This window comes from Streptomyces catenulae (assembly GCF_000718015.1).
In the GTDB taxonomy this organism is placed as follows: Bacteria; Actinomycetota; Actinomycetes; order Streptomycetales; family Streptomycetaceae; genus Streptomyces; species Streptomyces catenulae.
In genome coordinates this window covers 56,726-112,795 of the sequence record NZ_JODY01000030.1, presented here as the reverse complement: position 1 = coordinate 112,795, position 56,070 = coordinate 56,726, and the positions used below count along the sequence as shown (strand labels likewise).

At 72.8% G+C, this 56,070-nt stretch carries 52 protein-coding genes, 1 tRNA gene and 1 pseudogene (2 of these 54 only partly in view); 24 read left to right on the top strand and 30 right to left on the bottom strand.

Annotated features, from left to right (window positions below):
* A pseudogene (locus IF23_RS35520) lies at positions 1-1,465 on the top strand (ABC transporter permease/substrate-binding protein); it begins 529 nt to the left of the window's first position.
* A 127-nt stretch (positions 1,466-1,592) separates the two neighbouring features.
* Positions 1,593-2,519, top strand: coding sequence for a ribokinase (locus tag IF23_RS0123450; protein WP_030286817.1), 927 nt, complete (start codon positions 1,593-1,595; stop codon positions 2,517-2,519).
* A gap of 98 nt (positions 2,520-2,617) precedes the next feature.
* Here the strand turns inward: IF23_RS0123450 and IF23_RS0123445 are convergent, their stop codons facing one another.
* From IF23_RS0123445 to IF23_RS0123430, 4 genes are all read right to left on the bottom strand, one after another.
* The gene (locus IF23_RS0123445; RefSeq protein WP_037679389.1) at positions 2,618-3,562 is read right to left on the bottom strand and encodes an ornithine cyclodeaminase family protein; all 945 of its coding nucleotides are present in this window, start codon (positions 3,560-3,562) and stop codon (positions 2,618-2,620) included.
* A complete protein-coding gene (locus IF23_RS35460) occupies positions 3,559-4,947 on the bottom strand; it encodes a nitrilase-related carbon-nitrogen hydrolase (RefSeq protein ID WP_078654196.1) in 1,389 nt (462 codons plus the stop codon). The genes IF23_RS0123445 and IF23_RS35460 overlap by 4 nt, the downstream gene beginning before the upstream one ends.
* Before the next feature lie 125 nt (positions 4,948-5,072).
* On the bottom strand, positions 5,073-5,813 hold the full coding sequence (locus tag IF23_RS0123435) for a DUF4097 family beta strand repeat-containing protein (RefSeq protein WP_245655073.1): 741 nt from the start codon (positions 5,811-5,813) through the stop codon (positions 5,073-5,075).
* A gap of 75 nt (positions 5,814-5,888) precedes the next feature.
* Positions 5,889-6,821 (bottom strand): SGNH/GDSL hydrolase family protein, encoded by a 933-nt coding sequence (locus tag IF23_RS0123430; RefSeq protein WP_425423880.1) that lies wholly within the window; start codon positions 6,819-6,821, stop codon positions 5,889-5,891.
* A gap of 387 nt (positions 6,822-7,208) precedes the next feature.
* Here IF23_RS0123430 and IF23_RS0123425 point away from each other — a divergent pair, with 387 nt between their 5' ends.
* A complete protein-coding gene (locus tag IF23_RS0123425; protein ID WP_030286807.1) occupies positions 7,209-7,703 on the top strand; it encodes a DUF3145 domain-containing protein in 495 nt (164 codons plus the stop codon).
* 52 nt (positions 7,704-7,755) lie between these two features.
* Complete coding sequence (locus IF23_RS0123420; protein ID WP_030286805.1) at positions 7,756-8,634, top strand: NAD(P)-dependent oxidoreductase; 879 nt, start codon at positions 7,756-7,758, stop codon at positions 8,632-8,634.
* Between the two features lie 70 nt (positions 8,635-8,704).
* On the opposite strand, the gene IF23_RS0123415 is transcribed toward IF23_RS0123420, so the two are convergent.
* The 5 genes from IF23_RS0123415 to IF23_RS0123395 form a co-directional block, all read right to left on the bottom strand.
* Entirely contained in the window at positions 8,705-9,970 is a 1,266-nt protein-coding gene (locus tag IF23_RS0123415; protein ID WP_030286803.1) for a beta-ketoacyl-[acyl-carrier-protein] synthase family protein, read from the bottom strand.
* A 74-nt stretch (positions 9,971-10,044) separates the two neighbouring features.
* Positions 10,045-10,293: an acyl carrier protein gene (locus IF23_RS0123410; protein ID WP_030286801.1), complete on the bottom strand. Its 249-nt coding sequence runs from the start codon at positions 10,291-10,293 to the stop codon at positions 10,045-10,047.
* 101 nt (positions 10,294-10,394) lie between these two features.
* Positions 10,395-11,441 (bottom strand): ketoacyl-ACP synthase III, encoded by a 1,047-nt coding sequence (locus IF23_RS0123405; RefSeq protein ID WP_030286799.1) that lies wholly within the window; start codon positions 11,439-11,441, stop codon positions 10,395-10,397.
* Entirely contained in the window at positions 11,438-12,409 is a 972-nt protein-coding gene (locus tag IF23_RS0123400) for an ACP S-malonyltransferase (RefSeq protein ID WP_037679386.1), read from the bottom strand. Before IF23_RS0123400 ends, IF23_RS0123405 begins: the two co-directional genes overlap by 4 nt.
* Positions 12,410-12,498: 89 nt before the next feature.
* Positions 12,499-13,683 carry a PucR family transcriptional regulator gene (locus IF23_RS0123395; protein WP_030286795.1) on the bottom strand — a complete coding sequence of 395 codons (1,185 nt, stop codon included), beginning with the start codon at positions 13,681-13,683 and terminating at the stop codon, positions 12,499-12,501.
* A 57-nt stretch (positions 13,684-13,740) separates the two neighbouring features.
* On the opposite strand from IF23_RS0123395, the gene IF23_RS0123390 reads away from it, so the two are divergent.
* The gene (locus IF23_RS0123390) at positions 13,741-14,412 is read left to right on the top strand and encodes a pirin family protein (protein WP_030286792.1); all 672 of its coding nucleotides are present in this window, start codon (positions 13,741-13,743) and stop codon (positions 14,410-14,412) included.
* A gap of 137 nt (positions 14,413-14,549) precedes the next feature.
* Here IF23_RS0123390 and IF23_RS0123385 read toward each other — a convergent pair whose 3' ends face one another.
* On the bottom strand, positions 14,550-15,377 hold the full coding sequence (locus IF23_RS0123385) for a serine hydrolase domain-containing protein (RefSeq protein WP_030286790.1): 828 nt from the start codon (positions 15,375-15,377) through the stop codon (positions 14,550-14,552).
* 253 nt (positions 15,378-15,630) lie between these two features.
* Between IF23_RS0123385 and IF23_RS0123380 the strand changes: the two genes are divergently transcribed.
* On the top strand, positions 15,631-16,152 hold the full coding sequence (locus tag IF23_RS0123380; protein ID WP_030286788.1) for a MerR family transcriptional regulator: 522 nt from the start codon (positions 15,631-15,633) through the stop codon (positions 16,150-16,152).
* Between the two features lie 6 nt (positions 16,153-16,158).
* On the top strand, positions 16,159-17,175 hold the full coding sequence (locus tag IF23_RS0123375; protein WP_030286786.1) for an aldo/keto reductase: 1,017 nt from the start codon (positions 16,159-16,161) through the stop codon (positions 17,173-17,175).
* 134 nt (positions 17,176-17,309) lie between these two features.
* Here the strand turns inward: IF23_RS0123375 and IF23_RS0123370 are convergent, their stop codons facing one another.
* The 6 genes from IF23_RS0123370 to IF23_RS0123345 form a co-directional block, all read right to left on the bottom strand.
* Positions 17,310-18,473 carry an alpha/beta hydrolase gene (locus IF23_RS0123370; RefSeq protein ID WP_030286783.1) on the bottom strand — a complete coding sequence of 388 codons (1,164 nt, stop codon included), beginning with the start codon at positions 18,471-18,473 and terminating at the stop codon, positions 17,310-17,312.
* Positions 18,474-18,699: 226 nt separating this feature from the next.
* Entirely contained in the window at positions 18,700-19,380 is a 681-nt protein-coding gene (locus IF23_RS0123365) for a response regulator (RefSeq protein WP_030286781.1), read from the bottom strand.
* Positions 19,377-20,732: a sensor histidine kinase gene (locus IF23_RS0123360; protein WP_030286780.1), complete on the bottom strand. Its 1,356-nt coding sequence runs from the start codon at positions 20,730-20,732 to the stop codon at positions 19,377-19,379. Before IF23_RS0123360 ends, IF23_RS0123365 begins: the two co-directional genes overlap by 4 nt.
* A gap of 112 nt (positions 20,733-20,844) precedes the next feature.
* Positions 20,845-21,720 (bottom strand): DUF4429 domain-containing protein, encoded by an 876-nt coding sequence (locus tag IF23_RS0123355; protein WP_030286778.1) that lies wholly within the window; start codon positions 21,718-21,720, stop codon positions 20,845-20,847.
* Between the two features lie 91 nt (positions 21,721-21,811).
* Entirely contained in the window at positions 21,812-23,035 is a 1,224-nt protein-coding gene (locus IF23_RS0123350; RefSeq protein WP_030286777.1) for an alpha/beta hydrolase, read from the bottom strand.
* A 233-nt stretch (positions 23,036-23,268) separates the two neighbouring features.
* Positions 23,269-23,928, bottom strand: coding sequence for a TetR family transcriptional regulator (locus tag IF23_RS0123345; protein ID WP_030286776.1), 660 nt, complete (start codon positions 23,926-23,928; stop codon positions 23,269-23,271).
* A 117-nt stretch (positions 23,929-24,045) separates the two neighbouring features.
* Here IF23_RS0123345 and IF23_RS0123340 point away from each other — a divergent pair, with 117 nt between their 5' ends.
* Positions 24,046-25,647 (top strand): MFS transporter, encoded by a 1,602-nt coding sequence (locus IF23_RS0123340; protein WP_030286775.1) that lies wholly within the window; start codon positions 24,046-24,048, stop codon positions 25,645-25,647.
* 623 nt (positions 25,648-26,270) lie between these two features.
* Positions 26,271-26,672 (top strand): peptidase inhibitor family I36 protein, encoded by a 402-nt coding sequence (locus IF23_RS0123335; RefSeq protein WP_030286774.1) that lies wholly within the window; start codon positions 26,271-26,273, stop codon positions 26,670-26,672.
* A gap of 99 nt (positions 26,673-26,771) precedes the next feature.
* On the opposite strand, the gene aceE is transcribed toward IF23_RS0123335, so the two are convergent.
* Positions 26,772-29,504 (bottom strand): pyruvate dehydrogenase (acetyl-transferring), homodimeric type, encoded by a 2,733-nt coding sequence (gene aceE / locus IF23_RS0123330; protein ID WP_030286957.1) that lies wholly within the window; start codon positions 29,502-29,504, stop codon positions 26,772-26,774.
* 529 nt (positions 29,505-30,033) lie between these two features.
* On the opposite strand from aceE, the gene IF23_RS0123320 reads away from it, so the two are divergent.
* From IF23_RS0123320 to IF23_RS0123295, 6 genes are all read left to right on the top strand, one after another.
* Positions 30,034-30,465: a DUF3052 domain-containing protein gene (locus IF23_RS0123320; protein ID WP_030286773.1), complete on the top strand. Its 432-nt coding sequence runs from the start codon at positions 30,034-30,036 to the stop codon at positions 30,463-30,465.
* 147 nt (positions 30,466-30,612) lie between these two features.
* Complete coding sequence (locus tag IF23_RS0123315) at positions 30,613-31,071, top strand: peroxiredoxin (protein WP_030286771.1); 459 nt, start codon at positions 30,613-30,615, stop codon at positions 31,069-31,071.
* Positions 31,072-31,232: 161 nt separating this feature from the next.
* On the top strand, positions 31,233-31,808 hold the full coding sequence (locus IF23_RS0123310) for a TerD family protein (protein WP_030286769.1): 576 nt from the start codon (positions 31,233-31,235) through the stop codon (positions 31,806-31,808).
* Positions 31,809-31,972: 164 nt separating this feature from the next.
* Complete coding sequence (locus IF23_RS0123305) at positions 31,973-32,548, top strand: TerD family protein (protein WP_030286767.1); 576 nt, start codon at positions 31,973-31,975, stop codon at positions 32,546-32,548.
* Positions 32,549-32,601: 53 nt separating this feature from the next.
* The gene (locus tag IF23_RS0123300) at positions 32,602-33,732 is read left to right on the top strand and encodes a DUF475 domain-containing protein (RefSeq protein ID WP_030286765.1); all 1,131 of its coding nucleotides are present in this window, start codon (positions 32,602-32,604) and stop codon (positions 33,730-33,732) included.
* Positions 33,733-33,828: 96 nt separating this feature from the next.
* Entirely contained in the window at positions 33,829-34,566 is a 738-nt protein-coding gene (locus tag IF23_RS0123295; protein ID WP_030286764.1) for a TerD family protein, read from the top strand.
* A gap of 79 nt (positions 34,567-34,645) precedes the next feature.
* Here IF23_RS0123295 and IF23_RS0123290 read toward each other — a convergent pair whose 3' ends face one another.
* Positions 34,646-35,695 carry a TerD family protein gene (locus IF23_RS0123290; RefSeq protein ID WP_030286761.1) on the bottom strand — a complete coding sequence of 350 codons (1,050 nt, stop codon included), beginning with the start codon at positions 35,693-35,695 and terminating at the stop codon, positions 34,646-34,648.
* 195 nt (positions 35,696-35,890) lie between these two features.
* On the opposite strand from IF23_RS0123290, the gene IF23_RS0123285 reads away from it, so the two are divergent.
* From IF23_RS0123285 to IF23_RS0123275, 3 genes are all read left to right on the top strand, one after another.
* Positions 35,891-37,063: an HpcH/HpaI aldolase/citrate lyase family protein gene (locus tag IF23_RS0123285; protein WP_030286759.1), complete on the top strand. Its 1,173-nt coding sequence runs from the start codon at positions 35,891-35,893 to the stop codon at positions 37,061-37,063.
* Between the two features lie 74 nt (positions 37,064-37,137).
* Positions 37,138-39,717 (top strand): phosphoribosyltransferase, encoded by a 2,580-nt coding sequence (locus tag IF23_RS0123280; RefSeq protein ID WP_030286757.1) that lies wholly within the window; start codon positions 37,138-37,140, stop codon positions 39,715-39,717.
* Positions 39,717-40,553: an HAD family hydrolase gene (locus IF23_RS0123275; RefSeq protein ID WP_037679380.1), complete on the top strand. Its 837-nt coding sequence runs from the start codon at positions 39,717-39,719 to the stop codon at positions 40,551-40,553. Before IF23_RS0123280 ends, IF23_RS0123275 begins: the two co-directional genes overlap by 1 nt.
* Positions 40,554-40,722: 169 nt before the next feature.
* Here IF23_RS0123275 and IF23_RS0123270 read toward each other — a convergent pair whose 3' ends face one another.
* The 3 genes from IF23_RS0123270 to IF23_RS0123260 form a co-directional block, all read right to left on the bottom strand.
* Entirely contained in the window at positions 40,723-40,935 is a 213-nt protein-coding gene (locus tag IF23_RS0123270) for an FmdB family zinc ribbon protein (RefSeq protein WP_030286753.1), read from the bottom strand.
* A gap of 113 nt (positions 40,936-41,048) precedes the next feature.
* Positions 41,049-41,708, bottom strand: a complete 660-nt coding sequence (locus tag IF23_RS0123265) for a DUF4383 domain-containing protein (protein WP_078654193.1) — start codon at positions 41,706-41,708, stop codon at positions 41,049-41,051.
* A gap of 566 nt (positions 41,709-42,274) precedes the next feature.
* Positions 42,275-43,648 (bottom strand): coiled-coil domain-containing protein, encoded by a 1,374-nt coding sequence (locus IF23_RS0123260; RefSeq protein ID WP_037679378.1) that lies wholly within the window; start codon positions 43,646-43,648, stop codon positions 42,275-42,277.
* A 142-nt stretch (positions 43,649-43,790) separates the two neighbouring features.
* Here IF23_RS0123260 and IF23_RS0123255 point away from each other — a divergent pair.
* Positions 43,791-43,862 (top strand) — tRNA-Val (locus tag IF23_RS0123255).
* A gap of 184 nt (positions 43,863-44,046) precedes the next feature.
* The gene (locus IF23_RS0123250; RefSeq protein ID WP_157848068.1) at positions 44,047-44,316 is read left to right on the top strand and encodes a hypothetical protein; all 270 of its coding nucleotides are present in this window, start codon (positions 44,047-44,049) and stop codon (positions 44,314-44,316) included.
* Positions 44,317-44,555: 239 nt separating this feature from the next.
* Here the strand turns inward: IF23_RS0123250 and IF23_RS0123245 are convergent, their stop codons facing one another.
* Positions 44,556-44,867 (bottom strand): hypothetical protein, encoded by a 312-nt coding sequence (locus tag IF23_RS0123245; RefSeq protein ID WP_030286746.1) that lies wholly within the window; start codon positions 44,865-44,867, stop codon positions 44,556-44,558.
* 282 nt (positions 44,868-45,149) lie between these two features.
* Here IF23_RS0123245 and IF23_RS0123240 point away from each other — a divergent pair, with 282 nt between their 5' ends.
* Together IF23_RS0123240 and IF23_RS0123235 are read left to right on the top strand one after the other, a co-directional pair.
* A complete protein-coding gene (locus IF23_RS0123240) occupies positions 45,150-45,701 on the top strand; it encodes a DoxX family protein (RefSeq protein WP_030286744.1) in 552 nt (183 codons plus the stop codon).
* Positions 45,702-45,735: 34 nt separating this feature from the next.
* Positions 45,736-46,236 carry a VOC family protein gene (locus IF23_RS0123235; protein ID WP_030286742.1) on the top strand — a complete coding sequence of 167 codons (501 nt, stop codon included), beginning with the start codon at positions 45,736-45,738 and terminating at the stop codon, positions 46,234-46,236.
* 10 nt (positions 46,237-46,246) lie between these two features.
* Here IF23_RS0123235 and IF23_RS0123230 read toward each other — a convergent pair whose 3' ends face one another.
* From IF23_RS0123230 to IF23_RS0123220, 3 genes are all read right to left on the bottom strand, one after another.
* Positions 46,247-47,089 carry an alpha/beta fold hydrolase gene (locus tag IF23_RS0123230; protein ID WP_030286741.1) on the bottom strand — a complete coding sequence of 281 codons (843 nt, stop codon included), beginning with the start codon at positions 47,087-47,089 and terminating at the stop codon, positions 46,247-46,249.
* 130 nt (positions 47,090-47,219) lie between these two features.
* Positions 47,220-47,879, bottom strand: coding sequence for a nucleoside/nucleotide kinase family protein (locus IF23_RS0123225; RefSeq protein WP_030286740.1), 660 nt, complete (start codon positions 47,877-47,879; stop codon positions 47,220-47,222).
* Positions 47,880-47,932: 53 nt separating this feature from the next.
* Positions 47,933-49,087: a methyltransferase gene (locus tag IF23_RS0123220; RefSeq protein ID WP_030286739.1), complete on the bottom strand. Its 1,155-nt coding sequence runs from the start codon at positions 49,085-49,087 to the stop codon at positions 47,933-47,935.
* Between the two features lie 441 nt (positions 49,088-49,528).
* Here IF23_RS0123220 and IF23_RS0123215 point away from each other — a divergent pair, with 441 nt between their 5' ends.
* Positions 49,529-50,452 carry a universal stress protein gene (locus IF23_RS0123215; RefSeq protein ID WP_037679376.1) on the top strand — a complete coding sequence of 308 codons (924 nt, stop codon included), beginning with the start codon at positions 49,529-49,531 and terminating at the stop codon, positions 50,450-50,452.
* Positions 50,453-50,501: 49 nt separating this feature from the next.
* On the opposite strand, the gene IF23_RS0123210 is transcribed toward IF23_RS0123215, so the two are convergent.
* The 3 genes from IF23_RS0123210 to IF23_RS0123200 form a co-directional block, all read right to left on the bottom strand.
* Positions 50,502-51,140, bottom strand: a complete 639-nt coding sequence (locus IF23_RS0123210) for a DedA family protein (RefSeq protein ID WP_030286737.1) — start codon at positions 51,138-51,140, stop codon at positions 50,502-50,504.
* A gap of 254 nt (positions 51,141-51,394) precedes the next feature.
* A complete protein-coding gene (locus IF23_RS0123205) occupies positions 51,395-51,889 on the bottom strand; it encodes a DoxX family protein (protein WP_078654192.1) in 495 nt (164 codons plus the stop codon).
* 385 nt (positions 51,890-52,274) lie between these two features.
* Positions 52,275-52,919, bottom strand: a complete 645-nt coding sequence (locus IF23_RS0123200; protein WP_030286733.1) for an HNH endonuclease family protein — start codon at positions 52,917-52,919, stop codon at positions 52,275-52,277.
* Positions 52,920-53,569: 650 nt separating this feature from the next.
* Between IF23_RS0123200 and IF23_RS0123195 the strand changes: the two genes are divergently transcribed.
* Positions 53,570-54,151, top strand: coding sequence for a TMEM165/GDT1 family protein (locus IF23_RS0123195; RefSeq protein WP_030286731.1), 582 nt, complete (start codon positions 53,570-53,572; stop codon positions 54,149-54,151).
* A gap of 66 nt (positions 54,152-54,217) precedes the next feature.
* Here the strand turns inward: IF23_RS0123195 and IF23_RS0123190 are convergent, their stop codons facing one another.
* Both IF23_RS0123190 and IF23_RS31575 read right to left on the bottom strand, forming a co-directional pair.
* The gene (locus IF23_RS0123190; protein ID WP_030286729.1) at positions 54,218-54,898 is read right to left on the bottom strand and encodes an HAD-IA family hydrolase; all 681 of its coding nucleotides are present in this window, start codon (positions 54,896-54,898) and stop codon (positions 54,218-54,220) included.
* 427 nt (positions 54,899-55,325) lie between these two features.
* Positions 55,326-56,070, bottom strand: the 3' portion of a protein-coding gene (locus IF23_RS31575) for a peptidoglycan-binding domain-containing protein (RefSeq protein WP_157848067.1). 236 nt of this gene lie beyond the right edge of the window; only the last 745 of its 981 coding nucleotides appear in the window; the start codon falls outside the window, past its right edge; it ends in the stop codon at positions 55,326-55,328.

Here is a 56,070-nt window from a genome sequence, read left to right as displayed (position 1 = left end):
CCCTCGGCGGCTGGCTGCCGGTCCCCGTCCTCGTGATGATCGCGATGGGTCTGATCGCCGCGGTGGTCCTCGCCCGTACGTACACGGGCCGGGCGATGTTCGCGATCGGCGGCAACGAGGAGGCGGCCCGTCTCTCCGGCATCCACGTCAAGCGCCGCAAGCTCGTGATCTACGCGCTCTCCGGCCTGTTCGCGGCGGTCGCCGGTATCGTGCTGGCCGCCCGCCTCACCTCCGCGCAGCCGCAGGCGGCCTCCGGGTACGAACTCGACGCCATCGCCGCCGTCGTCATCGGCGGTGCCAGCCTCTCCGGCGGCTCCGGCAAGGCGTCCGGCACCCTCATCGGCGCCCTGATCCTCGCGGTGCTCCGCAACGGCCTCAACCTGCTGAGCGTCTCGGCGTTCTGGCAGCAGGTCGCCACCGGTCTGGTCATCGCCGTCGCCGTCCTCCTGGACACGCTGCGCCGCCGGAGCACCCGGTGAACGCCCGGCACGCGGCGGACGCGGGCCGCGGGACACGGCCCCGTACGGGACGGTCCGGCGCGGGCCGCCGGTGGGGCGTGCGGTGCGCGGCGCTCGCCGCGGCAGCCGGGCTGACGCTGGGGCTGGCGGGTTGCGACCGCGGTGGCGACACCGATCTGGGGCTCGCGCTCTCCACGCTCAACAACCCGTTCTTCGTCGGCGTCAAGGAAGGCGCCCAGGCGGAGGCGGACGCCCGGGGCCTGCACATCAACATCACCGACGCGCAGAACGACCCCACCCAGCAGATCAACCAGATGGAGACATTCACCAGCCAGGACGTCAAAGCCGCCGTCATCAACCCGGTCGACTCGGACGCGGCGGTACCGGCGGTCGGCGTCGCCAACCGGGCGGATGTCCCGGTCATCTCCATCGACCGCGGTGTCAACGGCGGCAAGGTCGGCTCGACGATCGCCTCCGACAACGTCGCGGGCGGCCGCCTCGCCGCGAAGACGCTCGCCGAATCGCTGCACGGTAAGGGCAAGGTGGCGTTCCTGGAGGGCCAGCCCGGGACGTCCGCGGCCCGCGAGCGCGGCCAGGGCTTCGAGGAGGGCATCAAGAAGTACCCCGGCATCCAGGTCGTCGCCCGCCAGCCCGCCGACTTCGACCGGACCAAGGGCATGGACGTGATGGCGAACATGCTCCAGGCCCACCGCGACATCGGCGGGGTCTTCGCGGCCAACGACGAGATGGCGCTCGGCGCGTCCAAGGCGCTCGGGGCCCGCTCCGGCAAGGACGTCAAGGTCGTCGCGTTCGACGGCACCCCCGACGGCGTGACGGCGGTGCGCAAGGGCACGCTGACCGCGACCGTCGCCCAGCAGCCCAAACTGCTCGGCAAGAAGGCGGTGGACTGGGCGCTCAAGGCCGCCCGCGGTGAGAAGCTGCCGGCCTCGGTGAAGGTCCCGGTGGTCCTGGTGTCGGCAAAGAACGCGGCATCGTTCGACGGCTGACCGGACCGCGGCCCACCCCGCCCGCGCGGTACGGGCCATGCGCGCCCGGTGGCCCACGAACCGCCACCGGGCCGCGCGGCAGGCAAGATTTTCAGGACGGACACGAGAGAGCGGAGCGGTGAAGGTGATGAGCGGAGCGGGGCGCGGGTACGACGTCCTGGTGGTCGGTTCGGCCAACGCGGATCTGACGGTACGGGTGGACCGGCGGCCCGGCGCGGGGGAGACCGTGCTCGGCTCCGACCTGGTGGAGTCGGCCGGTGGCAAGGGCGCCAACCAGGCCGCGGCGGCGGCCCGGATCGGTGGCCGGACCGCGCTGCTGGCCCGGGTCGGCGAGGACGCGTACGGCGAGCTGCTGCTCGCCGCGCAGCGTGCGGCCGGGACCGATGTGACGCCGGTCGTGGTCGACGCGGCGGCCCGCACCGGCACCGCGATGATCGTCGTCGGCCCGGACGGCGACAACAGCATCGTCGTCTCGCCCGGCGCCAACGCCGCGCTCACCCCGCAGGACGTCGCCGCCGCCCGGCAGACCGTCGCCGCTGCCACGGTGCTCTCCCTTCAGCTGGAAATTCCGATCGACACCGTGCGGGCGGCCGCCGGGACCGCCGAGGAGTGCGGCACCCGCGTCGTCCTCAACCCCTCCCCGGCGCCGGAGCGGCTGGACCCTGAACTCCTGGCGGTCGCCGACCCGCTGGTGGTCAACGAGCACGAGGCCCGCCGCCTCTCCGGCGCCGCCGACGGCACCCCGCAGGACTGGGCACACGCCCTGCGGGAGCTGGGCGCCCGCTCCGTCGTCATCACCCTCGGCGGGGACGGCGCGCTGCTGCTGGACGGGGCCGGTCTGCACGAGGTGCCGGGGGTCAGGGTCGACGTGGTCGACACGACGGGTGCCGGGGACGCCTTCACCGGCGCCCTCGCCACCCGCCTGGCCCGCGGCGACGGCCTGCCCGACGCCGCCCGCTTCGCCGTACGCGTCGGCGCCGCCGCCGTCACCAGGCCCGGCGCCCAGCCCTCCTACCCGACCCTCGCCGGCCTGGACGCCCTGCCGCACAGCTGAACGGCGGGCGGGCGCGCGGCGGGCGGGCCGGACGACACGCACCCCGCGGGGGCGCCGGGCCCGGGCTCCCGCCGGGAACGCCCCGCCCGGCGGCCCCGTCAGCCCTGCTCCCGGCACCTCCTCACCAGTTCCGCCGCCACCGCGACCTCCGTGCCCGCCAGGCCGACCGACGAGAACAGGGTGATCGCCTCGGCGTCGGTCCGGCCCGGCGCGGAGCCCGCCAGGACCGCGCCGAGTGCCGTCAGCGGTGCCGGGCCCAGCAGATGACCGGTGCCGTACGCCCCGGCCTGGGCCGGGGAATCGGTGACGATCACCGCTGCCCGCGCCGCCAGCTCCGGCGGTATCTCGTGGTGGGCGGGGGACTTGGGGCCGAGCGTGCTCAGATGGGTGCCCGGCGCCACCCACTCCGCCTCCAGCACCGGCCGCGGACTGTTCGTCGCCACGATGACCACGTCCTGCCCGGCCACCGCCTCCCGCACCTCCCGCGCCACCCGGACCGGCAGCCCCAACTCCGCCTCGACCCGGGCGGCGAACCGTTCGGCGCGCTCCCTCCGCCTCCCGCAGACCGTGACCGTCTCGGGCCGCAGCGGGCCCGCCGCCAGCGCCCAGAGCTGGGTCCACGCCTGCGGGCCCGTGCCGATCAGCCCGCAACGGACCGCGTCCGGCCGGGCCAGGGCCTCGACCGCCACCGCCCCGATCGCGCCCGTCCGCCGCGGCCCCAGCTCCGCGCCGTGCACCGCCGCCAGCAGCGCACCGCTCGCGGTGTCCCAGACCGCCACCAGCTGATCGCCACCGCCGGTCCCGTACGCGCGAAAGCCGTGCAGCCCCGCGCCCGCCAACTGCCCGGCGGTGAACACCAGCTCCTGTTCGCCCAGCTTGGCGCGGAGGCGGGGCGGTGCGGCCAGCCCTCCGGCGTGGTGCTCCAGCAGCGCACGCCGCACCGCCCGTACCGCGCACGGCGCGTCCAGCAACTCCCGTACCTCGGCGTCCCCCAACAGCACCGGACCGGTCAACTCCGCCCCCAGGTCGTGGTCTTCGCTCATGCCAGCTCCTTCGGTCCGTACAGCGCGGCGTCCGCGCCCGTCTCCAGTGCCCAGTAGCGGTCGCCGTACGACCAGTGCCACCACTCCGTCGGGTAGTTGACCAGCCCGGCGGCCGTCAGCGTGGCGCCCAGCGTCCGCCGGGCCCGCCGCGCCGCCGCGGGTATGCCGGGCGCCGCGGTGTAGCAGGCGCCGTCGCTCTCCTCCGGCGAGGCGTTCAGCCGGGTGCCCATGTCGACCGGGGTGCCGTCGGCGGTGGTCAGGATCAGGTCCGCGGCGCCGCCCGCGGCGTGCGGGGCGATCTCCGGCGGCGAGACGTACCGGGACGCCGCGGAGCGCACCTGCTCCGCCGACCGGTCGGGGTGCTCCTTGCGCAGTGTGTCGGCGTACTCCTCGAAGTAGCGCCGCTGGAGGGCGGGTGGGCGGTACCCCTCGGCCAGCCGGAGCCGCAGACCGTCCGGAAGCGCCCGCTCCGCGGTGAGCAGCCGCTCCAGCACCCCGGACCGCAGGTGCGCCGCGGCGCCGTCCGCCGTCTGCCCCGCCCCGGGCGCCAGCAGCCCCGGCGCCGCCTCCCGTACGTCCACCAGCGGCTCCCCGCACTCGCGGACCGGCACCGCGGCCACCGCCGGGTCCGCCATCAGCACGACGGCGTCACGGACATCGGCCAGCACCAGCTCGCCCTCGTCCGGACAGTCCGCCCCCGGTCCGGCCGATGCCACCCGGCGGCCGTCCGGCAGCCAGGCGCCGCTGAGCCCGCAGCCCGGGCCGGAGGCGCCGCTGCCGGTGCCCGCGCCGTTGGCGAGCAGCACATGGAGACCGTTGTCCCGCGCCCGCTGCGGATACTTCGTCAGGCTCTCCGGCGAGCAGTGGAACGAACTGGCCAGATACACCCGGCAGCCGTCCGCCGCGGCGTGCTCGGCCAGCTCCGGGAAGGAGTTGTCGTAGCAGGTGGCGAGGGCGAAGTGGACGCCGCCGAGCCGGAACCGGCCCTCGGCGCGGCCCGGGGTGAAGAGGTCGCCCTCCCGGCCGGACAGATGCAGCTTCGTGTAGCGCGTCAGCAGCGCGCCGTCCGGACCGAAGACGAACGAGGTGATGCCCGGTATGCCGGTCGTGACGCCGGGCTCACGCGCGGGGAGGTTCACCACCGCCGCGACACCGTGGGCCCGGCACGCCTCCCGGACCGGCGCCAGCCGCGCGTCGTCCGGCGTGAGGGCGAGGTCCGGATCGGCCGCGAAGGCGTCCAGGTCGTACTGGGTGAGAGCCAGCTCGGCGAAGACGACCAGGGCCACACCGAGGTCGGCGGCGCGGGCGAGGAGGGCGGCCATGCGCGTGGCGTTGGCCGCGATGTCGTGGCGGCGGGACGGGAATTGGGCTGCGGCGATCAACATGCCGTCATCATGCATCCGCGCAACTCACCCGCGCAGAGCCTGTGGAAAACTCCCGTCCGGCAGGCGGACCCGCAGGTCGGGAGGGTGGTCGGCGGACCGCACCGCCGACCGGCCCCGGCCCGTTCTCAGGAGGTCGCCAGCACCGACACATCCCCGCCGCTGGTCCGCGCCTCCACCCGGCGACGGGCGTCCGGGTCCGTCGGCACCGTGACCTTCCGGTCCCCGCCGCTGGTCGTGGCCTCCACGTCGTATGTGCTCTTCGGCAGCCGGATCGTGACGTCGCCGCCGCTGGTGGTGCCCACCACGTCATCGGGCACGGTGGTGAACGTGGCGCTCACGCTGCCGCCGCTGGTCTTCGCCCGCGCCTTGTGCGCGGCGACGTCGTCCAGGGTGACGTCCCCGCCGCTGGTCTCCGCGGCGACGGAACCCGCCGTACCGCGCACGGTGACGTCCCCGCCGCTGGTGTGCAGATCGACCGCCGTCGCCCGCGGCACCTGCACCCGGTAGCTCACCGTGCAGTTGTCGCCCAGCCCCCGGCACACCGCGGCGTCCAGCGTCAGCCCGCCGTCCGCGACGGAGTGCGTCGGCGCCGGACGGTCGCCGTGGTACGAGTACTTCTCCGTGACGCGCACCGGACCGCTGCCGTTCGTCGCCACCACCTCGATGGAACCGCCCGACGTCTTGGCCGTCACCGACCGGACGTCACCGGAGACGGAGTACGTCCGCTCCCCGGACTTCGACGGCCCGATCCCGCCCGAGCAGCCGGTCAGCGCGGCAGCCGCCGCGACGCAGGTCAGGACGGGAGCGGTGGTACGGAGACGGGCCATGGTGAGATTCCCCCAGAAGTCGACGGCGAGACCGGTCACCGCAGATCATCCGGCACGGTCGCACCGGGGCGCCTCATGCCACAGGACGATCGAACCCGGACGGCGCAGCCAGGGTCATGCCACCGGTCCCTTACGGGTGATCGTCCGGAACGCCATCTCCGCCAGCTCCCCCTGGCCGCGGACACCGGGATGGAACCAGTCCCAGCTGCTCAACTGCCGTTCCGTGAAGCGGTAGTCGAAGACCTCCGGGTCGAAGCGGCACAGGGAGTCCTCGGCGCAGACCTCCTCCAGCGCCTTGTTGTACGCCTTGACGCGGTCGCGTACCTCTTCGCGGCGCTCGGTCGCCGTGTCCGTCAGATCGTCCGGGTCGCGCAGCATCGAGCCGCAGATCCCCAGCTGCCACACCTGCTTGCCGAGCGGGTTCTTCCGCCCCTCCGACCACAGGCGCATCAGGTCGGGTACGGCCGCGATGTACACCTGCGTCCGGGGCAGCGTCTTCCGCAGCTTCTTCATCGCCCGGGTGAAGTCGGCGCGGAAGGCGCTGGCCGGGGTCATCGCGTGGACCTCGCTGCGGCAGGCGTCGTTGGCGCCGATCAGGACCGTCACCAGCTCGGGCCGGTGCGCCTCGGCCGCGTCGACCTGATCCGGCAGATCGCTCATCAGCGCGCCGGTGCGGGCGAGGTTCCAGCTGTGGCCCGCCGGGCGCTCCAGCAGCCGCCGCGCGAGGCTGTCGACCTCGGGGGAGGTCCCCGTCGACCAGGAGACCTCCGGGCAGTCGGAGAGCACCGTGCAGGCGTCGAAGCCGACGGTGATGGAGTCGCCGAGCGCCGCGATCGACGCCGGGGCGGTGCGCCACACGGGGGCGGGCCTGGCGGACGGCGCGGACGCCTTCGGGCTCGGCCGCGCCGTCGGTGCGCCGGAGCCGTCCTCGCTGCACGCGGTCACGGAGAGCAGCAGCGCACCGGCGGCGAGGGCGGCGCCCGCGCGGCGCCGCACGCCCCCTGCCGAACCGTTCCGCCCGGGGAGAGCCACCTCAGCGGAGCGCATCCGGAAGAAAGCCGTACGCCGAGAGGAGAACGACCGGTCGATCTCTGTCATCCCCTGTCCCCTCCGGCCCGTGGGTGATATCTCTTCGAAGTACCGACGGTACGTCACCCCTGGGCCGGCACCGCGGGAAAGCCCCGGTCCGGGGCCGCCGCGCCCTGGCCCGAACGGGTACGCACCGACGGCGTAAACCTCTGTCAACCCGTCATTTCCTGTCCTTTTTACGGCAGATTGCGGCATATTGAGCCCAATGGTGTTTACTGTAGGTCACCTGGCAGGCCGGTGCCGCAACGCCCACCGGGGCGGACCGTCGGCACCCGCCCCGGCCGCCGACGGCGCGGGCACGAGGCCGCCGGGGAAGGCGAACCTCGAACCGCACTGGAGGTCCCGGTGACGACCCGTGGAGTTCTGTACGTCCACTCCGCACCCCGCGCGCTCTGCCCCCATGTCGAATGGGCCGTCGCGGGCGTCCTCGGCGTACGCGTCACCCTCGACTGGATCGCCCAGCCCGCCGCCCCCGGCACCTGGAGAGCCGAATTCTCCTGGCAGGGCGCCGTCGGCACCGCCTCCAAGCTCGCCTCCGCGCTGCGCGGCTGGCATCTGCTGCGCTTCGAGGTCACCGCCGAACCCTGCGCCACGGCCGAGGGCGAGCGCTACAGCTCCACGCCCGACCTGGGTATCTTCCACGCCGTCACCGGAATCCACGGCGACATCCTCATCCCCGAGGACCGGCTGCGCGCCGCCGTCGTCCGCGCCGAGGGCGGTGAGAGCGACCTCGCCGCCGAGGTCGCCCGCCTCCTCGGCAAGCCCTGGGACGACGAACTGGAGCCCTTCCGGCACGCCGGTGAGGGCGCCCCCGTCCGCTGGCTGCATCAAGTCGTCTGACCGCTCCGCCGCGCCTTGCCTTCGAGCGCACTCGAAGTCCTAGCGTGCGGACATGGCTGAACACATCTCTGTGGCGGTGCTCGGCACCGGCATCATGGGCACGGCGATGGCCCGCAACCTCGCCCGCGCCGGATACGACGTCCGCGCCTGGAACCGCACCCGCGCCCGGGCCGAACCCCTCACCGCCGACGGCGTCCGCGTCACCGACACCCCGGCCGAGGCGGTCGACGGCGCGGACACCGTCCTCACCATGCTCCTCGACGGCCCCGCCGTCCTCCACGCGATGACGGCGGCGGCACCGCGCCTCGCCCGCGGCACCCTCTGGCTCCAGATGAGCACCGTCGGCACCGAGGGCACCACCCCGCTCGCGGACCTCGCCGCCACCCACGGCCTCCGCTACGTCGACGCCCCCGTCCTGGGCACCAAGGCCCCCGCGGAACAGGGCCAACTGACCGTCCTCGCCGCCGGACCGGCCGACGTCCGCGAACAGGCCGCCGCCGTCTTCGACGTCGTCGGACGCACCACCCGCTGGGTCGGCGACGACGGCGCGAGCGGCCTCGCCTCGCGCCTCAAACTCGTCATCAACAGCTGGGTGCTGACGGTCATCAACGGCGCGGGGGAGGCGCTGGCACTCGCCAAGGGCCTCGGCGTCGATCCGTACGACTTCCTGGGCGCGGTCGAGGGCGGGCCGCTCGATCTGCCGTATCTGCGGATGAAGTCCGAGCTGATCCTCTCCGGTGCACTCCTGCCACCGAGCTTCACGGTCAGCGCGGGACTCAAGGACGCCCGGCTGATCGGGGAGGCCGCCGGGGCGGCCGGTGTCCGCATGGACCTCGCCGACGCCGCCGCCGAACGGCTGCGCCGGGCCGAGGAACTGGGCCACGGCGGCGAGGACGGCGCGGCCGCCTACTACGCCTCCTTCGGCGACTGACCGCACCACCCATGCAGAAGGCCCGCCCGGTCGTGGTGACCGGGCGGGCCCTCGTACGTCAGGGGTGCGTTCAGACGGTGCGGAACGCGAGCACGACGTTGTGACCGCCGAAGCCGAACGAGTCGTTCAGCGCCGCGATGCGGCCCTCGGCGGGCAGCTTGCGGGGCTCGTCGCGGATGATGTCGACGTCGATCTCGGGGTCGAGGTTCTCGACGTTGATCGTCGGCGGGGCCACCCGGTGGTACACCGACAGGATCGACGCGACGGACTCGACACCACCGGCGCCACCCAGGAGGTGACCGGTCATCGACTTGGTGCTGGCGACGGCGATGTGGTCGGTGTCGTCACCGAAGACCTTGCGCAGCGCCTTCAGCTCGGCGAGGTCACCCTGCGGCGTCGAGGTCGCGTGCGCGTTGACGTGCACGATCTCGGACGGGTCCAGGTCGCTGTTGTCGAGCAGGCTCTGCAGCGCGTGCGCGATGCCGTTGCCCGACGGCTCGGGCTGCACGATGTCGTGGCTGTCGGCGGAGATGCCCTGGCCGACGGCCTCGGCGTAGACCCGCGCACCGCGCCTGGCGGCGTGCTCCGCGGACTCCAGCACGACCACACCGGCGCCCTCACCGAGGACGAAACCGTTGCGCGCGGAGTCGAAGGGGCGGGAGGCGCCCTGCGGGTCGTCGTTCGACTTCGACATCGCCATCATGTTGCCGAACGCGGCGATCGGCAGCGGGTGGATCGCCGCCTCCGTACCGCCCGCGACCACGATGTCCGCACGGCCGGTGCGGATCATCTCGATGGCGTAGCCGATCGCCTCGGAGCCGGACGCACAGGCGCTGACGGGGGTGTGCACACCCGCGCGGGCGTTGACGGCCAGGCCGACGTTGGCGGACGGGCCGTTCGGCATCAGCATCGGCACGGTGTGCGGGGAGACGCGGCGGACGCCCTTCTCCTTCAGCACGTCGTACTGACCGAGCAGGGTCGTCACGCCGCCGATGCCGGAGGCGATGACGGTGCCGAGCCGGTCGGGGTCGACCGAGGTGTCCTCGCCCGCCTTACCGGTGAAACCGGCGTCGGCCCACGCCTCACGGGCCGCGATCAGCGCGAACTGCGCCGAGCGGTCCAGCTTGCGGGCCTGCGGCTTGGGGATGATCTCACCGGGGTCCACCGCCGCACGGGCGGCGATACGGACCGGGAGGTCAGCTGCCCAGTCCTCGTCCAGGGTGCCCACACCGGACCGGCCGGCGAGCAGGGCGTCCCAGGTCGAAGCGCTGTCGCCACCCAGCGGTGTGGTTGCGCCGATACCGGTGACGACCACGGTGCGATTGGTCGCGTTCACGGGAATTCTTACTCCACGGGTAGAGGGGTCTGAATACGGCGCCACCGCGGGGTGGCGACATGCGCAGAGCTGGATCAGCTCTGGTGCTTGAGGATGTAATCGGTCGCGTCGCCGACGGTCTTGAGGTTCTTGACGTCGTCGTCGGGGATCTTCACGTCGAAGCGCTCCTCGGCGGCGACGACGACCTCGACCATGGACAGCGAGTCGACATCGAGGTCGTCGGTGAAGGACTTGTCCACCTGGACGTCCTCGGTGGGGATCCCGGCGATCTCGTTCACGATCTCGGCGAGACCAGCGACGATCTCTTCCTTGGTGGCGGCCATGATGGCGCTCCTTGGTGTTCTAGTGGTAACTGACGGGGTGAAGCTGGGCGCGCAGCGGCCGGCACATCGGGGGGACGGACGGCGCGCTGCGCAGATCTTGCTTAGGGGAGGGTAACGACCGTAGCGGCGTAAACGAGACCCGCCCCGAAGCCGATGACCAGCGCGGTGTCGCCGCTCTTGGCCTGACCGGTCGCCAACAGCCGCTCCATGGCGAGCGGGATGGAGGCGGCGGAAGTGTTGCCGGTGGTCTCCACGTCACGGGCGACCGTGACGCTCTCCGGCAGCTTCAGCGTCTTCACCATCGAATCGATGATCCGCATATTCGCCTGGTGCGGAATGAAGACATCCAGGTCGTCCGGGCTGACTCCGGCCGCGTCCAGCGCCTGCTGGGCGACCTTCGCCATCTCGAACACCGCCCACCGGAAGACCGCCTGGCCCTCCTGGGTGATGGCGGGGTAGCGGATGGCCTCGGGGGCCGTCCGCTCCTCGGGACCGTCGCCGCCGGGCACCGGCGTGGTGCGGTACGCGTCCCAGGGGATGGTCTGCTTGATCGTTTCCGCTTTGTCGCCCTCGGAGCCCCAGACGGTCGGGCCGATCGCGGGCTGCTTGGCGGGACCGACGATGACCGCGCCCGCACCGTCACCGAACAGGAAGGCCGTCGCACGGTCCTCCAGATCGGTGAGGTCCGACAGCCGCTCCACGCCGATGACCAGCACATACTCGGCGGAGCCCTCGGTGACCATGCCCTTGGCGAGGGTCAGGCCGTAGCCGAAGCCCGCGCAGCCGGCCGAGATGTCGAACGCCGCGGGACGGCCCGCACCGATACGGTGCGCGATCTCCGTCGCGATGGCCGGGGTCTGCTTGAAGTGCGAGACGGTGGAGACGACGACCGCGCCGATCTGCTCGGGCGCGATACCCGCGTCGGCGATGGCCTTGCCCGCCGCCTCGACCGACATGACGGCGACGGTCTCCTCCGGGCCCGCCCAGTGCCGGGTGGCGATGCCGGACCGCGAGCGGATCCACTCGTCGGAGGAGTCGATGTGCTTGAGGATCTCCTCGTTGGGCACCACACGGGTCGGGCGGTAGCCGCCGACACCCATGATCCGGGCGTACTCGGCGCCCTTCGAGGGCTTGATCTTCGAGGTCATGCGCGGGCTCCTTCTTCGGCCGACGGGTCGGCGACCGGAGAGCTGTGCTCCGCGATCAGGGTGCGGGCCGCGTCGAGGTCGTCGGGGGTCTTGAGGGCGAGCGTCTTCACACCGGGGAGGGCGCGCTTGGCCAGACCGACGAGCGTGCCGCCCGGCGCCGCCTCGATGAGTGCGGTGACGCCCAGCTCCTTGAACGTCTCCATGCACAGGTCCCAGCGCACCGGGTTCGCCACCTGACCCACCAGGCGCTGCACCAGCTCGTCGCCGGTGGCGACGGTGCGGCCGTCCTTGTTGGAGACGTAGCGGGTGTGCGGGTCGGTGACGTCCAGCTCGCCGACCGCGGACTCCAGCGCCGCCACGGCGGGCGCCATGTGGTGGGTGTGGAAGGCGCCCGCCACCTTCAGCGGGACGACCCGCCGGGTGCCCTCGGGCTTGTCCGCGACGAGGGCCGCGATCTGCTCGGCGGTGCCCGCCGCAACGATCTGACCGGCGCCGTTGACGTTCGCCGGGGTCAGCCCCAGCTTCTCCAGATGCGGCACGACGACGGACTCCTCGCCGCCGAGCAGCGCCGCCATGCCGGTCTCGGTGACGGCGGCGGCCTCGGCCATCGCCAGGCCACGCCGCCGGACCAGCCGCATCGCGGAGGTGTCGGTGAGCGTGCCGGTCAGTGCGGCGGCCGCCAGCTCGCCGACGCTGTGGCCGGCCGCGGCGCCGACGCGCGCGGTGAACTCCTCGGGCGTCGCGAACAGCTGCCGGGAGGAGATCAGTGCGGACGCCACCAGCAGCGGCTGTGCCACGGCGGTGTCGCGGATCTCGTCCGCGTCGGCGTTCGTGCCGTAGTGGATCAGATCCAGGTCGATGGCCGCGGACCACTCACGGAGCCGGTCTTCGACACCGGGGAGGTCGAGCCAGGGGGTCAGGAAGCCGGGCGTCTGAGCGCCTTGGCCGGGAGCGACGAGTACGAGCACCCTCACACTCTCTCTTGTGGGAGGTCCCGCCCGCCCGTGGGGACAGGGACGAAGAACCATCGGGGGAATTGTTGGTGTCCGACAAAAGTCTAGAGCTGCGATTCTCCGTCAGCCAGGCGCCCCAGAATCAGTGCGATACGCAGGGTGAAGGCCGAGCGGACATCGGACGGCGACCATCCGGTGACGTCCGTCACGCGTCGGAGCCGATAGCGCACGGTGTTCGGGTGCACGAACAGCATCCGCGCCGCGCCCTCCAGGCTGCTGGCCTGCTCCAGATAGACGCTCAGTGTTTCCAGGAGCGCGGAGCCCGCCTCCTCCAGCGGCCTGTAGATCTCCTCCACCAGCTGGTCGCGCGCCACCGGGTCCGACGCCATCGCGCGCTCCGGCAGCAGATCGTCGGCGAGCACCGGCCGCGGTGCGTCCGGCCAGGCGGCGCAGGCCCGCAGACCGGCGGCGGCGGCCTGCGCCGAGCGCGTCGCGGCGAGCAGGTCGGCGACGACCGGACCGGCCACCACCGGGCCCGCCGCGTACGGCCCGATCAGCGCCTTCGCCGCCTTGAGCGGGTTGTCGGAGCCACCGGCGATCACCACCAGGCGGCTGCCCAGGACGCCGGTCAGCACCTGGAGCTTGGCGTGCCGGGCGGCCCGGCGGATCGCCTCCACGGTCAGTTCGCTGTCGCCGTCGGGGGCGGTGCCCAGGACGACGCAGACGTGCTCGGGGGAGTTCCAGCCCAGGGCCGCGGCCCGGGAGACCGCGCCCTCGTCGGCCTCACCGGAGAGCACCGCGTTGACGACGAGCGACTCCAGCCGGGCGTCCCAGGCGCCACGCGCCTCGGCGGCCTGGGCGTAGACCTGAGCGGTGGCGAAGGCGATCTCGCGGGCGTAGACGAGCAGCGCTTCCCGCAGGACCGATTCGTCACCGGGGGCCGCGACCTCGTCGATCGCCGACTCCATGACCTCGATGGTCGTCCGGACCATCTCCACGGTCTGGCGCAGAGTGATCGCCCGGGTCAGCTCGCGCGGTGCGGTGCCGAAGACGTCGGTGCTGATCGCCTGGGGGGTCTCGGGATGCCGGAACCACTCGGTGAACGCGGCGATACCGGCCTGTGCCACCAGGCCGATCCAGGAGCGGTTCTCCGGTGGCATCGCGCGGTACCAGGGCAGCTGCGCGTCCATGCGGGCGATGGCTGCCGCGGCGAGTTTGCCGGACGACTGCTCCAGCCTGCGGAGGGTCGCCTGGTGCGGATGAGGGGCGCGCGATGCGGGTTCAGACACGGGACAAGACTGCCTTATCGGGTCGGGCACATGGCGCGGCGGGGCTACGGTGACTGCATGATTCAGGTGCACGCGGGCGCGGAACGCTATCGGGGCGGCGATCCGGAAACCGGCATCGAGACGCTCCACGCGTTCTCCTTCGGCCCCCATTACGACCCCGCCAACCTGCGGTTCGGCGCACTGATCGCCTGCAACGAGGAGCGGCTCGCCCCGGGCGCCGGATTCGACGAGCACCCGCACCGCGACACCGAGATCGTCACCTGGGTCGTCGAGGGTGAACTGACCCACCGCGACTCCACGGGACACGAGACGACGGTACGGCCGGGTGACCTGGCCCGGCTGACCGCCGCCGACGGCGTCCGGCACATCGAGCGCAACGACGGCCCCGCACCGCTGTGCTTCGTCCAGATGTGGCTGGCACCGACGGAGTTCGGCGGGACCCCCGCGTACGACGTGGTGCGCGGCCTCGCCGACGACGCCCCGTACGCCGTCCCGCGCGCGGGGGCGACGGTGCGCATCCGCCGCCTCGCCCCCGGCGAAAGCACCGCCCTCCCGGCTGCGCCGCGGGTGTATGTGCAGGTGGTACGCGGCGAGGCGCGGCTGGGCGGGGAGGCGCTGGCGGCCGGTGACGCCGCGCGGCTCACCGACGAGAGCGGCGTACGGCTGCGGGCGGAGGGGTCCGCGGAGTGCCTGATCTGGGAGATGGGGGCGGAGCCGCGGTACGTGTGAACCGCGGGGCGGGGGAGCCGCGGTGTACGTGAGGGACCGGCGGTGTGCCGCGGGCGCTCCGCGGCACGGGGCGCGGCCGGTCGGGGACGGGCCGGGCGGTGGGCGGCCGGGACCTGCGGGGGCCCGGCCGCCGGATGTCAGGCGGCGTGCAGCTCGGCCAGGACCGCGTCGGTCAGCGGCGGCCAGACGTCGACGGCCCAGGGGCCGAAGGCCCGGTCGGTGAGCGCGACACAGGCGGCGCCGGTGCCGCCCGCCTCCGGGTCCACCCACAGGAACGTCCCGGACTGGCCGAAGTGGCCGAACGTCCGCGCCGACGACGAAGCGCCCGTCCAGTGCGGCGACTTCCCGTCGCGGATCTCGAACCCCAGCCCCCAGTCGTTGGGCTTCTGGTGGCCGTAGCCGGGCAGTACGCCGGTGAGCCCGGGGAAGACCACGGAGGTCGCGGCGGCGACGGTCTCCGGCGCGAGCAGCCGCGGCGCCTGGAGTTCGGCGGCGAAACGGATCAGGTCGGCGACGGTCGAGACACCGTCCTTGGCGGGGGAACCGGCCAGCTCCGTCGCGTCCATACCGAGCGGCTCCAACACCGCCTCCCGCAGGTACTGGGGGAAGGGGATGTCCGTGGCCTCGGCGATGTGGTCGCCCAGGGTCTCGAAACCGGCGTTGGAGTAGATCCGCCGGGTCCCCGGAGCGGCCATGGTGCGCTGCTCGTCGAAGGCGAGGCCGGAGGTGTGGGCGAGGAGGTGGCGCACGGTGGAGCCCTCGGGTCCGGCCGGTTCGTCCAGCTCGACCGCGCCCTCCTCGATCGCCACCAGCGCGGCATAGGCGGCCAGCGGCTTGGTCACCGAGGCCAGCGGGAAGCGGTGCTGCTGGGGCCCGCATGTCCCGGCGACGCTGCCATCGGCTCGTACGACGGCGGCCGCAGCGGTCGGCACCGGCCAGTTCTCGATCATCCGCAGGCTCTGCATGGGACGAGCCTAAAGGCCGCCCACCCGGCGACCACAGGCCGGTCCGTGCGGGACCTCTCCCGCACGGACGCCCCGGTCGGGGACGGAGCGACGACGGGCCCGGCCCGCGCCCGGGAGCCGGGAGGGGAGCGGCCCGGGCGGCTTCGGGTGTTCGCCAAATCCCGGTCAAGACCGTGCTTGCCTGGAGTGCACTCCAACTCTCTAGCGTTGAGTCATGTCGACGGGGGCGACAGCCGAACAGGGGAGACGCGGCATGACGGTGACGCAGAGCGAGCCGGTGATCGAGGAGACGGCGGCGGACGGCGGCGCGGTGTCCGTACAGCGGACGCCCGGCGGCCCGCAGTGGGCGGCACGCAGCTGCGCCCAGGAGGTGGTCCACCCGCGCCCGACCGGCCGGGACCGCTACTCGATCAGCGAGGTGGCGTCGTACACCGGGCTCAGCGCCCACACCCTGCGCTGGTACGAGCGGATCGGCCTGATGCCGCACGTCGACCGCAGCCACACCGGGCAGCGGCGCTTCACCAACCGGGATCTGGACTGGCTGGCGCTGGTCGCCAAGCTGCGGCTCACCGGTATGCCGGTCGCCGACATGGTGCGCTACGCCGAACTCGCCAAGGCCGGCGACGCCACCTTCGCCGAGCGGGAAGAGCTGCTGACCACGCACCGTGAGGACGTACGGCACCGCATCGCGGAGCTGCAGGACACCCTCGCCGTGCTCGACTACAAGATCGATATCTACGCCGACGCCCGACGCCGGGCGTCCGAGAGGGGCTGATCCGACATGGGGAGCGAGAAGATCGACACCGTGGAGCTGGGCACCGGCGGCCTCCGCGTCGGAGTGCAGGGCCTGGGTTGCATGGGCATGAGCTTCGCCTACGGCCCGACCGACGCCGACGCGGCACAGGAGACGCTGGAGCGCGCCCTGGAACTGGGCGTGACCCTCTACGACACCGCCGACCTCTATGGCAACGGCGAGAACGAGGAGTTCATCGGCCCCTTCATCCGCCGCCACCGCGACGAGGTCGTACTGGCCACCAAGTTCGCGCTGTCCCTCGACCCCGCCGACCCGCAGAAGCGCGTCATCCGCAACGACCGGCCCTACATCCGGCAGGCGGTCGAGGGCAGCCTGCGGCGCCTCGGTGTGGACACGATCGATCTCTACTACATGCACCGCCGTGACACCGCCGTCCCGATCGAGGAATCCGTCGGCGCGATGGCCGAGTTGGTCGCCGAGGGCAAGGTCAAGCACCTGGGGCTCAGCGAGGTGACCGCCTCCGAACTGCGCGCCGCCCAGGAGGTGCACCCGATCGCCGCGCTCCAGTCCGAGTGGTCGCTCTTCAGCCGCGACGTGGAGAACGGCGTGGTCGCTGCCGCCGCCGAGCTGGGCGTGGGCTTCGTGCCGTACTCGCCGCTCGGCCGCGGGTTCCTGACCGGTTCCTTCGTCAGCGCGGAGAAGGAGCTGGGCCAGGACGACTTCCGCCGCCAGCAGCCGCGCTTCACCGGCGACAACGCGGCGGCCAACGCCGCACTTCTGGAGCCCGTCCACGCCCTCGCCGCCGCGCACGGTGCGACGCCCGGGCAGATCGCGTTGGCCTGGGTCCAGCAGCGGGCCGAGGTGCACGGTCTCGGCGTGGTGCCGATCCCCGGCACCCGCAGGCGCAGCCGTATCGAGGAGAACACCGCCGCCACCCGCATCCGGCTCACGGCGGAGGAGCTGGCACTTCTGGAGCCCATCGCGGGGAAGGTCGCGGGGGACCGGTACGCGGACATGACATTCACCTCTGCCGGACGGGAGTGACGGACGGGTATGGGGGAGGGGGGACCCTCGCCGTGGGGACGGGGACGCCTCGCCTGGTGGGCCGCCGCCGAGCGGGCCACCGGGCGAGGGTGGTCGGTGGCCCGCACCCGAACCAGTCGTTGACCGGGGCGGGTTCAGGTGACGACCGAGTAGTGGCCGAGCGTGATGGCGGCGAAGTTGCGCAGGGAATCGGTGCCCGGGGCGAGATAGCCGGTGTGGCCCTCGGCCCGTAGCGCCGAGACCCGCCGCGCGCCGAACGCCGGATCGGTGGGGTCCTCGCCGTGCCCCAGCCCCAGGATGCCGACGTGCGGGACGTTGCCTATCCAGTCCGTGGCGTCCCGCGCGGCCCAGACCTGGGCGTAGCCGTCCACCTCGGTGGCGGAGGGGCGGCGCACACCGGGGGAGCCGAAGAGGATCAGATCCCGCGCGGTGTGGCCCAGGACCGGCCCGGCCAGACCGCAGACGACCGAGCCGTAGCTGTGGCACAGCAGCGCCGGTGCCGGGACGCCCACCGTGGCCAGCCCGGACAGGAAGCGCACCAGCCGGGGCGCACCGGCTTCGGCGAGCCGCCCGGTCGCGGCATCCGGCCCCAGACCGACCGGGGTGGTGTACCCCGTCCAGGCGATCACGGCCGTCCGGACCCCCGGGGCGTCGGCGGCCATCCGGGCGCGCAGGGAGGTCGCCATCCCCGTCGGTGTGCCGTACGGGTCGTGGCCGCGGTCGAAGGTGGTCAGGTCGATGTCGGAGCCGGGCACGATCACGGCGGTGCGCTCCGCTTTCGTCAGATCGCCGTGTACCTCCGCTATCTGACCGCGACCGCGTGGGTCGAAGGCGAGGATCTGCCTTCCGGGCGCGAGCAGTTCGGCGCAGCGGTCGGCCGCCCGGCGTGCCGCCCGGTGGTCCTGCAGGGTGCCGCCGGGGTCGGTTGACAGCGCCTGCTGATGGTCCCGCTCGGCCTTCAGCGCAAGGGAGTTGGCCTGGTACCGCAGGGCTACCGGGGCGCCGTCGAGGTTGCCGACGGTCAGGGGGTGCCGCACCGCGAGGAGGTGCTGCTCGGCGCCGGTCAGCCGGTGGAAGAAGCGGGCCACCTCGGTCGGAGTGGTCGTCGCCGGGTCCGGCAGCCGGACGCCGAGGGAGTGGTCCGCGCGCCAGGCGGCGGCGCCCGGTGCGGGGCCGGTCACGGCGGTCTCGGCGGAGCCCGCGGCCCAGCCGCCCGTGCCCCCGGCGACGAGCGCGACGAGCGCCGCGGTGATCAGCGCGCGTCGGCCGCGTCGGCCGGTGGATCGGAACAGTGCCATGGTGTCTCCTTCGTGCGGTGGTGCGACGGAAGGAAACGTAGAAAGGCGTCGGGTGGGACGGCGTCACCCCTCGGAGCCAACTCCCGGGTGATACCGCAGTAGGGGGTAGGGCGCCGGGTCCCCCTTGAGTACCACCCGTCCATCCTGTGCCGAGGGACGGCAGTTGACCTACGGGCACGCTGCGGCGCGGGCCGCTCGGGCGGGGCCTCCCGATGCCCGCGCCGTCTCAGCGTTCGCCCGGTGTGACCAACCCCGACTCGTACGCGAAGATGACCGCCTGCGCCCGGTCGCGCAGCTCCAACTTGGCGAGCACCCGCCCGATATGGGTCTTCACGGTCTGCTCGGCGAGGACCAGCGCGTCGGCGATCTCCTGGTTGGAGAGGCCGCGGGCGATCAGCTTCAGCACCTCCGTCTCCCGCGGGGTGAGGCCGTTGAGCCGCAGCGCGGTGGCGTCCTTGCGGGGCGCCGGGCCCTGACGGGCGAAGTCCGCGATCAGCCGACGGGTCACGGACGGGGCGAGCAGGGCCTCACCTGCGGCGACGATCCGGACCGCGGCGATGAGATCGGCGGGCGGGGCGTCCTTGAGGAGAAACCCCGAGGCACCGGCGCGCAGCGCCTCGTAGACGTAGTCGTCGACATCGAACGTGGTCAGCATCAGCACCTTCGGACGGTGGGTGACGCCCGGCGGTGGGGAGAGCAGCTGCCGGGCCGCCTCCAGGCCGTCCATCTGCGGCATCCGCACATCCATCAGCACCACATCCGGGTGCGTACGGCGGCTCAGCTCGACGCCCTGGGCGCCGTCCGGGGCATCGCCGACCACGTCGATGTCGCTCTGCGCGGCGAGCAGCGCGGCGAAGCCTGCCCGCACCATGGCCTGGTCATCGACGATGATCACTCGTGTGGTCATGGGGAGTCGGGGTCCTTGTCGATCAGAAAGGGCAGGGGCAGCGGGAGTTGGGCGGCGATCATGAAGCCGCCGTCGGGCAGGGGCCCGGTGGACAGGGAGCCCTTCACCAGCCGCACCCGCTCGCGCATCCCCACGAGACCGTGTCCGGTGCCCGAGGTCTCCCATGCGGTGGACGGGGTCGGCGGCGGGCCGTTGAGGACCACCACCGTCAGCACCATGCCGTCCGTGGAGCGCACCACCGACACCCGGGTGCGGGCCCCGGGGGCGTGCCGCACCACGTTGGCCAGGGCTTCCTGGACGATGCGGTAGGCCGACAGGGCCACCGCGGGCTCCGGTTCCACCGGCTCGTCGGGCAGCGTCAACTCGACCGGCACACCCGCCCGTATGGTGGCCTCGACCAGCCGCGGCAGCTCGTCCAGACCCGGCTGCGGAGCCTTCTCCGGACCGGCGTCCCGCTCTGCCTCCGCGCTGCGCAACACCCCCAGCAGCCGCCGCATCTCCGTCAGCGACTCCCGCGCCGTCGTCGCGATGGCGGCGAACTCCTCCTGGGCCTGCGGGGGTATGCCCTCGATGCGGTACGGTGCGCTGTCCGCCTGGACGGTGATCACCGACATGTGGTGGGCGACCACGTCGTGCAGCTCGCGGGCGATCCGGGCCCGCTCCTCCAGCAGGGTGCGGCGGGCCCGCTCCGCCTCGCTGATCGTCTCCTGCTCCCGCAACTTCCGCCGGGCGTCGCCGCGTTCCCGCACCACGAGGCCGATCAGCAGCAACACGCCAGCCAGGACGAACATCAGCATCCAGGTGTTGTCGCTGCGGCGGGGCGTCAGCGGCTCCAGGAGGACGCCCACCACGCCCGTCGTCGCCCAGACCGTGGCCAGCGTCCGGCGGCTCTCCCGCTGGGACAGCGGCACCATCAGCGCCAGATAGCCGATGATCGCCGCCGGTGGCCACGGCCAGACCTGCGTCTGCGGGGACAGGGAGAGCAGCACCGCGCACAGCACATCGGCGCCGAAGATCACCCACCACGCCGACAGCGGCCGGACCACCGCCATCAGCAGCGGCAGCGTCTGCGCCGCCCCGAAGAGCGCCGCCAGGGCGCCGTTCATGCCGTAGTTCTCGCCCAGATTGTGTACGCCGACCGGCATCAGCACGATGGTGAGGAGGACAGCGAGGACGTACGGGAGGCGGCGGACCCAGATGCTGCGGGCCGTGCCGAGCAGCGGTGTGCCGGGCCGGTCCCCCAGGCCGAGGAGCGTGGCCAGACCCCGGCGGGCCGCGCGCAGGGCGGGCTCCCGGGCCGGTGCGCGCGCCGCGCCGGTGCCGGTGGGGGAAGGGGAAGCGTCTCGGATCATCGCGCAGTCAATGTAAGCGGAGGGCGATGACCCGAACGTCATACCGGAGTGCGGAGCTGCACCCCTACCACGGTATGACCCGCGGAGTTCCGGCAGCCGCCGTGAGCAGCGGCTACAGCTCGGCGAGGAGTTCGGCCTTCTTCGCGCTGAACTCGCCGTCCGTCAGCAGCCCGGCACCGTGCAACTCGCCGAGCTGGCGGATCCGGTCGGCGATGTCGGCCGGATTCCGCCCGGTGTCCCCGGCCCGGCGCACCGGCGCGCACCTCGGCTCCGGCCCGGTCTGCGCCGTCCGCACCGCCGCCAGCACCGCCGCGGCGAATGGCAGCGACTCGTGGACGGGCCCGTACCCGAGGCCGAAGACCACGGCGGCCGGATCCTGGTCGGCCTCGCCCGGCGTGCCGTCCCGGGCGGTGCGCTCCAGGAGCCGCAGATGGCCGGTGACCAGCTCCGGCGAGCGCCACTCCACCCCGCTCAACTCGCCGACGCCGAAGCTCTGGTCGCCGCTCATCCACTTCGCGGACGAGGCGCCCGTCCAGAACCAGCGGAACGTCACCGCGCTCCCGTCGAACGACGCCTTCCCGTCGTACGCCTTGAAGTGCAGCGGGCCCTCGGGCGGTGCGACCAGATGGCGGTCGGCGGGCTCCCCGGCGTCCGGCCCCAGCAGGCGGCGCAGCTCGTCGGCGAGGTGCGCCGCCGGGTCCTCCTGCTCGGCGGGCAGCACCAGACGGTAGGGGTCGGCGTCCTCCTTGAGCTGTCCGGCGGCCGCCTCCATCAGGGGGTCGGCGCCCGGCCTGGGCACGGCGTGCAGCACGACGGTGCCGCGCCTGCCCTCGGACAGCTCGACGGCGCTCAGCGCCTCGTACGGAATGCGTCGCTCGCCGAGCGCCTGGAACAGCTTCGGCCTGCGGATCCCCCGTTCGAAGCGGATGAGTACGGAGTCCGAGCCGAACTCCCAGACGGCGTGAAAACCGGCCAGCACATCACCCATGCGGCTCATCGTATGCGGCGGTTGCCCGCCCGTCCCCCTTATGGACACCTTGTACCTTCCGCGGCCGACGGCTCCCGGCCGTCGCGGCGGATCAGGTGAGCCCGGCGCCGCACCCGGCGTCGTCGGCCGCGCAGCGTACGTCCGAGAGGGCGCCCACGCCGATCTTCGCGAAGTTGCGCAGGCTCTCGGTGCCGGGCGTGAAGTACCCGGCGTGGCCGTCGGCACCGGCCGCCGACAGCAGACGGCTGCCGAACGCCGGATCGACCGGGTCGGGGCCGTGGCCCAGCCCGCCGACCTCCAGGTACGGCACGTCCTGGATCCAGTCGTCGGAGTCCCGCATGGCCCACAGCCGGGCCCGGGTGTCGAGCGCCGTCTTGTTGGCCGCACGCATGCCGGGGCTGCCCGCCACCGCGATGTCCCGCACGTTGGACGGCAGATCGCGCGCGGCCAGACCGCAGACCACCGAGCCGTAGCTGTGGCAGAACAGCGCGACGCTGTCGGCCGAGGGCAGCGCCCGGGTCAGCGCCCGCAGCCGGAGGGCGCCCGCCTGCGCGAGCTGCCCGGTGGCGGCCTCCACCCCGAGACCGGCCGGGGCGGTGTAGTCGGCCCAGGCGATCACCGCGGTCCGGGTGCCCGGCCGGGCGGCACGCTCGGCGCCGTAGAGCGCGTCGGCCATGCCCACGGGGGCGCTGGTGGCGCGGGTGGTGCGTTCGAAATTCGTCAGGTTGGTGTCCACCCCGGGGACGACCACGGAGACCCGGCGGGCCGTGTCGAGGTCGCCGAAGACCTCCGCGGCGCGGCCGCCGCCCGCCGGGTCGAACGCCAGGATCTGTCGGCCCTTGGCGGCCATCGACTCGAAGCGGTGCATCAGCCGACCCGCGTCCTGACGGCCCACGGGCGTGAGGCGGCGGTCGGTGGAGCGCCGCTCCTCGATGGCGCGCGCCTGGTCGAGCGCGGTGTGGTTGGCGCGGTAGCGCAGGTCCACCGGCGCACCGTTCATGTTGCCGACGACCAGCGGATACCGGTCGGCCAGCTCACGCCGCCCGGCGCGGTCCAGGGAGGCGAAGAAGGCGCGGAGCCGGTTCGGCGCCGTATCCGGGTCGGGCAGCCGGTCGCCGCGGAAGGAGGCGTGCCGCCAGTCGGCCTTCGCGGTGGCCAGCGGGTTGGCGTCGTCCTGGTGACCTCTGATCGCGGTCCACCCCGTGAGGGTGAGCATGACGAACACCACCGCCAGGGCGAGGGCCGCACGCCAGGCGGTGGACTGCAGGAATCCGAAGGAACCGAAGGAGGGGCCGAGCCCAGAGAAAGAAGTCACCGCGGGCCACCCTAGGAGACGCGGCAGCATGCCTGCTCCACGGGTGAGTCATGTCACGTTTCACGGCGGGTAATTCGAACAAAGTGGACGCCTGGAGCTGTGGGTCCGCGCTCAGGGGTGCGGTGCCGGACTCATCCGGAACCACTGCGTCACACCCTGCCGGTGCCGGGTGACGCCGCGTTCCGGAGCGGCGCCACCCGGCGCGCGGACGGACCGTGCGCGCCGGGCGCGCGTCACCGCACCGCGCGCCAGTTGTCGTCCAGGACGGGCCCGATGTGATCGAGGTACGAGCGGGTCAGCTCACGGATCGACGTCACGGTGAAGTCGTCGCCCTCGCTCCACGCCTTCCCGGCGGCGCGCATCACCCCGTTGAACGCCCCGACCAGCACCCGGGGGCGCGGGTCCAGGTCCGCGTCGAGCCCCTCCCGCCGGGCGATGAGCCGCGCGACCTCCTCCTCCAGATCGCAGGAGCGCCGCAGGTGGGCGGCGATCAGCGCGGGCGTCGACTCGATCATCTGGTAGGCGCGCATGTGCAGCTCCACCGGGACTATCGGCTCGATCGAGGCGGCGATGTCGTCCCAGGCGGCCATCACCGAGCTGCGCAGCGCGGTCAGCGGCGCCTCGTCGGCGGGCCGGTGGCTCAGCTCGTCCAGGAAGCGCGCCTCGACCATCTCCTGGACGGCGAAGGTGACCTCTTCCTTGTTGCTGAAGTACCGGAAGAAGGTGCGCTGCGAGACGTCCACGGCGGCGGCGATCTCGTCGACGGTCGTCGCCTCGTAGCCCTGGGCCGTGAACAGCTCCAGCGCGGCACGTATCAGGGCGTCCCGGGTGCGCTGCTTCTTACGGGCGCGCAGTCCGCACAGAGCCGATTCGCGCGGCGTCGACGGAGTCATGCTGCGCCGCCTTTCCATGGTGTTCTCGCTGCTCAGGATAGCTGTGAGCGAAATGACAGTTACCGACTCATGAATTGCTTTGTCAACTGTCAGCCGCTGACATTAGTGTCTCCGGATATGAGTTCCCAGACCCCGGTTGCCCAGAGCGCGCCGGAACTTCCCGTACCGGAGCCCCGTAAGGGGTTGCGCGGCCATCCGTGGCTGACTCTCTTCTCCGTCGCGATCGGCGTCATGATGGTCGCCCTCGACGGCACGATCGTGGCGATCGCCAACCCGGCCATCAAGCAGGATCTGAACGCCTCGCTGGCCGATGTGCAGTGGATCACCAACGGCTACATGCTCGCGCTGGCCATCGCGCTGATCACCGCCGGAAAGCTCGGTGACCGCTTCGGTCACCGTCAGACGTTCCTGATAGGCATCGTCGGCTTCGCCGCCGCCTCCGGGGCCATCGGCTTCTCCAAGGAAGTCACCTTCGTCATCATCTTCCGCGTGCTCCAGGGCCTGTTCGGCGCGCTGCTGATGCCCGCGGCGCTCGGTCTGCTGCGCGCGACCTTCCCCGCCGAGAAGCTCAACATGGCGATCGGCATCTGGGGCATGGTCATCGGCGCCTCCACCGCCGGTGGCCCGATCGTCGGCGGTCTGCTCGTCGAGCACGTCAGCTGGCAGTCGGTGTTCTTCATCAACGTCCCGGTGGGCGTGCTGGCGCTCGTCCTGGGCCTGGTGATCCTCAAGGACCACCGCGCGGCCAACGCCCCGCGGTCGTTCGACATACCCGGCATCGCGCTGCTCTCCGGCGCGATGTTCTGCCTCATATGGCCGCTGATCAAGGCGTCCGACTGGGGCTGGGGCTCCCTCCAGACCTGGGGCTTCCTGATCGGCTCCCTGGTGCTCTTCGTCCTCTTCGCGTTCCTGGAGACGAAGGTGCGCGAGCCGCTCATCCCGCTGCGGATGTTCCGCTCCGTGCCGCTCACCGCGGGCACGGTCCTGATGGTCCTGATGGCCTTCGCGTTCATGGGCGGCCTCTTCTTCGTGACGTTCTACCTCCAGAACGTCCACGGCATGAGCCCGGTCGACAGCGGTCTCCACCTCCTGCCGCTCACCGGCATGATGATCGTCGGCTCGCCGCTGGCCGGAGCCCTGATCACCAAGCTCGGCCCGCGTATCCCGCTGGTCGGCGGCATGGTGCTGACCGCCGTCGCGATGTATGGCATGTCCGGCCTGGACACCGGCACCGGCACGGCGACGATGTCGGTCTGGTTCGCCCTGCTCGGTCTGGGCCTCGCCCCGGTCATGGTCGGCGCCACCGAGGTCATCGTCGGCAACGCCCCGCTGGAGCTGTCCGGCGTGGCCGGTGGTCTTCAGCAGGCCGCGATGCAGGTCGGCGGCAGCCTTGGCACCGCCGTCCTGGGCGCGGTGATGGCGTCCCGCGTCGAGAACGACCTGCCGGGCAACTGGAAGGACGCGGGACTGCCCCCGGTCGACTCCCAGCAGCTGTCGCAGGCGTCCGACGCGGTCTCGGCGGGCTTCGCGCCGGTGCCGCCGAACACCCCGCCCGCGATCGGCCAGAAGATCGTCGCGGTCGCCCACGACACCTTCATCTCCGGCATGGGCCTCGCCTTCACCGTGGCCTGCGGTGTCGCCGTGGTCGCCGCCGTGGTCGCGCTCTTCACCAAGCGCGGCGCGAACGCGGAGGCGGGCGCGGGCGTCGGCCACATCTGAGCCACCCACATCCCTGACGGCGCGCGACAGGACCGGACACCCCCGGTCCGGCCGCGCGCCGTTGTGCCGCCTCGCGACAGGCCCCGCCCGGGGCTCGCACCGGTCTCCGCGCCGTCCGGCCTCACACCCGCCTCCGAATCGCCCGGCCCGCGCCGGTCTTCGCGCTCCGGGCCCCGCGCCGCCCGCCGCCCGGCTCAGCCGCCCCGGCCGCCCCGCGCATTTCCCCCGCCGTACGCGTCAACTCCCCGCCGTACGCGCCACATCGGGCGACAGCCGTCGATGCCTGTCCCGCCCGGCCCCCGCTTCCGCCCCGTTTCGCTCCTTCGGATGAGTCCCGCACGGGAACTCCCCGCGGCGGCCGCCACCCGGCCCGGTCGGCGGACCCCTTGGTACAGGCGGGAGGAACGGTTTCCACGGCGTCCCGGGACCACTGCCGAGGCGTCAACCTGACGCCGCACAGGCTTGGCCCCGAGCCCTACGCTCCGTCCACATCGCCCCACCGGGTGGTGCTGCCGCCGAGGTCTTGGCAGCCGCCCCGGCCGACGCCGAAGCTCGGCAGTGAACCCGCCGCGGGCAACCGGCCGGCGGCACACCCATCGCCGTACTCACGGGGGAGATTCCTGATGCGTATTCACCGCAGCACCGCGCTCGTCACCGGCCTCGCCGCGCTGGCCGCCACCCTCACCGCACCCACCGTCCTCGCCGCACCCGCCGCCCATGCGGCCTCCGGCGGCAGCGCCGCCTCCGGCGACTGCGCCAAGGGGCAGCTCTGCGTCTGGCCGGAGGCGAAGTTCGGCGGCAAGCGGCAGACCTTCGAGCTGGCCGACACCGACATCGACAGCTGCATCTCGCTGCCCAAGGGCACCACGGCCGCCTCGCTGGCCAACCGCACCGGCCGCCCGGTCACCACGTACCAGAGCGCCACCTGTGCCGAGACCGGCGAGTTCGACACCTACCCGGGCGGCGGCAGCTGGCTGCCCAGCTCGCCGTACCGCTTCCGCGCGGTGAAGATCTGGGAGAGCTGACCGGCGATGATCCGCACCCCGGACACGGCCGTGCCCGGAAATGCGCCGCGCCCCCGACCGGCGGACCGGTCGGGGGCGCGGCAGGGGCCGTGCGGTGGCTCAGGCGTCGCCGCCCGCCTCCCCGGCGTCGGCGGCCGTGACGTCCAGCAGCTCGTAACGGTCGATGGCCTGCTTCAGCAGCGAGCGGTCGACCTTGCCCTCCTTCGCCAGCTCGGTCAGCACACCGAGCACGATCGACTCCGCGTCGATGTGGAAGAAGCGGCGGGCGGCACCGCGGGTGTCCGCGAAGCCGAAGCCGTCGGCGCCCAGCGACTGGTACGCACCGGGCACCCAGCGCGCGATCTGGTCCGGCACCGAACGCATCCAGTCCGACACCGCGACCTTCGGGCCGGGCGCGTCCGCCAGCTTGCGGGTGACGTACGGGACCTGCTGCTCCTCCTCGGGGTGGAGCAGGTTGTGACGCTCGACCTCGACGGCCTCGCGGCGCAGCTCGTTCCAGGAGGTCGCCGACCAGACGTCCGCCTTGACGTTCCACTCGTCCGCCAGGATCCGCTGGGCCTCCTCGGCCCACGGCACCGCGACACCCGAGGCGAGGATCTGGGCCGCGTGCTCGCCCTTCTCCCCGGCCTTGATCCGGTGCAGACCCTTCAGGATGCCCTCGACGTCCACGTCGGACGGCTCGGCCGGGTGCTGGATCGGCTCGTTGTAGACGGTCAGGTAGTAGAAGACGTCCTCGGAGTTCTCGCCGTACATCCGGCGCAGACCGTCCTTGACGATGTGCGCGATCTCGTACCCGTACGCCGGGTCGTAGGCGACACACGCCGGGTTGGTCGAGGCCAGCAGCTGGGAGTGGCCGTCGGCGTGCTGGAGGCCCTCGCCGGTCAGCGTCGTACGACCGGCGGTCGCGCCGAGCACGAAGCCGCGCGCCAGCTGGTCGGCCATCTGCCAGAACTGGTCGCCGGTCCGCTGGAAGCCGAACATCGAGTAGAAGACGTAGACCGGGATCAGCGGCTCGCCGTGGGTGGCGTAGGCGGAGCCCGCGGCGATCAGCGAGGCGGTGCAACCGGCCTCGGTGATGCCGTCGTGCAGCATCTGGCCGGTCGGCGACTCCTTGTACGCCAGCAGCAGCTCGCGGTCGACCGACTCGTAGATCTGGCCCAGCGGGTTGTAGATCTTCGCCGACGGGAAGAACGCGTCCATGCCGAAGGTGCGGTACTCGTCGGGCGCGATCGGCACGAAGCGCTTGCCGATCTCCTTGTCCCGCATGAGGTCCTTCAGGACCCGGACGAACGCCATGGTCGTGGCGATCTTCTGCTGGCCGGAGCCCTTCTTGGCACCGGCGTACGCCTTGTCGTCCGGCAGCGGCAGCGGCTTGGCCCGCACGACACGGGTCGGCACATAGCCGCCCAGCGCCTTGCGGCGGTCGTGCATGTACTGGATCTCTTCGGAGTCGCGGCCCGGGTGGTAGTACGGCGGCAGGCCGTCCTCCAGGTCCTTGTCCGGGATCGGCAGCCGCAGCCGGTCGCGGAAGCCCTTGAGGTCCTCGACCGTGAGCTTCTTCATCTGGTGGGTCGCGTTGCGGCCCTCGAAGTTCGGGCCGAGCGTCCAGCCCTTGACGGTCTGCGCGAGGATCACCGTCGGCTGGCCCTTGTGCGCCTTGGCCGCCGCGTACGCCGCGAAGATCTTCTTGTGGTCGTGACCGCCGCGGCCCAGGTGCAGGATCTGGTCGTCGGTCATGTTCTCGACCATGGCGCGCAGCCGGTGGTCGCCGCCGAAGAAGTGGTCACGGATGTACGCGCCGGTCTCGGTGGCGTACGTCTGGAACTGACCGTCGGGCGTGGTGTTGAGCTTGTTGACCAGGATGCCGTCGCGGTCCTGCGCCAGCAGCGGGTCCCAGCTGCGGTCCCAGACCAGCTTGATGACGTTCCAGCCCGCGCCGCGGAACTGCGACTCCAGCTCCTGCATGATCTTGCCGTTGCCGCGGACCGGGCCGTCCAGGCGCTGCAGGTTGCAGTTGACGACGAAGGTGAGGTTGTCCAGCCCCTCACGCGCGGCGATGGAGAGCTGGCCCAGCGACTCCGGCTCGTCCATCTCGCCGTCGCCCAGGAAGGCCCAGACGTGGCTGTCGGAGGTGTCGGCGATGCCGCGCGCCTCCATGTAGCGGTTCATCCGCGCCTGGTAGATCGCGCCGAGCGGGCCCAGGCCCATCGAGACGGTCGGGAACTCCCAGAAGTCCGGCATCAGCCGCGGGTGCGGGTAGCTGGACAGACCGTCGGGGGCCTTGGACTTCTCCTGGCGGAACGCGTCCAGCTGGGCGTTGGAGAGCCGGTCGAGCAGATACGCGCGGGCGTACACGCCGGGGGAGGCGTGGCCCTGGAAGAAGATCTGGTCGCCACCCTTGCCGTCGTCCTTGCCCCGGAAGAAGTGGTTGAAGCCCACGTCGTACAGGGAGGCGGAGGAGGCGAACGTGGCGATGTGACCACCGACGCCGATACCGGGGCGCTGCGCCCGGGAGACCATGACGGCCGCGTTCCACCGGGTCGCGTTCAGGACCTTGCGCTCGATCTCCTCGTTGCCGGGGAAGAACGGCTCGTCCTTGGTCGCGATGGTGTTGACGTAATCCGTGCTGCGCATCTCGGGCACGGCCACGCGCTTCTCGCGGGCCCGCTCGATCAGTCGAAGCATGAGGTAGCGAGCTCGTTCCCGGCCTCGCTCATCGACGGCTGCGTCGAGCGAGTCGAGCCATTCCTGGGTCTCTTCGGGATCGAAGTCCGGGACCTGGCTGGGAAGGCCGCCAATGATGATCGGGTTTCGATCGGATCCGGAAGCCACGCTGTTCCTTCGTGTTCGGGTCATGTCGTGCTCTGCACGCGATAGCTGCTGCGCACGCGGTCGGATGGTGTCTCTCTGTGGTGTCTGTCGGTGGTCACGCCGCCTTCCATCGTGTACCGCGCCCTCGGGATACGTCATCTCTACCGAGGGGTAACCCCAGGCGGGGAGGCGACGGCGGCGCGGGCCGTGGTGACAGGTCGGCCAAATCGCAACCATACGCCCATGTCGACAGAGGGTGACGTACTGAGGTACGGAATCCGCATGGGTGTCCAGGAGGCGGGTAGAACGTGTAGGTGGGATCGTCACGACTGTCCACACCGCAAACCCGGCAGATCGTCGTGAGGTGCATCACTTCGGCCTGTCCGGATGGGGTCGCAGTTGCGGCGAGACGCCGCCAATCGTCACCGTTTAGGCGGTCTCCGCGGCCGGGTACTTGCGCGATCCGTCCCGCCCGTGTGGACTACGCCCAATGCTCCGCGCACGCGCGGAGCGTTCCAGAGCATTTCCGAAACACGACAGGAGGCAATCCGTGAGCGCGACCGCGGACCACGCGGAGGAGCGGACCAACCCTGCCGCCAGGCTGGGGTTCGAGCCCGGACAGGTGGTCCAGGAGATCGGCTACGACGACGACGTCGACCACGATCTCCGCGAAGGTATTGAGGCCGTTATCGGCCAGGACCTCGTCGACGAGGACTACGACGACGTGGCGGATGCCGTCGTCCTGTGGTTCCGCGACGACGACGGCGACCTCACGGACGCGCTGGTGGATGCCATCGGCCTGATCGACGAGGGAGGCGTCGTGTGGCTGCTGACGCCCAAGACCGGGCGCGATGGCTACATCGAGCCGAGCGACATCAATGAGGCCGCGCAGACCGCGGGTCTGTCCCAGACCAAGAGCATCAGCGCGGGCAAGGACTGGTCGGGCAGCCGACTGGTCTCGCCGAAGGCCGGCAAGCGCTGAGCCCCCCTTTCCTCAGCCGCACCCCGAGCCCCCTCCGGATCCGTCCGGAGGGGGCTCGGTGCCGTCCGGGGACGGTCTCCGGCGCGCGCGGGCGGGCGCGTAGGGTTGGGCCGATATCTGTTGAACGTGAGCGAAGGGATGCACCCCATGGCGATCGAGGTCGGCACGAAGGCTCCGGATTTCGAGCTGAAGAACCAGCACGGCGAGCTGGTCACGCTCTCCCAGTTCCGTGGTGAGAAGGCCGTCGTCCTCCTCTTCTACCCCTTCGCCTTCACCGGCGTCTGCACCGGTGAGCTGTGCGCGCTCCGCGACGAGCTGCCCAAGTTCGTCAACGACGACGTCCAGCTGCTGGCGGTCTCCAACGACTCCCCGTTCTCGCTGCGCGTCTTCGCCGAGCAGGAGGGCCTGGAGTACCCGATGCTGTCGGACTTCTGGCCGCACGGTGAGGCGTCGCGCGCCTACGGCGTCTTCGACGAGGAGAAGGGCTGCGCGGTGCGCGGCACCTTCGTCATCGACAAGGAGGGCGTGGTGCGCTGGTCGGTCGTCAACGGTCTGCCCGACGCCCGTGACCTGAACGAGTACGTCAAGGCGCTCGACGCGCTCTGAGCCCCCCCTGGATGGCGCCGGTTCCCGCCCGCAGCCGACATTCGTCGGTGATATCTGCGATCGGCGGGAACCGGTCACTAGGATCGATTCGTTGATCCGATGCCATGCACGATGGGGGCGCAAAAAATCTTGACGTACCCCTCGAACCTATGGGAGGACTCGTGGGAGTCAGCCTCAGCAAGGGCGGCAACGTCTCGCTGACGAAGGAAGCCCCCAATCTCACCGCCGTGCTCGTCGGCCTGGGCTGGGACGCGCGTACCACCACCGGTACGGACTTCGACCTGGACGCCAGCGCTCTGCTGACGAACGACCAGGGCAAGGTGGGCAGCGACCAGAACTTCGTGTTCTTCAACAACCTGAAGAGCCCCGACGGTTCGGTCGAGCACACCGGTGACAACACCACCGGTGAGGGCGAGGGCGACGACGAGGCCATCAAGGTCAACCTCGCCGGTGTCCCCGCCGATGTCGCGAAGATCGTCTTCCCGGTGTCGATCTACGACGCCGAAACCCGTCAGCAGAGCTTCGGTCAGGTCCGCAACGCGTACATCCGCGTCGTCAACCAGGCCGACGGCACCGAGCTGGCGCGCTACGACCTCAGCGAGGACGCCTCGACCGAGACCGCCATGGTCTTCGGCGAGCTGTACCGCAACGGCGCGGAGTGGAAGTTCCGCGCCATCGGCCAGGGGTACGCCTCCGGGCTGCGCGGCATCGCGCAGGACTTCGGCGTCAACGTCTGACCGCTCGCGGACCCGCGCCCCCGGGGCGTGCGGTCCGCGACACCGCTCGACCACGTGCGGCGCCGTACGCCCCGCAAGGGGGTGCGGCGCCGCACGCGCGCAACAGGGGCGGCGGCCCAGGGCGCGCCGCGGCCCGTCACGACACCGGGGAGGATCCGAACACCATGAGCGTCACACTCGCCAAGGGGGGCAATGTCTCCCTGTCCAAGGCCGCGCCGGACCTCACGCAGATCATGGTCGGTCTGGGCTGGGACGCACGGTCCACCACAGGAGCCCCCTTCGACCTCGACGCCAGCGCGCTGCTGTGCGCCGGAGGCCGGGTGCTGGGCGACGAGTACTTCGTCTTCTACAACAACCTCAAGAGCCCCGAGGGCGCCGTCGAACACACCGGCGACAACCTCACCGGTGAGGGCGAGGGCGACGACGAGTCGATCCTGGTCGACCTCACCGGCGTCCCCGACGGCGTCGACAAGATCGTCTTTCCGGTGTCGATCCATGAGGCGGATCTGCGCGGCCAGAGCTTCGGCCAGGTCAGCAATGCCTTCATCCGTATCGTGAATCAGGCGGACGGCAGTGAACTCGCGCGCTACGACCTGAGCGAGGACGCCTCCGCCGAAACGGCGATGATCTTCGGCGAGGTCTACCGCTACCACGGGGAATGGAAGTTCCGCGCGGTGGGACAGGGGTACGCGTCGGGTCTGCGGGGCATCGCTCTAGACTTCGGGGTCAACGTTTCGTAAAGGCACCACGCCGCATACGCGGGGGCCCGCAGAGCTAGGGAAATGGGTAGGCAGTGCTCCTGAAAACCTTTGGCTGGTCGTTCGCCGTCACGGTGGTCGGCCTCGCCGTGGCCGGCGTGCTCTGGGGGTGGCAGGGCCTCGCGATCGTCGGGATCCTCTCCATCCTGGAGATCTCGCTGTCGTTCGACAACGCGGTCATCAATGCGGGCATCCTGCGCAAGATGAACGCCTTCTGGCAGAAGATCTTTCTGACGTTCGGCATTCTGATCGCGGTCTTCGGTATGCGGCTGGTGTTCCCGGTCGTCATCGTGGCGATCACCGCGAAACTCGGGCCGATCGAGGCGGTCAATCTCGCCATCAACGACAAGGCCCATTACCAGGAGCTGGTCACCGCCGCCCATCCGGCCATCGCGGCCTTCGGTGGCGTCTTCCTGTTGATGATCTTCCTCGACTTCCTCTTCGAGGAGCGCGACCACAAGTGGCTCGCCTGGATCGAGAAGCCGATGGCCCGCCTCGGCAAGCTGGAAACCCTCTCGGTGATCGTCGCGCTGGTCGTGCTGCTGGTCTCCGCGGTGACGGTCGCCACCGACGTCGCGCACGGCGGCGGTGACAAGACCGCCACGGTCCTGCTCTCCGGTGTCGCCGGTCTGATCACCTACCTCGTCGTCGGCGGTATCTCCGGGTACTTCGAGGACAAGCTGGAGGACGACGAGGACGACGATGACGAGGCGGAGGGCGCGGCGCCCGCGAAGAAGGGCAACGGCGCCGTCATGGGCCTGGCCGGTAAGGCCGCGTTCTTCATGTTCCTCTACCTGGAGGTCATCGACGCGTCGTTCTCCTTCGACGGCGTCATCGGCGCGTTCGCCATCACCAACGACATCTTCGAGATGGCGCTGGGTCTGGGTATCGGCGCGATGTACATCCGGTCGCTGACCGTCTTCCTGGTCCGCAAGGGCACCCTCGACGACTACGTCTACCTGGAGCACGGCGCGCACTACGCGATCGGCGCGCTCGCCGTCATCCTCCTCGCCACCATCAAGTACGAGATTCCCGAGGTCGTCACCGGTCTCATCGGTATCGTGCTGATCGGGCTGTCCTTCTGGTCCTCGGTGCGGAAGAACCGCCACGAGACCGATTCGGGCGACGGTGCCGAGCCGAAGGCCGAAGTGTCCTCCGGCGTGTGACGCCGGTCTGATTGAGGAACGCTCTCAGCGGGGCGGCCACGGGGTGCGGACCTCGGGCCGCCCCGTTGTCATCGGTCCGAGCAGTGGGGTGGGCAAGTGTCGTTCCTCGGGAACCTCTGGCGCGGCGGCGCGCCGGCGTTCGACAACGGCGGTGGGTCGTACGTCGTCGAGCTGACGAAGCGGAAACCGGTGGTCTCGCTCAGCAAACAGGGCGCGGACCACGGCCATATGCGGGTCAATCTGCACTGGCAGATGCGGACCACGGACCTGGGGGAGCGCAACAGCCGGAGCCTGCGCTCGCTGCTGCGGCATCCGGGCCGGATGTTCACGCCGGACATGGTGCAGTCGCAGGGCCCGGCGGTCGTCCAGATCGACCTCGACCTGGCCTGCATGTACGAGCTGAAGGACGGCACCAAGGGCGTGGTGCAGCCGCTCGGGGACTTCCTCGGCGAGCTGAACTCCCCGCCGTATGTGCAGCTCAGCGGCGACGACCGGTTCGGTTCGCCGTCCGGCGAGACGCTGTACATCAACATGGACCAGAGCGACGAGATCAAACGGCTGCTGATCTTCGTCTACATCTACGACGGCACCCCGGCGTTCGACCGTACGCACGCGGTGGTGACGCTCTACCCGACCACCGGGCCGCGGGTGCAGATCCGGCTCGACGAGCGGGCGCCGCAGGCCCGGTCCTGCGCGATCTTCACGCTGGAGAACGTCAAGGGCGAGCTGACGGTGCGCCGCGAGGTGAAGTACGTCTACGGCTTCCAGGCGGAGCTGGACCGGCTCTACGGCTGGGGGCTCCAGTGGGGCCGGGGCTACAAGTCGAAGGCGTGAGCCCGGGCCCGGTCGCCCGCCGTCCGCCGCGCCCCGGGGCGCGCCTGAACCGTGGGGCCCGCCCCGGGGCGCGGCGCCGTCAGCGTCGCTGGAACTGCGGCCCCTGGGGTGGCAGCACGAACGTCGGCTCCGGTGCGGCCGGTTGCTGCGGGTAGCCGTACGCCGGGGGCTGCTGGGGGTAGCCGTACGCGGGCTGTGGCGGGTACGGCTGCGGGCCGGGCTGCTGCGCGGGCGGCGGGCCCGGGTAGCCGTAGGCGGGCTGGGCCGGAGGCTGGGTGGGCGGCGGGGGGACGTGCTGGGGATAGCCGTAGCCGCCGGTCGCCGGGGAGCTCTGCGGCGGGGCGAGCGGGAAGGCGTCGGGGAGCGGGCCCGGCTCGGGGACGTGCTGGGTCGCGGCGTCCGGGTCGGACACCGGGTGGCCGCCGCCCGGTGCGGCGACCGGCGGGACGGCCGCCTCCTCGGGCCAGGCGGACGGCGGCGGGACCACCGGGGCGTCGGCGCCGCCCACCGCCGGGGGGCCGTCCGGGCGCGGGGGAGCGGCGGGCGGTGCCGGTGCGGCGGACGGCTCGGGGGAGTGGCCCTCGGCGTCCTCCTCGACCGAGATGCCGAACTCCGTGGCCAGTCCGAGCAGCCCGCTGTCGTACCCCTGACCCAGGGCGCGGAACTTCCAGCCGCCGCCGCGGCGGTACAGCTCGCCGCAGATCAGGGCCGTCTCGTCGCCGGTGTCGGGGGCGATGTCGAAGAGCAGCAGCGGTTCGCCGTCGCCGCCCGCCGCGTCGTAGAGCAGGACCCGCAGGTCCGGTACGCGGCCGAAGGTGCCGCCGTCGGCGGAGGCGGTGAGGACGACGCGGTCGACGGAGGCGTCGAGCGTGGTGAGGTCCGCCTCCAGGCTGTCGGTCAGGCTCTCGCCGACCGGGGTCTTGGCGAGGTGACGGACGCCGCAACCGGGGTGCTGCGGCTGGTTGTAGAAGATGAAGTCCGCGTCGGAGCGCACGCGTCCGTCGGGGCCTACCAGCAGCGCCGAGGCGTCGACGTCCGGGACGCCCGCGCCGGGTGTCCACCGCAGGACGGCGCGTACGGCCGTGGTGTCCACGGGTACGTTCGACCCTTTCAGCATGGCGTGCGTCATAGCGCAATCCTGCCTTCTGCGAGGCCGGGCGGACAACGCGGGGCCCTGACCGGCGGGTGCGCGGGGCGGGCGTACCGGGGCGATTTCCCGCCCGAGGGAACTTTCCGTCACCCCCCGCGCGTACGATTATCGGCTGGATCCAGAGGTCATGACGCAGCGGGTATGCCCGGTTCGCGCCTGTATACGGGGAGTTGTATGCGGCATTTTGGGCATCTTGGGCCCGACATCCGGAAGAAGTTGTTCCATCGGGAGCCGGTGGAGTTCACCGCCGCCTCGCCCGCCCGCACCCTCGCGACCGCGCTCGGCGCCACCCTCTACAGCCCCGCCACCCGGCCCCGGCTCGCCGACGACATCCGTAAACAGACCGGACGCGGCGTCGTCTCGATGGTCCTCTGCCTGGAGGACTCCATCAGCGACGCCGAGGTGGTGGCCGGGGAGGCCAACCTCGTCAGGCAGTTCGCCCTGCTCGACGAGGCGGCCGAGGAGGGCGCCGACCTCCCCCTCCTCTTCATCCGCGTCCGCACCCCCGAGCAGATAGCCGACCTCGCCCGGCGGATGGGGCCCGCGGTGCGCCGCCTCTCCGGCTTCGTGGTGCCGAAGTTCACCGCGGAGCGCGGCACCGCCTTCCTGGAGACGCTGCGCGCCACCGAGGACGCCTGCGGCCGGCGGCTCTACGCCATGCCGGTCCTGGAGTCCCCGCAACTGCTCCACCTGGAGAGCCGCCGCGCCACCCTCGCCGGGATCGCCACGACCGTCGACGCCCACCGCGACCGCGTCCTCGCCCTGCGCCTGGGCGTCACCGACTTCTGCTCCGCGTACGGACTGCGCCGCGCGCCCGACATGACCGCCTACGACGTCCAGATCGTCGCCTCCGTCATCGCCGACGTGGTCAACGTGCTGGGCCGGGCCGACGGCAGCGGCTTCACCGTGACCGGGCCGGTGTGGGAGTACTTCCGGCTGCACGAGCGGATGTTCAAACCGCAGCTGCGCCGCAGCCCGTTCCAGGGCCGCGCCGAGGAGCTGCGGACCGCGCTGATCGAGCACGACATGGACGGACTGCTGCGCGAGATCGAACTCGACCGCGCCAACGGTCTGCTGGGCAAGACCTGCATCCACCCCTCGCACGTCGCACCGGTGCACGCCCTCTCGGTCGTCAGCCACGAGGAGTTCAGCGACGCCGCCGACATCCTGCGGCCCGAGCGCGGCGACGGCGGCGTCCTGCGCTCGGCTTACACCAACAAGATGAACGAGGTGAAGCCGCACCGCGCCTGGGCGGAGCGCACCCTGCTGCGCGCCGAGGCGTTCGGGGTGGCCCGCGAGGGCGTCGGCTTCGTGGAACTGCTCACCGCGAGCGTGCCGCAGGACTGACCGTGGTGGACGGAACACACGACGGGCGGCGCGACCGCCCCCGCGGGCCCGGCACGGCGCCCGTACCCACAGAGATGTCGACGGAGGAGAAGAAACACGTGGTGTGGACGGGAGAGTGGGTCGCTCGGCGGCTCGGGGTCTCGCTCAGCGGCGGGGACCAGCTGCCCGGGCTGTTGGGGCTGGCGCTGCGGCGCAACCCCAAACGGGCCCATCTGCTCGTCTCGCATGTGCTCGGCAAGCATGTGCCGCAGCGGCCCGGTGTGGTGCACGGCGTCGGCGTGGGGCTCGGCCGCCGGGTCCGGGCGCTGCTCGGCGACGACGCGGCGTCCCGCGCGGTGGTCCTCGGGTACGCCGAGACCGCCACCGGACTCGGCCACTCCGTCGCCGACGGGCTGGGCCTCGCGCCGTATCTGCACTCCACCCGCCGCCCGGTCGCGGGCGTCGCCCCGGCCGGTGGCTTCGAGGAGGAGCACTCCCACGCCACCTCCCATCTGCTGCTGCCCGAGGACCCGGCGCTGCTCGCGGGCGACGGCCCGCTGGTCCTCGTCGACGACGAGTTCTCCACCGGCCGCACGGTCTTGAACACCATCAAGGCGCTGCACGCCCGCTTCCCCCGGCAGCGGTACGTCGTCGTCGCCCTCGTCGACATGCGCTCCGAGGGCGACCGCCGCCACCTGGAGAAGTTCGCCGCCGACCTGGGCGCCCGCGTCGACCTCCTGGCGCTCGCCGCCGGTGGCGTACGGCTCCCCGCCGATGTGCTGCGGCGCGGCCAGGAGCTGGTCGCCGCGTACGACGTCCCGGAGGAGGCGCCGCCCGCCACGGCGCGGAACGCCGCCGTCCGGGTCGAGCTGGCCTGGCCCGACGGCCTGCCGGACGGTGGCCGCCACGGCTTCACCCCCGCCCACCGCGCCCGGCTGGACGCGGCGCTGCCCGCCATGGCCGACCGGCTCCGCGACCACCTCACCGGCGCCCGCCGCGTCCTCGTCCTCGGCAACGAGGAGCTGATGTACGCCCCGCTCCGGCTGGCCCACGCCCTCGACGCCCGGCTCGCCGCCCCCGGCGGCTTCGGCGCGCTGGACGCCGAACGCGCCGCCGAGACCTGGGCCGCGGGCGGCGCCGACGACGGCGACGGCCCCGCGGTCTTCTTCTCCACCACCACCCGCTCCCCGGTCCTCGCCGTCGACGACCCCGGCTACGCCCTCCGCACCCGCCTCACCTTCCCCGCCCACGACGACCCGGCCGACGGGCCCGGCCCGCGCCACGCCTACAACGTCGCGCCCGGCGCCGACCCGGCCCGCCGCTTCGATGCGATCGTCGCCGTCGTCGACGCGCCCGGCGACACCCCCGAACTCCACGCCCCCGGCGGCCTGCTGGACCGCCTCGCCGCCCACACCGACCGGCTCCTCCTCGCCGTCGTCCCCGCCCACACCCCGCGGCCCGCCGAAGCGGCCGAGGGCACCGCACCGCACCGACAGGCCCCGACCGTGCCCCTCCCCGAACCGCTGCGCGGCCCCGCGTTCTCCTCGTACGCCCCCGAGGAGGTCGGCTGGCTGCTCCAGGACCTGTCCGCGGTGACGCTGGAGGCGCCGACCGAGGAGCGCGAGGAGGCCATCCAGCGCGGCGGCGCGCACTACGCGGAGTCGCTGCCCGTCGAGTACCAGCCCTCCGAGCGCTACCAGGAGCTGTTCCACACCGCGCTGGAGACCTCCGCCGCCCGGATCGCCCGCGCCGTCGGCGCCGTCACCGAGACCGTCCTCGCCGAACTCCCGCGCCGCCGCGGACGGCTGACGGGCCCGCCGCCGCGCCCGGTGCTGGTCTCGCTGGCCCGCGCCGGGACGCCCGTCGGCGTACTGATGCGCCGCTGGGCGCAGCACACGCACGGCCTGGACCTGCCGCACTACGCCGTCTCCATCGTCCGTGGCCGCGGCATCGACACCACCGCGCTGCGCTGGCTCGCCGCCCACCACGACCCGGCCGACGTCGTCTTCGTCGACGGCTGGACGGGCAAGGGCGCCATCACCCGCGAACTCACCGCCGCGCTCGCGGAGTTCCCCGGCTTCGACCCGCGCATCGCGGTCCTCGCCGACCCGGGCGGCTGCGTCGACACCTACGGCACCCGCGACGACTTCCTCATCCCGTCCGCCTGCCTCAACTCCACCGTCTCCGGCCTGATATCCCGCACCGTCCTCCGCGACGACCTGGTGGGCCCGGACGACTTCCACGGCGCGAAGTTCTACCGCGAACTGGCCGCCGCCGACCTCTCCGGCACCTTCCTCGACGCGGTCACCGCCCGCTTCGCCGAGGTCGCGGACGGCGTCACCGCCGACGCCGCCCGGCTGGCCGCCGAGGACCGCAGCCCCACCTGGGCCGGGTGGGCCGCCGTCGAGCGGATCAGCGAGGAGTACGGCATCGACGACATCAACCTCGTCAAGCCCGGCGTGGGGGAGACCACCCGGGTGCTGCTGCGCCGGGTCCCCTGGAAGATCCTCGCCCGCCGCGGCGCCGGACCCGACCTCGACCACGTACGCCTGCTCGCCGAGGAGCGCGGCGTCCCCGTCGAGGAGGTCGGCGAACTCCCCTACGCCTGCGTCGGGTTGATCCACCCGCGCTACACCCGCGGCGCGACCGGCGCCGACGGACGGGCGGTGGCCTGATGACGCACACCCTCGTCGCCAGCGATCTCGACCGCACCCTGATCTACTCGGCGGCGGCCATGGACCTCACCGTCCCGGACGCCGAGGCGCCCCGCCTGCTCTGCGTCGAGGTCTACGAAAGGCGGCCGCTCTCCTTCCTGACGGAGACCGCGGCGGCGCTCCTCACCGACCTGGCCGCCCGGGCGCTCTTCGTCCCGGCCACCACCCGCACCCGCGAGCAGTATCGGCGCATCCATCTGCCCGGCCCGCCGCCGCGCTTCGCGGTCTGCGCCAACGGCGGTCATCTGCTGGTGGACGGCGAGTCGGACCGCGACTGGCGGCGCACCGTCGCCGCCCGCCTCGCCGAGGGCTGCGCCCCGCTCGACGAGGTCCACGCCCATCTGCTCCGCGCCGCCGACCCCGCCTGGCTGCTGCGGGCGCGGACCGCCGAGGACCTCTTCAGCTATCTCGTCGTGGAGCGGTCGCTGCTGCCCGACGGCTGGATCGAGACGCTGACCGCCTGGGCGGACGCCCGCGGCTGGTCCGTCTCGCTCCAGGGCCGCAAGGTCTACGCGGTGCCGAAGCCGCTGACCAAGAGCGCGGCGGTCGCGGAGGTCCGCCGCCGCACCGGCGCCACCGAGGTCCTCGCGGCGGGGGACTCCCTCCTCGACGCCGATCTCCTCCTCGCCGCGGACCGCGCCTGGCGCCCCGGCCACGGCGAACTGGCCGCCACCGACTGGCACGCCCCGCAGGTCACCGCCGTGCCCGAACGCGGCGTCGCCGCGGGCGAACGCATCCTCCGCGCCTTCCACGAGGCGGTACGGGAAGGGGACGGCGCCCTGGGCACCCCGGTGTGACGGTGCGGACCGGCGCCGCGGGGCGGTTCCGGGCCGGTGGCATCGGAGCAGGTCAGCGGCAGATACGGTAGGAGGTGAAGACCTCCGGGCGTGGTGTGTTCCTGGACAGCTCCATCACACCGGGGGTCTTCTTCCGTACCCGCTCCCGGGGCGCCGTGACGCGCCGGGCTCAGCCGCAGCAGCCGCCCCCGCAGCAGCCACCGCCCCCGCCGCCGGAGGGCGCGGGCGCCGGGGCGGAACCGGCGACGGCGACGGTCGAGAGCAGCTTGACGGTGTCCTCGTGCCCGGCCGGACAGACGGCGGGCGCGGCGGACTCGGCCATCGGCCGGCTCAGCTCGAAGGTGGAACCACAGGGACGGCACCGGTACTCGTAACGAGGCATGGCGACAGATTACGGGCTCGTCGGCGGCGGTCCGCGGCCGTCCGCGGCGGCCGGGTCCGGCGCGGGACGCCGCCGGACACCTGCCCGGCGGCGTCGGTCGTCCGGCCCGGCGCTCAGACCCCGGCCCGCCCGGTGTCCGGCTCCTCGCCCTTGCGCAGCCGCTCCACCGCCGCCTGCCGGGCGGCCGTGGGGCCGGGGGCGGGCGTCGCCCGGTGCGCCGCCTCGGGGTGCCGGGCGCGCCAGTACGGGTTGTCGTGCGACAGTCCGCCGCTGACCCGCCCGTACATGCCGAAGATCACCAGCAGCAGGCCGACCACGAAGCTGAACAGCACGTTCTGGATCTTGAACGCGAGGAAGTTCGCGTCGGTCTGCAGCAGCGCCAGGTTCGCGAACCCGCTCAGCAGGAACAGCACCCCCAGCACGATGTTGAGCGTCGAGGCGAAGTTGCCGCCGATGATCATGCCGCCGAAGAGGATGGCGCCCACCACGATCGACAGCACGCTGAGCGCACCGTTGGTGTTCAACCCGGCGACCGTCGCGCCACCGGTGTCGAAGAACCCGATCCGGTCGAGCAGCCCGAGAATCCCGAACGCGACCAGGACCAGACCCATCAGCCCCGCGCCGACCCGGTAGACCTTGCTGAGCCGGTGGTCGATCGGCAGATGCTCGTCGAGTCGGGTGTGGCGCAGCTTGCCACCGCGGAACAGATTCGAGGGCCCGTGCAGACCGTGCGGTCCGACCCTCGTGGTCCCGGTGGCCCCGGTGGTAGCCATCTCCGGCCTCCCTCGCGCAGAACGTGCCGCCTGGGCTGTATCGCTTTCCAGCATCCGCCAGCCCTCCGGGTCACGCCAATGCACGACAACGGGCGACAGGACGGGTACCGGGAGGTAGGGGAGGGGGCGGCCGGGCGGCCAGCCGTCCGGCCTGGGCGAAGGCGGCCAGCCGTCCGGCCTGGGCGAAGGCGGCCAGCCGTCCGGCCTGGGCGAGGGGGCATGTCGGCCGGGGGACCACGGGGCGGGTCTCGCGGGGCGGGTGCTGGGCGCCGGGCACCGGGCACCGGCCGTGGGGCGGTGTGGGCGTGCGGCGGCGAGTGATGCGCCGGTGCCGGGGGCGGGCGGTGTGCCGTGGTCCGGCTTGGGCGGTACGTCGTCGCCGGGCCCGGGCAGTACGCCGATTCCGGGTCCGGGCAGTACGCCGTCGCCGGGCCCCGGAGGCATCCCGTCCCCTGGTCACCAGGGCCGCTGGCGGCCAGGGCCCCTCACCATCGGGCCCGGCGATGAGGCGGTTCGGCCGCCGCGGGTCCCGGAAGGCATGCCACCGGGCTTCCCGCAGCCGCCGCTCAGCCCCCGCCCCGCTCCTCGCGGATCTCGCGGACGACCCGGGCGGCGGTCTCGCGGACCGCCTCCGTCTCGGTCAGGAAGTGCCACCAGTCGGGGTGACGGCCCTCCAAGCCGTCGACCGCGCGGTCCAGCCGGGCGACCGCGTCGTCCAGCGGGCGCGCATGGCGCGGGTCGGGCGTGCTGCGGCCGGTCATCGCCAGCCGCTGGGCGTCGCGGACCGCGAACCGCGTCCGGTCGACCTCCTGCTGCCGGTCGAAGGAGACCGCGTCGAGCCGCTGCAACCGGTCACCCGCCGCCGACACCGCCTCGTTCGTGGTGTCCAGCAACGCCCGGACCGTCGCCAACCGGCTCGTCGCGTCCGCCCACCGCTGCTCGTCCCGCGCCTGCTGGGCCTCGCGCAGCTCCGTCTCCGCCTGCGCCACGGAATCCGCCGCCTGCTCGGGGACGCGCTGGAGGTCCTGCCAGCACGCCGCGCTGTACCGCCGCCGCAACTCGCTCAGCACCGGATCGACCTGCCCGGCACGCGTCGAGATCGCCTGCGCGCGGGTACGCAGCGACACCAGCCGCTTGTCGATCTCCGCCGCCCGCTCCGGCAGCTGCTCGGCCTCCGCCCGCAGCGCCTCCGCCTGACGCAGCACCTCGTCGGCCCGCCGGATCGTCTCCTGTACGCCGTGCCGCCCCGCGCCCTCGTTGAGCTTGGTCAGCTCCGGCGCGAGCCCCGCCAGCCGGGCCGCCAGCTCGTCGGCCTTCAGCCCCTTGGCGCGTACGGCGTCCAGCGCGTTGCTCGCCGCGAGCAGCGCCTGCCGGGCCCGCTCCACGGCGGGCGCCAGCCGCGCCAGCTGCGTCTCCGCGGCCGCCAGCAGCGGACCCAGCCCCTGCCCGAAACGGTCCAGATCCGCCTTGGTGCGCTCCAGCTCCTCCCTGGCCCGCGTCAGATCGGCCCGCGCCCGCCCGGCGGCCGCACCGTCCAGATCGTCGCGGTCCAGGTCATGGGCGTCGACGGCGGTGATGTACCCCTGGCTGACCTCGTCGATCCGCCGGATGAACCCTTGATAATCCTCGGCCGCCCGACGCGCCCGCGGCGAGTTGTCGACCGCGGTGATCGTCTCGATCGAGATCCGCAGATCCCGCTGCGCGGTGTCCAGCTCGTAGAACGCCGCCGCGGCCGCGTCCTTCGCCGCCTGCGCCTCGGCCCGCTGCCCGTCCCCGCGCCCGAACCACCGCCGCGTACCGCCCCCGGCGAACGCCGCCGGAACCACCGCGACCAGCAACGGCAACGGCAGCAACACCAACGCCACCGCCTCCCGCAACGGCCCCCCACGGGCCCGACGGCGTGCTCGCTGCTCGTACGGCTGCGTGTCTGTCGCCGTCACATCCCTCTCCCGATCGGATCGCCCCGGAACCGGCTGCCATTCTCCCACCCGGGAGAAACGAACACACCGACCGGTAAGTTCGCGAGAACCCCACTGGCTTGCAGTTCGGCCCGTACGGCAAGGTAGTCTGTCGCCTCGACCAGGGCGCATAGCTCAGCGGTAGAGCGCTGCTCTTACAAAGCAGATGTCGGCGGTTCGAATCCGTCTGTGCCCACCGGTCCGAAGGCCCCTCGCCGATTGTGGCGGGGGTCTTCGGTGTTCAGGGGGCTCGGCTTCCAGGGGGCGGGCTCTGGAGTGTGTCTGAAGAGGGTTGGGATGTCAGTCGCGGGGAGTGACGGGGGGCGGGTGTGATGCGGGGGAAGTGGGGTGGCGGTGCCTTCGGGCGGTGTGCCGTGCGGGTGGCGCGGAGGGTGCTGCCGTACGGGAAGGACGGGCGGCGGGCCTCGATCTGGTCGTGGGATGCCCGTGGGCTCTTCTTCGTCCTGCTCGGCGGGCCGGGCATGATCGGGAACGCGGTGGTGCCCGGGTTGGGCTGGGTGTGGTGGCAGCGCGTGCTCTTCGGGCTCGGTGGTGTGTTCTTCGCCGTGATCGCCGTTCTGACCTTGATCGGCGGGTGGGGGCTGTTGTCCCGGAAGGAGTGGGCCGCTGAGGTGCGGCCGACTGACTGACTGCCTCCCGGGCCGGACTGCCTCCCGGGCCGGACTGCCTCCCGGGCCGGACTGCCTCCCGGGCCGGACTGTCTCTCGGGCCCGACCGCCTCTCGGTCGGAGGTTCTTCGCAGAGGTTTGCAGAGGATGTTCGGCGCGCCCCTTCGCGGTCGTCGAGCCGACGGTCATGGGTGCCGCACTGCATCCACCGGTTCAGGCGGGCTGTGCACCTTGCCTTCTGGAGCGGTTGCTCAGCGGGTTCACCGGGTCCACACCCGCTGGAACTCCTCAGCCGGTATGGCCTCCACCGGGTCGGCTTCGAGGTCGATCGGTTGGTCCGTGAGGAAGCCGTGGTCGTCCTCCAGGTGCTGCCAGTCGTAGCGGTGGAGTTGGCCGGTGGGAGTCAGTTCGGCCTGCTTGATGACGACCAACTCGCCCCGGTCGTGGACGGCTTCGAAGTGCCAGAGGCCGCCGTCCTCGTCGGCGTGGCGGAAGTGGTGGCGCGCGGTGGCGTGTTCGTCGAGTGCGCGGTAGTACGCGACGGTCTCCGCGGTGCGTGTCAGGTCAGCCATGGGGGCATCGTGTCAGTGGGTGCAGCCGGGGTGGCCGGGGGCGCCGGTCCGACGGGCTGAGGGCGGCACCGGCGGCATCGGCGGCGCCGGGCGTCGGCGGGCCCAGGGAGCTTCCCCGCTGCCGACCGCCCCCCCCGCCCACATGCGCAGGGGCCCGATCGCCCGCCCGCCCCGTTACGCCGGATCGTTTGTCGCCGCAGGCCCCGCTGTGTATCGTCGGAGGGGATGGCTTGAAGTTTCAAGTAAATCTTTCCGTGTCCCCGTCCGAAAGAGCGGATCGTCATGACCACCCCCCTCGGAACCGTCCCCACGGCGCGCGCCGGTGCGCCGGAACACCCCGACTCGTCCCCGCACGGCTACGCCGCGGGCCTGCTCGTGCTGCGGCTGGTCATCGGGTTGACGATGGCCGCGCACGGGGCGCAGAAGCTGTTCGGCTGGTTCGACGGACCGGGGCTGGACGGCACCGGGCAGTTCTTCACGATGAGCGGCTACCCGGCCGGGCACACCATGGCCGTGGTCGCGGGGCTCAGCGAGGTGCTGGGCGGGCTCGGGCTGGTCGTCGGGTTGTGCACGCCGCTGGCCGCCGCCGCCGTCGTCGGGACGATGATCAACGCGCTGGCCGTCAAGTGGGGCGGCGGTTTCTTCGCGCCCAAGGGCGTCGAGTACGAGCTGCTGCTGACCTTCGGCGCGGCCGCCCTCGCGCTGACCGGGCCCGGGCGCTACGCCCTCGACCGCTGGGTCCCCGTGCTCCGCGCGCACCGGCTGCGGTACGGCGCCCTCGCCCTGATCCTGGGTGTGGTGCTCGCCGGGATCGTGCTGCTGGTGCGCAACTGACGTGGCCGCCGGTGCGGAGAGGAAGGTGGGTCCGGTGTCGGTGCGCAGGCTGAACCATGCGGTGCTGTACGTACGGGACGTCGCGGTGTCCGTGGCGTTCTACCGGGAGGCGCTGGGGCTCACGCCGGTCGAGGAGGTGCCCGGCCGGGTGGCGTTCCTCCGGGCGGCGGACTCCCTGAACGACCACGATCTGGGGCTGTTCGCCATCGGCGCGGACGCACCGGGGCCCGAGGCGGGGCGGGTCGGGCTGTACCACCTGGCCTGGGAGGTCGGCACGCTCCGGGAGCTGGTCGCCGCCCGGGAGCTGCTGGCCGCGCGCGGTGCGCTGGTCGGCGAGAGCGATCACCTGGTGTCGAAGTCGCTGTACGCCAAGGACCCGGACGGCAACGAGTTCGAGGTCATGTGGCGGGTGCCCCGCGAGGACTGGCCGGGTCCGGACGAACCGGACCGGCTGCGCCCGCTCGACCTCGCCGCCGCGCTGGCCCGCTGGGGGCCGGACCGGGAGACGGGCGCGGGCGCCGGTCAGGCCACCTAGCCGCGCCCGCTCAGCGGTGCAGGGACAGGAGGAAGCTGTGGAGGGCGTGGTCGAAGTGGGCCACGTTCTCCAGGTTGACCATGTGTCCGGCGCCGGGTATCCGCACCCGCTGCGCGCCCGGCACCGCGAGGGTGACCGCGTGGGCGTTGGCGGAGATGTCGCGGCTGTCGAGGTCGCCGTCGAGGACGAGGGTGGGGACGCGCAGCTCGCCGAGGCGCTCGGCGGCACCCGCCTCCAGCGGCATCCCGGTGCCCTCGGCGTGCACCTCGACATTGGCCTCGGCGGCGGCGCGCAGCCGCTCGCGCAGCCCGGGGTGGACCGCTTCCGGCGCCCGGTGCGGGCCGTCCACCCAGGCCCGCAGGAAGTGTTCGACGTACCGCTCGACGCCGTCCTCCTCACCGCTCGCGGCGGCCTGTTCCCGCAGGTGGCCGAGGAGGAACGGGTCGGTGAAGGGGCGTCCGCTGACGCCCGGTGAGGCGAGGACCAGCGCCGCGACCCGCTCCGGGTGGACCAGCGCCGCATCGAGGGCCACCCGGGAACCGTGCGAGAGGCCGACCAGGACGGCGCGCTCCACCGCGAGCGCGTCGAGCAGCGCCCGCAGATCGTCGTGGTGGGCGAAGTCGCCGGTCGCCGTCGAGGAGAGGCCGTGGCCCCGCAGGTCGTACCGGATCACGCGGTGGCCGGAGTTGACGAGCCAGATGAACTGCTCGTCCCACATGCGCTGGTCGAGCAGCGCGCCGTGCAGCAGCACCACGGCGGGGCCGGTACCGGCGGCTTCGTAGAACAGCTCGCCGTCGTCGATCGGCACCGTGCCGTTCTCGACGTCGCTCCATGCGCTGATGCCCTGGATCATGCTCCGTCCGTCCTTCGTGAACCGTGTCGTACGAGGTGGGGCGCGGGCCGTGCGTCCGCTCCCTCCGGGGCAACGTCCGGATCGTCCGCCGAGTGCCGGATTCTCCCGACCGGTGGCCGGACCGCCGGGGTCAGCCGTCGCCGGACGGGCGCGGCGCGGCGTCGGGGGCGAACGCCACGACGAGGTCGGCGCGGGCGCGACCGGCCGCCACCAGACGGGCGTTGGCCTCGTCCGAGGTGTGGACGAAGTGCTCCGCCGCCTCGCGCGCGGTGCCGAACCGCTCATGACGCGCGATCAGCCGCCGTACCCGCTCCGCACCGGCCAGGTCGACGTACCAGACCTCGTCCAGCAGCGCGCGGACGCGCCGCCACGGGGGCGTGTCCAGGAGGAGGTAGTTGCCCTCGGTGATGACGAGCGGGACCTCCGGCGGCACCGGGAGCGCACCGGCCACGGGGTCCTCGATGCGGCGGTCGAACTCCGGGGCGTAGACCACCGATCCGGGGACGGGGTGGCGCAGCCGCTCCAGCAGGGCGGTGTAGCCGTCCGGGTCGAAGGTGTCCGGGGCGCCCTTGCGGCCCAGCCGGTCCAGGCGGCGCAGTTCGGCGGTGGCGAGGTGGAACCCGTCCATCGGGACCAGCGCCGCCCGCCCGTCCAGCCGGTCCACCAGCTGGGCGGCGAGCGTGGACTTCCCGGCGCCGGGCGGGCCCGCGATGCCGAGCAGCCGCCGGTGGCCGGGCGTCGCGGTGGCGGCGAGCCGACGGGCGCGCGTCAGGAGGTGCTGAGGATCCATGGTGGGTCCCATGGTGCCCGAGGGGCCCGGCCCGGCTCACCCCCGGGGCACGCTCACTCCCCGTCGGTCCGCGCCTTCAGCCGCCACAGCGAGGTGACCTCCGCCGACCGCGCCGCGTGCAGCGGATCGGCGGCGTCGCGCGCCCGGGGGTGGCGCGGGGCGATGTCATGGCGGTCGACGACGGTCAGTCCGGCCGCACCGAACGCCGACAGCAACTCCTCGCGCGGGCGCAGGCCGAGATGTTCCGCCAGGTCGGAGAGGATCAGCCAGCCCTCGCCGTCCGGCGTCAGATGGTCCGCCAGACCGCCGAGGAAGCCGCGCAGCATCCGGCTGCCCGGGTCGTACACGGCGTACTCGACCGGGGCGGACGGCTTCGCGGGGACCCAGGGCGGGTTGCAGACCACCAGCGGGGCGCGCCCCTCGGGGAAGAGATCGGCCTCGACGATCTCCACGCGGTCCGCGACACCCAGCCGCGCGGTGTTCTCCCGGGCGCAGGCGAGCGCGCGCGGGTCCTGGTCGGTGGCGACGACCCGGCGCACACCCCGGCGGGCGAGCACCGTGGCGAGGACGCCCGTACCGGTGCCGATGTCGAAGGCCAGCCCCGAGGAGGGCAGCGGCGCCTCGGCGACCAGGTCGACGTACTCGCCGCGGGCCGGGGAGAAGACGCCGTAGTGCGGGTGGATGCGGTCGCCGCCCAGCGCCGGGATCTCGACGCCCTTGCGGCGCCACTCGTACGCCCCGACGAGGCCGAGGAGTTCCCGCAGCGAGACGACGGAGGTCGCGGGCGCGGCGGACTCCGGGGGCACCCCGTACGCCTGGGCGCACGCCGCGCGGACGTCGGGCGCGCGGGGCAGCGGCACCGCCAGCTCCGCGTCGAGGGGGACGAGCAGCATGCCCAGGATGCGGGCGCGCTGGTTCTGCGCCGCGCGGTGGCGGTGGAAGGCGAGCGCGGGATCGGTGGGCGGCGCCTTGCGCGGGCGGCGGTCGATCCGGCGGGCCAACGCGGTCAGCATCTGCCGGGCGTTGTGGAAGTCGCCGCGCCACAGGAGCGCGGTGCCCTCGCAGACCAGCTTGTAGGCGGCGTCCGCCTTCATCCGGTCGTCCGCGACCGCGATGCGCCGGGGCGGCGGCGCGCCGCTCTCGGAGCGCCATGCGGCGGTACGGGCCTCGTCGGCCTCGGTCCATGCGACGACCGGCGGAGCGTTCACCTGAATGTGCCTCGTGTGGATGGTGCGGACCCCGGTCGGCCACCGCGGGGCGGGGCTCCGTCCGGGGGCGCCGGGCCGCCCTCGGCGTGCGCGGGCACGGGGGCGGAGCGGCGGGACGGATGACGGCCGACTCTACCCGGTGCCGTCGGGCCGTACCGGTGCCCGCGGTGCGTCGTGCGAGGTCCGGGCCCCGGGGCGGCAGGGAAGGGACCTTCGTCCCGTGCCGTGCGGCGGTCACCGGGGCAGGATGAGAACAGCGGTAAAGGGGCGAAGGGCGTGGGAGGTGTTCAACCATCGCAGGGCGGGCTTTTCCGTATGGACGGGCCGCCGGGGAGCGGGCTTCCCGGGGCGGGCCGCGCGCGGTGCCGGACACCGCTCTCCCGCCCGGCGTTCGACGGGCTCCCGCCCGTGAGAGAACCCCACAGATCCAAGGAGAGTCGCATGGAGGGCAACCTTCCGGTCATCGTCGCGGTGGACGGATCCGTCGACAGCGAGCGGGCGCTGCGCTGGGGCAGGGAGGCGGCGCGGTTGCAGGCGGCGCCGCTGCACGTGGTCCACGTCTGGCCGTACGCGACGGCCGAGCGGGCCGCCGCCGGGCAGGCGGGCGGTGACCCGGTCCTGGCGCGGCTGCGCGACGAGTGGGAGGCGGCGGAGGGGGAGCCGGACCCGGTGTTCCGCAGCATCGGCGGACTGCCCGACAGCGCGCTGCCCGCCCTGGGGGCCGAGGCCCGGATGCTGGTGCTCGGCTCGCGCGGACGCGGCGGTTTCGCCAGCCTGCTGCTCGGCTCCAACGGCCTCGCCGTCGCGGGTCAGGCGGCCTGCCCGGTCGTCATCGTGCCCCGCCCGGACCGCGGCGGCGGACGGCGGGCGGACGGCGAACGCCTCGGCCTCGGCACACCGCAGATCACCCTCGGCGTGGACGCGGAGGAGGACGAACCCGGCGCGATCGGCTTCGCCTTCGCCGAGGCGAGCCGCCGCGGCGCCCGGCTCCGCGTCATCTCCGGCTACACCTGGCCGCTCCTGATGCCCCCCGCCTTCGAGTACCTCGCCGCCTACGAGGCCACCCAGCAGGAGTACGAGGACGCCCTCGCCGACCAGCTGACGAAGGTGCTCGACCCGTACCGCCGCCACCACCCGGAGGTCGAGGTGGAGGTGGAGCTGCGCGGCGCCGATGCGGCGGGGATGCTGGTGGACGCCTCGCTGGAGAGCGATCTGGTGGTCGTCGCCCGCCACCGGCGCCGGTTGCCGCTCGGGCGGCGGCTCGGTTCGGTGGCGCACGCGGTGCTGCTGCACGCCCTCTGCCCGATCGCCGTCGTACCGGGCCAGACCACGGCCGCCACGGGGGAGGCGGAGCCCGGCGCGTGACGGGTCGCCGAGGGGTGTCCGCCGTGGCGGATGCCCCTCGGGCCGGTGGTCAGGCGGAGGCGCGGCGCTCCGGGCGGCGCATCAGGAACGCCGCCGCCGACCCGGCGAGGACGAGGGCGCAGACGGAGAGCACGGTGCTCATCCAGGAGGCGCCCAGCCACTGCCCGCCGAAGTAGCCGAGGCTGACGCTGTACCCGGCCCAGGCCAGACCCGCCAGCGCGGACCAGGGCAGGAACTCGCGGACCGTACGGTGGGCCACCCCGGCGCCCAGGCTGACCACCGAACGTCCGGCGGGCGCGAAGCGGGCGAGGACGACGATGGCGCCGCCGCCCCGGGTGAGGGCGGTGCCCAGGCGCTGCTGGGCGGCGGTCAGTCGGCGGGAGCGGCCGATCGCGCGGTCGAAGCGGTCGCCGCCGCGCCAGGCGAGCCGGTAGGCGACCATGTCGCCGAAGACGGAGGCGGTCGCGGCGCAGAGCACCAGCCCGAACAGCTCCAGCAGCGGGGTGCCGCCGTCGACGGTGGCACCGACCGCGCCCGCGGCGGTACGGGTGCCCGCCGCCGCGGTGGCCGCGGCGATCACCAGGACGCCGCTGGGCAGGAACGGGACGAAGACGTCGAGCACGATCGAGAGGCTCACCAGGGCGTACACCCAGGGGGTGCCGCTGACAGGCCCCAGGCTTTCCAACAACGTGCCACTCCCGGTCCGAACCCCGCCGCGACGTCGCATGGGGCGGCAGGGGCGGCACTACGGCTATACAGCGTACGCCTGGGATGCGGCGGCTTTTGTCCCAGGGGGACAGATGTTGTTCGTTTCACGTTCGCCCGGGGGATTCGGTCCCGTTGCGCCCGTACGGCACGGCGCCTCCCGGGGGGCGTCCCGGAAGGCGCCGTGCGGAACGGGCCGGGGAGCGCGGTCCGTGAGCGGACGGCCCGCGCCCCGGGTCAGACCGTCACCCTCGGGGCGTCCGTCCGCGGCGCGCGGTCGCCGAAGAGGAGGCGGTCGAGCGACCAGGCGCCGGGGCCCAGGAAGAGGATCAGCAGGAACGCCCAGCAGAACATCGCGGACGGCTCGCCGCCGTTCTGTATCGGCCACAGGGCGCTGCCCTGGTGGACGGAGAAGTAGGCGTACGCCATCGAGCCGGAGCTGACGAAGGCGGCGGCGCGGGTGCCGAGGCCCAGCAGGACCAGGAGGCCACCGGCGAACTGGATGACGGCGGCGTACCAGCCGGGCCAGGAGCCCGCCGGGACGGTCGCGCCCTGACCCATCGCGCCGCCGAGCACGCCGAAGAGCGAGGCCGCCCCGTGGCAGGCGAAGAGCAGCCCGACGACGATCCGGAAGAGCGCGAGGACGTGCGGGGTGTACCGCGTGGTCAGCGGTGTCGACGCGGTATCGGTGCCGGTATGGCGAAGGGTGAGGGGATTGAGCGGAGCGGACATGTGGGGACTCCTACGGTTTCGGAGGGGACGTGCAACCGATGGAGGCATAGGTTAGGCATGCCTAATAGTGCTTGCAACTTCAATCTCTAACCGAAGGTCACTCTGGCCGAATTGATTGGTCTGAACCAATCATCCGCGCGGGGCCGGACGCGTCAACGGTCCCGACATCAGCAAATCCGCACACCGGCCATCAGCGGGCGCCCTGTGTCCCCGACTGCCCCCGTATGTCCCGGCGCCCCGCACCGGGGCGCGGCCCCCGCACCGGATTCCGGACACACGGAAGCCCGCCTCCCGGAGCGGGCTCCGGGAGGCGGGCGGCGATCGAGGGGGTGTCCGGATGTCGGTCGGGGCGCCGGTGCGCCGGGCCGACGGATCTCCGGCGGCGTCAGCAGCCGCTGAGGATCTCCTTCAGCTTGGCCTTCTCCGCCGAGTCCGCGGTCAGCTCGTACGTGTGCTTCACCCACACCCACATCCGCGCGTACTCGCAGCGGTACGAGGTCTTCGGCGGCAGCCAGTTGGCCGGGTCCTTGTCGCCCTTGGTCCGGTTGGAGGTGGCGCTGACCGCGACGAGCTGGGAGTGGGTCAGGTCGTTGGCGAAGTCCTGACGGTGCGCCGTCGTCCACGCGGAGGCGCCCGACTTCCACGCCTCGGAGAGCGGCACGACGTGGTCGATGTCGAAGCTGGACGCGTCCGTCGTCTTGATGTCGTCGTACGGCGAGACCCAGGTGCCGCTGACCGCCGCGCACTTGTCGTCCGTCTTGACGTCGGTGCCGTCGCGCTTGAGCACCACCTCGCGGGTGTTGCAGGCGCCCTCCTGGGTGATCCAGTGCGGGAACTTGTCGCGGCTGTAGCCGTCGGACGAACCCTCGGGCTGCTCCTTGATCTCGGAGAGGTAGGTGCGGGCGGTGGCCGCGCTCGGCGGGCTCGGCGGCGCCGCCTCGGCGGTGGTGCCGGTCAGCGCCACCGTGCCGACGAGCGCGAGGACGGTGCCCGCGGCGACCGTCAGGCGACGCGCGTAGACCTTTGGCATCGGAACTCCCTTGGCGTGGGGGGAAGTTGGAGTCGGATGGGCCCATGCTGGCGGCCTGGGGTGGCCGGCGGACGGGCGCCAGGTAACAGAGTGACGACATGTTCACGTCACTTCAAGGGCTTGACGCGGAGCCATGTGCGTGTCGAGGCAAGGGAGTTGGACCGCACCGGCGCACGCGCCCCTTCTCGGGCGCGCGCACCGGCGCTGGTCAGCGGTGGTCCGGGGGTTCGCGGTGGGGTCCGCCGTCCGCCGGTCGTCGGTTCTCGCCGCTCCCGGCCGTGGCCGGTGTGACTGGTGTGTCCGGCGGTACGTGTGTGCCGTGATCGCCGCGGGTGCCGTATCGGCCCGGGCGCGGCGGTTCCGGCCGGTGGCGGTGGGGGCCACGGAGGTCCGTGATCACGGTGGGGTTCGCGTGGGGCCGGGGTGACCCCGTACCCTTGGCCGGAGCAGAAGGGGAGTAGCTCTTCGCCGGACCGTCGACATACTGCCCGCCCTCGTGGCGGGCCGGCGCCCGGAGGCTCGTGACCGTCGGATCCCGGCGCCCGCGGGCCAGCGAGACCTTCGGCCGCAGTGTCCTGACGCTGCCGTGCCGAAGCGACCCCGGATACGGGCCCCTCGGCGCGGCCCGATCGAACGAGGTGTCCCACCCCGTGTTCAGCCTTACCGTCGCCGCCGTCGTCTTCGGCGTCATCTTCCTGGCGGAGCTGCCCGACAAGACCGCCCTGGCCGGTCTCATGCTCGGCACCCGCTACCGCGCCTCGTACGTCTTCGTCGGCGTCGCCGCGGCGTTCCTCGTCCATGTGGCGCTGGCCATCGCGGCGGGCAGTGTGCTGACGCTGCTGCCGCACCGCCTCGTCCAGGGCGTGGTCGGCGTGCTCTTCCTGGCGGGCGCCGTCGTCCTGATCTTCAAGAAGGACGACGGCGAGGAAGAGGTGAAGAAGCCCGCCGACCAGAGCTTCTGGAAGGTCTCCGGGGCGGGCTTCATGATGATCCTGGTCGCGGAGTTCGGCGATCTCACGCAGATCATGACCGCCAACCTCGCGGCGCGCTACGACGACCCGATCTCCGTCGGCGTCGGCGCCGTACTGGGTCTGTGGGCCGTCGCGGGCCTGGGCATCCTGGGCGGTCGCACGCTGATGAAGCACGTACCGCTGAAGCTGATCACCAAGGTGGCGGCGGGTGTGATGCTGCTGCTGGCCGGGTTCAGCCTCTACGAGGCGATCACCGGCTGAGCCGCCACCGGGTGGCGGCCGGAAACGGCGCCACCCGGTGGGGCAGGGGGCGAGGCCCCGGAGCGGTCAGGCCCCGGCGGCGTCCTGCCCGGGGAAGTGCAGCGCGAGGCCGCCGTCCGGCAGCGCCTCGACGCGGATGCCGGTCAGGTCGCGGACGTGCACCGTCGGCCCGAAGGCCGCGGCCCGGTCGCCCACGCCGACGACCCGCATCCCGGCCGCGCGCCCCGCCTCGATACCGGCTTCGGAGTCCTCGAAGACCACGCACTCCTCGGGCGCGTACCCCAGCTCCGCGGCGCCCTTCAGGAACCCTTCCGGGTCGGGCTTGCTGGCGCCGACGCTCTCCGCGGTGATCCGCACGGCGGGCATCGGCAGCCCGGCGGCGTCCATCCGGGCGTCGGCGAGGGCGCGGTCCGCGGAGGTCACCAGGGCGTGCGGCAGCCCGGCGAGGGCGGCCATGAAGGCGGGCGCGCCGGGGACCGGCACCACACCGTCGGTGTCGGCGGTCTCCTGCGCCAGCATCCGCCGGTTGTCCGCGAGGTTCTCCGTCATCGGGCGGTCCGGGAGGAGGGCGGCCATGGTGGCCCAGCCCTGACGGCCGTGCACCACCCGCAGCACGTCCGCGGCGTTCAGCCCCTGCTCGTCGGCCCAGCGGAGCCAGCAGCGCTCGACGACGGCCTCGGAGTTCACGAGGGTGCTGTCCATGTCCAGCAGCACGGCGCGGGTGGTGAGCGTGGTGGTGGCCGTCATCAGCGGGCTCCTGGGCGCTACGAGGAGTGCGGAGGACGCCGTCAGGCGGGGTCGCTGCGCGCCCGGTGCCGCGGGGGAGAGGTCAAGCGGCTCCGCCCGCCGGTCAGGGAGTGCGGGCGGAACCACTTTGTTCCTACACGATACAAAGCGCGTCGGGGTGCGGACAACCGGCCCCCGCGGAACGTTCGCGGGCCCGCGCGTGAACGCCGTGTGCACGCCCGGATCCGCGCCGCCCCGGCCCCCGGCCCGGACCCCCGGTGACGGTGGCCTCGCGCCCGTCCTGCCTGCTCCGCGCGTACGCCCGGGGCGCCCGCGCGTCACCCGTGCGCCCCCTCGCCGCCCGGTCCGGATGTGCCCGATGTCACGGCACGGGGCGGGCCGCGAGGGCGTGCGGACCCGCCCCGGGTGGCGCTCCGGAGCGGGCCCCCTACGGGCCGTACGTATGGGACTCCAGGGAGGCGCGGGTGGCGGGTCCGTAGACGCCGCGGGGGTCGTCCGGGACGCCGTACCGCGCCTGGTAGCGGGCCACCGCGTCCCGCAGGCCCGCGCCGTAGTAGCCGTCGACCGGTGCGGTGAAGATCCGCAACTCGCGCAGCCGCAGCTGGAGTTCGGTCACCCGGCGGCCGGTGGTGCCCTCACGGAGGGTGACCGGGGCGGGCGGGGTGGCGGTGGCGTGGGCCGGGGGGCGCGGGTGCCAGGCGCCGGGGGTGGAGACGGCCGCGTCCGGGAGCGGGCCGGGGGAGGCGGCGCGGGCGGTGGAGCGCGACGGCGGCAGCACGTCCGCCGGGACCCGGTCGTCGTCGCGGGCGGTGTCCTCGGCCGCCGGGACGGCCGTGTCGTCGGCGGGCGGGGTGGCCCGGTCGCGGCGGTCGGCGAACGGTTCGCCGCCGAGCAGCCCGGCGGTCACCGCCACCGCGGTACCGGCCATGGCCAGGACGGTCGGGACGGCGCGTTTCCCCGAGCGCGCGCCGGGGGGCGCGGGCGCCTCGGCACCGGGCTCCGGACACCGCACCGTCCGCGAGGTCGGCCCCGCGGTGCCCGACCGGGCCCGGTGCGCCGCCCCGGCGCGTGCCACCGGGCGGACACCCCGCAGCCCGCGCAGATCCGGCAGGACGGCGAGCGGCGGGCGGGCGGTCCCGGGGAGCGTGATCCCGGGCGGGGTGGTCCCGGGC

What these genes read in the sequence shown, in the direction of transcription:
- IF23_RS0123450 (WP_030286817.1), top strand. Translation starts at nt 1,593, where the DNA reads ATGAGCGGAGCGGGGCGCGGGTACGACGTCCTGGTGGTCGGTTCGGCC.
- IF23_RS0123445 (WP_037679389.1), bottom strand. Translation starts at nt 3,562, where the DNA reads ATGAGCGAAGACCACGACCTGGGGGCGGAGTTGACCGGTCCGGTGCTG.
- IF23_RS35460 (WP_078654196.1), bottom strand. Translation starts at nt 4,947, where the DNA reads ATGTTGATCGCCGCAGCCCAATTCCCGTCCCGCCGCCACGACATCGCG.
- IF23_RS0123430 (WP_425423880.1), bottom strand. Translation starts at nt 6,821, where the DNA reads ATGCGCTCCGCTGAGGTGGCTCTCCCCGGGCGGAACGGTTCGGCAGGG.
- IF23_RS0123420 (WP_030286805.1), top strand. Translation starts at nt 7,756, where the DNA reads ATGGCTGAACACATCTCTGTGGCGGTGCTCGGCACCGGCATCATGGGC.
- IF23_RS0123410 (WP_030286801.1), bottom strand. Translation starts at nt 10,293, where the DNA reads ATGGCCGCCACCAAGGAAGAGATCGTCGCTGGTCTCGCCGAGATCGTG.
- IF23_RS0123405 (WP_030286799.1), bottom strand. Translation starts at nt 11,441, where the DNA reads ATGACCTCGAAGATCAAGCCCTCGAAGGGCGCCGAGTACGCCCGGATC.
- IF23_RS0123390 (WP_030286792.1), top strand. Translation starts at nt 13,741, where the DNA reads ATGATTCAGGTGCACGCGGGCGCGGAACGCTATCGGGGCGGCGATCCG.
- IF23_RS0123385 (WP_030286790.1), bottom strand. Translation starts at nt 15,377, where the DNA reads ATGCAGAGCCTGCGGATGATCGAGAACTGGCCGGTGCCGACCGCTGCG.
- IF23_RS0123380 (WP_030286788.1), top strand. Translation starts at nt 15,631, where the DNA reads ATGACGGTGACGCAGAGCGAGCCGGTGATCGAGGAGACGGCGGCGGAC.
- IF23_RS0123375 (WP_030286786.1), top strand. Translation starts at nt 16,159, where the DNA reads ATGGGGAGCGAGAAGATCGACACCGTGGAGCTGGGCACCGGCGGCCTC.
- IF23_RS0123370 (WP_030286783.1), bottom strand. Translation starts at nt 18,473, where the DNA reads ATGGCACTGTTCCGATCCACCGGCCGACGCGGCCGACGCGCGCTGATC.
- IF23_RS0123365 (WP_030286781.1), bottom strand. Translation starts at nt 19,380, where the DNA reads ATGACCACACGAGTGATCATCGTCGATGACCAGGCCATGGTGCGGGCA.
- IF23_RS0123360 (WP_030286780.1), bottom strand. Translation starts at nt 20,732, where the DNA reads ATGATCCGAGACGCTTCCCCTTCCCCCACCGGCACCGGCGCGGCGCGC.
- IF23_RS0123355 (WP_030286778.1), bottom strand. Translation starts at nt 21,720, where the DNA reads ATGGGTGATGTGCTGGCCGGTTTTCACGCCGTCTGGGAGTTCGGCTCG.
- IF23_RS0123345 (WP_030286776.1), bottom strand. Translation starts at nt 23,928, where the DNA reads ATGACTCCGTCGACGCCGCGCGAATCGGCTCTGTGCGGACTGCGCGCC.
- IF23_RS0123340 (WP_030286775.1), top strand. Translation starts at nt 24,046, where the DNA reads ATGAGTTCCCAGACCCCGGTTGCCCAGAGCGCGCCGGAACTTCCCGTA.
- IF23_RS0123335 (WP_030286774.1), top strand. Translation starts at nt 26,271, where the DNA reads ATGCGTATTCACCGCAGCACCGCGCTCGTCACCGGCCTCGCCGCGCTG.
- IF23_RS0123315 (WP_030286771.1), top strand. Translation starts at nt 30,613, where the DNA reads ATGGCGATCGAGGTCGGCACGAAGGCTCCGGATTTCGAGCTGAAGAAC.
- IF23_RS0123305 (WP_030286767.1), top strand. Translation starts at nt 31,973, where the DNA reads ATGAGCGTCACACTCGCCAAGGGGGGCAATGTCTCCCTGTCCAAGGCC.
- IF23_RS0123290 (WP_030286761.1), bottom strand. Translation starts at nt 35,695, where the DNA reads ATGACGCACGCCATGCTGAAAGGGTCGAACGTACCCGTGGACACCACG.
- IF23_RS0123285 (WP_030286759.1), top strand. Translation starts at nt 35,891, where the DNA reads ATGCGGCATTTTGGGCATCTTGGGCCCGACATCCGGAAGAAGTTGTTC.
- IF23_RS0123280 (WP_030286757.1), top strand. Translation starts at nt 37,138, where the DNA reads ATGTCGACGGAGGAGAAGAAACACGTGGTGTGGACGGGAGAGTGGGTC.
- IF23_RS0123275 (WP_037679380.1), top strand. Translation starts at nt 39,717, where the DNA reads ATGACGCACACCCTCGTCGCCAGCGATCTCGACCGCACCCTGATCTAC.
- IF23_RS0123270 (WP_030286753.1), bottom strand. Translation starts at nt 40,935, where the DNA reads ATGCCTCGTTACGAGTACCGGTGCCGTCCCTGTGGTTCCACCTTCGAG.
- IF23_RS0123265 (WP_078654193.1), bottom strand. Translation starts at nt 41,708, where the DNA reads ATGGCTACCACCGGGGCCACCGGGACCACGAGGGTCGGACCGCACGGT.
- IF23_RS0123245 (WP_030286746.1), bottom strand. Translation starts at nt 44,867, where the DNA reads ATGGCTGACCTGACACGCACCGCGGAGACCGTCGCGTACTACCGCGCA.
- IF23_RS0123240 (WP_030286744.1), top strand. Translation starts at nt 45,150, where the DNA reads ATGACCACCCCCCTCGGAACCGTCCCCACGGCGCGCGCCGGTGCGCCG.
- IF23_RS0123230 (WP_030286741.1), bottom strand. Translation starts at nt 47,089, where the DNA reads ATGATCCAGGGCATCAGCGCATGGAGCGACGTCGAGAACGGCACGGTG.
- IF23_RS0123225 (WP_030286740.1), bottom strand. Translation starts at nt 47,879, where the DNA reads ATGGATCCTCAGCACCTCCTGACGCGCGCCCGTCGGCTCGCCGCCACC.
- IF23_RS0123215 (WP_037679376.1), top strand. Translation starts at nt 49,529, where the DNA reads ATGGAGGGCAACCTTCCGGTCATCGTCGCGGTGGACGGATCCGTCGAC.
- IF23_RS0123205 (WP_078654192.1), bottom strand. Translation starts at nt 51,889, where the DNA reads ATGTCCGCTCCGCTCAATCCCCTCACCCTTCGCCATACCGGCACCGAT.
- IF23_RS0123200 (WP_030286733.1), bottom strand. Translation starts at nt 52,919, where the DNA reads ATGCCAAAGGTCTACGCGCGTCGCCTGACGGTCGCCGCGGGCACCGTC.
- IF23_RS0123190 (WP_030286729.1), bottom strand. Translation starts at nt 54,898, where the DNA reads ATGACGGCCACCACCACGCTCACCACCCGCGCCGTGCTGCTGGACATG.